The 57671-nt window shown below is 60.9% G+C and carries 42 protein-coding genes, 2 rRNA genes and 2 pseudogenes (2 of these 46 running past the window's edge); 25 read left to right on the top strand and 21 right to left on the bottom strand.

Annotated elements, in window-relative coordinates; all coding sequences use genetic code 11:
- On the bottom strand, positions 1-56 hold the 5' portion of the coding sequence (locus HUK73_RS24665; RefSeq protein ID WP_176594382.1) for a VOC family protein. Its footprint begins 388 nt before the window's first position; the window shows 56 of its 444 coding nt (coding positions 1-56); its start codon is at positions 54-56; its stop codon lies beyond the left edge, outside the window.
- 447 nt (positions 57-503) lie between these two features.
- Here HUK73_RS24665 and HUK73_RS24660 point away from each other — a divergent pair, with 447 nt between their 5' ends.
- From HUK73_RS24660 to HUK73_RS24625, 8 genes are all read left to right on the top strand, one after another.
- A complete protein-coding gene (locus tag HUK73_RS24660; protein WP_176594381.1) occupies positions 504-1154 on the top strand; it encodes a TetR/AcrR family transcriptional regulator in 651 nt (216 codons plus the stop codon).
- A gap of 387 nt (positions 1155-1541) precedes the next feature.
- A complete protein-coding gene (locus HUK73_RS24655) occupies positions 1542-2534 on the top strand; it encodes an oxidoreductase (protein WP_176594380.1) in 993 nt (330 codons plus the stop codon).
- Between the two features lie 12 nt (positions 2535-2546).
- On the top strand, positions 2547-3755 hold the full coding sequence (locus tag HUK73_RS24650; RefSeq protein WP_176594379.1) for a zinc-binding dehydrogenase: 1209 nt from the start codon (positions 2547-2549) through the stop codon (positions 3753-3755).
- 142 nt (positions 3756-3897) lie between these two features.
- Complete coding sequence (locus tag HUK73_RS24645; RefSeq protein ID WP_218036716.1) at positions 3898-4353, top strand: hypothetical protein; 456 nt, start codon at positions 3898-3900, stop codon at positions 4351-4353.
- 105 nt (positions 4354-4458) lie between these two features.
- Positions 4459-4824, top strand: coding sequence for a VOC family protein (locus HUK73_RS24640; RefSeq protein ID WP_176594377.1), 366 nt, complete (start codon positions 4459-4461; stop codon positions 4822-4824).
- A gap of 135 nt (positions 4825-4959) precedes the next feature.
- Positions 4960-5805: an enoyl-CoA hydratase gene (locus tag HUK73_RS24635; protein ID WP_176594376.1), complete on the top strand. Its 846-nt coding sequence runs from the start codon at positions 4960-4962 to the stop codon at positions 5803-5805.
- Positions 5806-5853: 48 nt separating this feature from the next.
- Positions 5854-7014: an acyl-CoA dehydrogenase family protein gene (locus tag HUK73_RS24630; protein WP_369805608.1), complete on the top strand. Its 1161-nt coding sequence runs from the start codon at positions 5854-5856 to the stop codon at positions 7012-7014.
- A gap of 29 nt (positions 7015-7043) precedes the next feature.
- Positions 7044-8930 carry an AMP-binding protein gene (locus HUK73_RS24625; protein ID WP_176594375.1) on the top strand — a complete coding sequence of 629 codons (1887 nt, stop codon included), beginning with the start codon at positions 7044-7046 and terminating at the stop codon, positions 8928-8930.
- A gap of 233 nt (positions 8931-9163) precedes the next feature.
- Here HUK73_RS24625 and HUK73_RS24620 read toward each other — a convergent pair whose 3' ends face one another.
- The 8 genes from HUK73_RS24620 to HUK73_RS24590 all read right to left on the bottom strand — a co-directional run bounded on the left by HUK73_RS24620 (position 9164) and on the right by HUK73_RS24590 (position 16930).
- Entirely contained in the window at positions 9164-9907 is a 744-nt protein-coding gene (locus tag HUK73_RS24620) for an SDR family NAD(P)-dependent oxidoreductase (protein WP_176594374.1), read from the bottom strand.
- A gap of 157 nt (positions 9908-10064) precedes the next feature.
- Complete coding sequence (locus HUK73_RS24615) at positions 10065-10586, bottom strand: hypothetical protein (protein ID WP_176594373.1); 522 nt, start codon at positions 10584-10586, stop codon at positions 10065-10067.
- Positions 10583-11566 (bottom strand): alpha/beta hydrolase, encoded by a 984-nt coding sequence (locus tag HUK73_RS24610; protein ID WP_176594372.1) that lies wholly within the window; start codon positions 11564-11566, stop codon positions 10583-10585. The genes HUK73_RS24615 and HUK73_RS24610 overlap by 4 nt, the downstream gene beginning before the upstream one ends.
- A 129-nt stretch (positions 11567-11695) precedes the next feature.
- Entirely contained in the window at positions 11696-14257 is a 2562-nt protein-coding gene (locus HUK73_RS24605; protein ID WP_176594371.1) for a TonB-dependent receptor, read from the bottom strand.
- An 855-nt stretch (positions 14258-15112) separates the two neighbouring features.
- On the bottom strand, positions 15113-15271 hold the full coding sequence (locus HUK73_RS27030; RefSeq protein WP_255326535.1) for a plasmid pRiA4b ORF-3 family protein: 159 nt from the start codon (positions 15269-15271) through the stop codon (positions 15113-15115).
- Positions 15268-15477, bottom strand: coding sequence for a plasmid pRiA4b ORF-3 family protein (locus tag HUK73_RS27025; protein ID WP_255326534.1), 210 nt, complete (start codon positions 15475-15477; stop codon positions 15268-15270). The genes HUK73_RS27030 and HUK73_RS27025 overlap by 4 nt, the downstream gene beginning before the upstream one ends.
- A 229-nt stretch (positions 15478-15706) precedes the next feature.
- The gene (locus HUK73_RS24595) at positions 15707-16480 is read right to left on the bottom strand and encodes an enoyl-CoA hydratase-related protein (protein ID WP_369805606.1); all 774 of its coding nucleotides are present in this window, start codon (positions 16478-16480) and stop codon (positions 15707-15709) included.
- Between the two features lie 147 nt (positions 16481-16627).
- Positions 16628-16930, bottom strand: a complete 303-nt coding sequence (locus HUK73_RS24590; protein ID WP_176594369.1) for a hypothetical protein — start codon at positions 16928-16930, stop codon at positions 16628-16630.
- Between the two features lie 201 nt (positions 16931-17131).
- On the opposite strand from HUK73_RS24590, the gene HUK73_RS24585 reads away from it, so the two are divergent.
- The 5 genes from HUK73_RS24585 to HUK73_RS24565 all read left to right on the top strand — a co-directional run bounded on the left by HUK73_RS24585 (position 17132) and on the right by HUK73_RS24565 (position 24027).
- Entirely contained in the window at positions 17132-18820 is a 1689-nt protein-coding gene (locus HUK73_RS24585) for a thiamine pyrophosphate-requiring protein (protein WP_176594368.1), read from the top strand.
- A gap of 17 nt (positions 18821-18837) precedes the next feature.
- Positions 18838-20490, top strand: a complete 1653-nt coding sequence (locus tag HUK73_RS24580; protein ID WP_176594367.1) for an acyl-CoA synthetase — start codon at positions 18838-18840, stop codon at positions 20488-20490.
- Between the two features lie 14 nt (positions 20491-20504).
- Entirely contained in the window at positions 20505-21989 is a 1485-nt protein-coding gene (locus tag HUK73_RS24575; protein ID WP_218036714.1) for an aldehyde dehydrogenase family protein, read from the top strand.
- Positions 21990-22014: 25 nt separating this feature from the next.
- Entirely contained in the window at positions 22015-23196 is a 1182-nt protein-coding gene (locus HUK73_RS24570) for a trans-acting enoyl reductase family protein (RefSeq protein ID WP_176594365.1), read from the top strand.
- 66 nt (positions 23197-23262) lie between these two features.
- Positions 23263-24027, top strand: a complete 765-nt coding sequence (locus HUK73_RS24565) for an SDR family NAD(P)-dependent oxidoreductase (protein ID WP_218036713.1) — start codon at positions 23263-23265, stop codon at positions 24025-24027.
- A gap of 190 nt (positions 24028-24217) precedes the next feature.
- On the opposite strand, the pseudogene HUK73_RS27345 reads toward HUK73_RS24565, so the two are convergent.
- Positions 24218-24370 (bottom strand): annotated as a pseudogene (locus HUK73_RS27345) (transposase); the annotation flags it as partial.
- Positions 24371-24645: 275 nt separating this feature from the next.
- Between HUK73_RS27345 and HUK73_RS24555 the strand changes: the two are divergent.
- Both HUK73_RS24555 and HUK73_RS24550 read left to right on the top strand, forming a co-directional pair.
- Entirely contained in the window at positions 24646-25476 is an 831-nt protein-coding gene (locus tag HUK73_RS24555; RefSeq protein WP_176594364.1) for a transporter, read from the top strand.
- Between the two features lie 54 nt (positions 25477-25530).
- Positions 25531-26187 carry a hypothetical protein gene (locus tag HUK73_RS24550; RefSeq protein WP_176594363.1) on the top strand — a complete coding sequence of 219 codons (657 nt, stop codon included), beginning with the start codon at positions 25531-25533 and terminating at the stop codon, positions 26185-26187.
- 463 nt (positions 26188-26650) lie between these two features.
- Here the strand turns inward: HUK73_RS24550 and HUK73_RS24545 are convergent, their stop codons facing one another.
- The gene (locus tag HUK73_RS24545; RefSeq protein WP_176594362.1) at positions 26651-30535 is read right to left on the bottom strand and encodes a cadherin domain-containing protein; all 3885 of its coding nucleotides are present in this window, start codon (positions 30533-30535) and stop codon (positions 26651-26653) included.
- Positions 30536-31104: 569 nt separating this feature from the next.
- Between HUK73_RS24545 and HUK73_RS27340 the strand changes: the two genes are divergently transcribed.
- Entirely contained in the window at positions 31105-31857 is a 753-nt protein-coding gene (locus tag HUK73_RS27340; protein ID WP_369805629.1) for a DUF4143 domain-containing protein, read from the top strand.
- A gap of 21 nt (positions 31858-31878) precedes the next feature.
- On the opposite strand, the pseudogene HUK73_RS27020 reads toward HUK73_RS27340, so the two are convergent.
- Together HUK73_RS27020 and HUK73_RS24535 are read right to left on the bottom strand one after the other, a co-directional pair.
- A pseudogene (locus tag HUK73_RS27020) lies at positions 31879-32106 on the bottom strand (hypothetical protein); the annotation flags it as partial.
- A gap of 96 nt (positions 32107-32202) precedes the next feature.
- Positions 32203-32790 carry a TetR/AcrR family transcriptional regulator gene (locus HUK73_RS24535; protein ID WP_176594361.1) on the bottom strand — a complete coding sequence of 196 codons (588 nt, stop codon included), beginning with the start codon at positions 32788-32790 and terminating at the stop codon, positions 32203-32205.
- Between the two features lie 82 nt (positions 32791-32872).
- On the opposite strand from HUK73_RS24535, the gene HUK73_RS24530 reads away from it, so the two are divergent.
- Positions 32873-33367: a monooxygenase family protein gene (locus tag HUK73_RS24530; protein WP_176594360.1), complete on the top strand. Its 495-nt coding sequence runs from the start codon at positions 32873-32875 to the stop codon at positions 33365-33367.
- 3 nt (positions 33368-33370) lie between these two features.
- Here HUK73_RS24530 and HUK73_RS24525 read toward each other — a convergent pair whose 3' ends face one another.
- Positions 33371-34282, bottom strand: a complete 912-nt coding sequence (locus HUK73_RS24525; RefSeq protein ID WP_176594359.1) for a LysR family transcriptional regulator — start codon at positions 34280-34282, stop codon at positions 33371-33373.
- A gap of 257 nt (positions 34283-34539) precedes the next feature.
- Between HUK73_RS24525 and HUK73_RS24520 the strand changes: the two genes are divergently transcribed.
- The 5 genes from HUK73_RS24520 to HUK73_RS24500 all read left to right on the top strand — a co-directional run bounded on the left by HUK73_RS24520 (position 34540) and on the right by HUK73_RS24500 (position 46627).
- On the top strand, positions 34540-40707 hold the full coding sequence (locus tag HUK73_RS24520; protein ID WP_176594358.1) for a type I polyketide synthase: 6168 nt from the start codon (positions 34540-34542) through the stop codon (positions 40705-40707).
- A gap of 83 nt (positions 40708-40790) precedes the next feature.
- Positions 40791-42113 (top strand): aminotransferase class I/II-fold pyridoxal phosphate-dependent enzyme, encoded by a 1323-nt coding sequence (locus HUK73_RS24515; protein ID WP_176594357.1) that lies wholly within the window; start codon positions 40791-40793, stop codon positions 42111-42113.
- Positions 42114-42145: 32 nt separating this feature from the next.
- The gene (locus HUK73_RS24510) at positions 42146-42952 is read left to right on the top strand and encodes an outer membrane lipoprotein-sorting protein (protein ID WP_176594356.1); all 807 of its coding nucleotides are present in this window, start codon (positions 42146-42148) and stop codon (positions 42950-42952) included.
- Positions 42940-44145, top strand: a complete 1206-nt coding sequence (locus HUK73_RS24505; RefSeq protein WP_176594355.1) for a hypothetical protein — start codon at positions 42940-42942, stop codon at positions 44143-44145. The genes HUK73_RS24510 and HUK73_RS24505 overlap by 13 nt, the downstream gene beginning before the upstream one ends.
- A 37-nt stretch (positions 44146-44182) precedes the next feature.
- The gene (locus tag HUK73_RS24500; protein WP_176594354.1) at positions 44183-46627 is read left to right on the top strand and encodes an RND family transporter; all 2445 of its coding nucleotides are present in this window, start codon (positions 44183-44185) and stop codon (positions 46625-46627) included.
- A gap of 107 nt (positions 46628-46734) precedes the next feature.
- On the opposite strand, the gene HUK73_RS24495 is transcribed toward HUK73_RS24500, so the two are convergent.
- The 5 genes from HUK73_RS24495 to HUK73_RS24475 form a co-directional block, all read right to left on the bottom strand.
- Positions 46735-48984 carry an acyl-CoA dehydrogenase family protein gene (locus HUK73_RS24495; protein ID WP_176594353.1) on the bottom strand — a complete coding sequence of 750 codons (2250 nt, stop codon included), beginning with the start codon at positions 48982-48984 and terminating at the stop codon, positions 46735-46737.
- A gap of 69 nt (positions 48985-49053) precedes the next feature.
- On the bottom strand, positions 49054-49581 hold the full coding sequence (locus tag HUK73_RS24490) for a hypothetical protein (RefSeq protein WP_176594352.1): 528 nt from the start codon (positions 49579-49581) through the stop codon (positions 49054-49056).
- Positions 49582-49689: 108 nt separating this feature from the next.
- Positions 49690-50163, bottom strand: coding sequence for a hypothetical protein (locus HUK73_RS24485; protein ID WP_176594351.1), 474 nt, complete (start codon positions 50161-50163; stop codon positions 49690-49692).
- Between the two features lie 36 nt (positions 50164-50199).
- Positions 50200-51075, bottom strand: a complete 876-nt coding sequence (locus HUK73_RS24480) for an SDR family oxidoreductase (protein ID WP_176594350.1) — start codon at positions 51073-51075, stop codon at positions 50200-50202.
- A gap of 512 nt (positions 51076-51587) precedes the next feature.
- Entirely contained in the window at positions 51588-52466 is an 879-nt protein-coding gene (locus HUK73_RS24475) for a GntR family transcriptional regulator (protein ID WP_176594349.1), read from the bottom strand.
- Here HUK73_RS24475 and HUK73_RS24470 point away from each other — a divergent pair.
- The 3 genes from HUK73_RS24470 (at position 52451) to HUK73_RS24460 (ending at position 56591) form a co-directional block, all read left to right on the top strand.
- On the top strand, positions 52451-52756 hold the full coding sequence (locus HUK73_RS24470; RefSeq protein WP_176594348.1) for a hypothetical protein: 306 nt from the start codon (positions 52451-52453) through the stop codon (positions 52754-52756). The two genes, HUK73_RS24475 and HUK73_RS24470, sit on opposite strands and share 16 nt — an antisense overlap.
- A gap of 91 nt (positions 52757-52847) precedes the next feature.
- Positions 52848-54074: an amidohydrolase family protein gene (locus tag HUK73_RS24465; RefSeq protein WP_176594347.1), complete on the top strand. Its 1227-nt coding sequence runs from the start codon at positions 52848-52850 to the stop codon at positions 54072-54074.
- A 102-nt stretch (positions 54075-54176) separates the two neighbouring features.
- On the top strand, positions 54177-56591 hold the full coding sequence (locus HUK73_RS24460; protein ID WP_176594346.1) for a TonB-dependent receptor: 2415 nt from the start codon (positions 54177-54179) through the stop codon (positions 56589-56591).
- Between the two features lie 99 nt (positions 56592-56690).
- Here HUK73_RS24460 and rrf read toward each other — a convergent pair.
- A 5S ribosomal RNA gene (rrf, locus tag HUK73_RS24455) occupies positions 56691-56805 on the bottom strand.
- A 118-nt stretch (positions 56806-56923) separates the two neighbouring features.
- Positions 56924-57671, bottom strand: a 23S ribosomal RNA gene (locus HUK73_RS24450); it runs 2043 nt beyond the window's last position.

The raw sequence follows: 57671 nt of genomic DNA, 5'->3' as shown, positions 1-57671 counted from the left end.
GACACTTCCATGTCGCGCACCTTCAGGACGGCGTGCCCTACGCGCTGAATACCCATCACTCACCTCCACCTGCCTTCGCTCCGCTGACCGATGCCGATCGCGAAAGCTCCGCTAAAACTATTTCTTAGGCACACCGGTCAAAGCCGCCTGCGATATCGGGCTGATCCGCCGGTCGGCCCGCATCTTGGCCGACGACCCGAACTGACAACCTCTCGTTCAAGGCAGGTCGCGGGCGACTCTCCCGTTTTTCTGTCCTGTGCTGAAGCCTAGGCTCAAATTAAATAGATCGCAATATTTAATTTGAGCCGCCCGCACTTTCACCAAAACAGGTTTTCGCGCTTCGCAACGCACATATTGGGACTATCAGGTCGCAGACCGCTTCCTGCTGAACGCACGATCCTTTACGGAAGCAAAAGCTGATTGATTGCGGGATCGCGAGATTCACGACGGTTCCGACGCAATTCATTCTGGCCTAGAGCGATCTATTATGTTAGCAGCACGACATGTCTGAGACCCAAGCCACCGTCGAAAAGCAATCGGCCACCCGCACTCGTCTGGTTGAATCCGCTTTGGCTCTTTTCAGCCGCAATGGTTATGCGGCGACCGGCGTGAAAGCCATATTGGCCGATGCGAAGACGCCTTATGGATCGCTTTATCACTGGTTTCCCGGCGGCAAGCGCGAGCTTGGCGTGGCGGCAGTGCAGCATGGCGGAGCCGTTTATCGGGGTCTGTTCGAATCGCGCTACCCTGCCGATCTCGATGTGGTGGAGGCGACCGAGGTGGCTTTTATCGAGGCCGCTGACGTACTCGAGCGGACCGATTTTGCCGACTCCTGTCCACTCGCGACGATCGCTCTCGAGGTCGCAAACACCGATGAGGCGATGCGGCTCGCGGCAGCAGCGGCTTTCGAGTCCTGGCTGGTCGTGTTCGAACAGCGCTTTCTTGCCGCCGGCATGTCTCCCGAACGCGCTCGCGAGGTCGCGATCAATGTCTTCTGCCTGATCGAGGGCGCCGCACTGCTATCGAGAACAACGAAATCGCGGGACCCGATGCATATCGCCGGACGGACGGCCGCAAACGCCGTTGCCGCCGGCCTCGCCGCCGAGGGCATTGAGGTCAAGCGAAAGGGCCAGGCTCGGGGCCGAGGCCGCTAAAAGGACTATCGCCAGCAACGCGAGCCGCTCCTCTGAGACAGGGCTCGCACCATGGGTCTAGCTGATTGAGCAGCGCGACCGCTCGCTATCGATCACCGCTCCCTATCGGAAGGCAAGCCGCATTTGCAGAAAAGCATTTGCGAGCGCGTTCTGCCGCGTCTTCATTCCGCCCCTTGCGTCCCCTCATTTCGATAATTTCGGAGCTTTTCGCTCGCCGTCTTCAGGAATCGGTTGACGGCGCGAGCAACATGCGCGTACATCGTCGCTAGATCGTTCTGTCTAATTCCAGAAGACCACCCGGAACCTGGAAAACCGACGGACCCGGCGGTCAATCCCGGCTTGTCCCGGACGAGACTCGACCAGCGGGCGCAAAAATAGGAGAGGAAATTGACCCAGTCATTCAATGCATTTGTCGTCAACAAGGACGACAGCGGGTTTAGCGCAGGCATACGGCAGATGGAGCTGGACGACCTTCCCGCAGGCGACGTGACGGTGCGCGTCCACTATTCGAGCGTCAATTATAAGGACGGCCTCGCCAGCGTGCCAGGCAGCCCGGTGGTGACAGCCTATCCCATGGTGCCTGGCATCGATCTCGCTGGTATCGTTTCCGAATCGAGCGATCCGCGCTTCAAGGTCGGCCAGGAAGTGGTCGCGATCGGCCGGGGCCTGGGAACCGGTCATTTCGGCGGCTATGCTGAATATGCCCGGCTGCCCGCCGATTGGCTCGAGCCGCTGCCACAGGGCCTGACCATGAAAGAAGCGATGGCGCTGGGAACAGCTGGGTTTACAGCGGGGCTCGCGATCCAGCGGCTGGAAGAAAATGGGCTGAAGCCCGGCGATGGCCGCGTTCTGGTCACCGGCGCTACCGGCGGCGTGGGCAGCACTGCGGTCAACATGCTCGCCGGCCTCGGCTACGAAGTCTCGGCAAGCACGGGCAAGGTCGAAGAGCATGATTTCCTTCGCGAACTCGGAGCGACCGAAATTCTGGGCCGAGACGAGGTGTCGGCAAAGCCGGACGCCTATATGAACGAAGAGCGCTGGGCTGGTGGCGTGGATCCGGTGGGAGGCGACACCCTTGCCTACATGCTGCGCTCGACGCGCTATGGCGGTTCGGTATCCAATTGTGGCATGACCGGCGGCATGGTTGTGAATACGACCGTCGCGCCCTTCATCCTGCGCGGTGTCAACCTGCTGGGGATCGACTCGGTGAATTGTCCGGCCGACGTCCGGGCCAATCTTTGGCGGCGACTTGGGACCGACCTCAAACCCAAATATCTGACCGAAAGCATATCGCACGAAATCGGCCTTGATGGGGTTCAGGCAGCGACGGGCACTATCCTCACCGGCACCGTGCGGGGTCGCACAATCGTAAAGATATAGGATCTTCAGATCATGAAGGCAGTCCTTTGTTGCGGTGGCGACTTCGATATCGCCGATGTTCCCGACCTTCGACCGGGCACCGGACAGGTGTTGCTGAATGTATCGCGCGCCGGAATCTGCGGCTCGGACGTTCATCTACGGACGAATCTCGACCATTTCGCCCATGCAGCGGCCGCCGTCGGTGGCGATGCATTTGCAGAAGGCAAAAACGGGGTCATTTTCGGTCACGAGTTCAGTGGCGAAGTCACGGACTATGGCCCAGACACCCATCGCCGCTGGAAGCCCGGCACGTTGATGGTCGCAATGCCCATGTGCCGGCATGGCCGCCATCCACACATTATTGGATCGTCGCCGGAAGCGCCGGGCGCATTTGCAGAACAGATGGTCGTCCAGGAATCCATGGCTTTTGCAGTGCCGAACGGTTTGTCCGCCGAACATGCCGCGCTGACCGAGCCAATGTCGGTCGCCTGGCACGCGGTACGGCGCAGCCAGATCGAGAAACGGCAAACAGCCTATGTCATTGGCTGCGGCCCCATCGGTCTGGCTGTGATTGCGCTGTTGAAGGCAACCGGCATCCATTGCGTTGTCGCATCCGACCTGTCGCCGCGCCGCCGCGAGCTCGCGGCCCGCTGCGGCGCCGACGTGGTGGTCGATCCCACGATGGTGGACCCGTTTACCGCCGATCCCAAGCCCAGCCGCAGCACCAAGGTTGCCGGCGTCATCTCGCTTCCCAATACGCCTTGGTCGGTTCCCGGCCATCCCGACGATATCAATCTGGGCTTCGACGCGATGGAGAAGCTCCGGCGGTTCGCGCTTGTGCCCTGGTGGCAGTTGTTCCGGGCCATGCACGCGTTCGACAAGGGACCGTCGGGTCCTGTCGTGTTCGAATGCGTCGGCGTTCCCGGAATTCTCGACCGACTGATCACGGGTGCACCGGCCATGAGCCGGATCGTCGTGGTCGGCGGATGTCTGGAACCCGACACATTTCATCCGATCACAGCGTTGATCAAGGAAGTCGACCTGCGCTTTTCGGTCGGTTACAACCCCGGCGAATTTCGCGATACGCTACACATGCTGGCTGAGGGCAAGATCGACCCGACCCCCTTCCTGACCGGAACCGTGGGATTCGCCGGAGTGGAAGCGGCCTTTGATGCGCTCGGGCAGCCCGAGCGGCACGCTAAGGTTTTGATCGATCCGCGCAGCTCGATTGCAGCCCTCTGAGACGACTGCGCGGCCAATAATCACAAAGACGGAATGTCTAACTGGGAGCCTGGATAGCATGACAAATCTTACAAGGCAGGAAATGGAGGAGCTTCTCCTCGCACATGAAATTGCGGAACTGGAGTATGACATCGACGCCACCATGGCGACGCTGGTGCCAAATCCGCATTTTGAACTTTGCTTCATGGGCCTTGCCGTGGACGGATGGGATGCGGTTCGCGAAATGTATTCGCGTATGCTTTTCCGTGGCGGCGAGGAACGAAATCTGCAGGCCGACGCGCGCATCGTGATGGTGGACAACAATCATATCGTTCGCGAAGCGCTCATTTCCTTCGACAATGACGAGGGCCAGCGGGCTACCGGCCTGTACAATGTGGTGGTGGAGTTCGACCCGGAACTGAAAAAGATCAAGGGCGAGCGGATGTACGGCGATCTTACCTATGGGCAATTCATGACGAAAATCATCGGCGAGGATCTTGCACAGATGCCTGGCGTCACGGAAATTTCCGCGTCCCTGTCCGTCGTCAACGTTCACGACGCTTTTGCCGCAGCAGCGGCGCGTGGGCTCACCATCAACAACCCGCGCGTCAAGATGTGATTGGGCCGGCGGGCATGAAACGACCCGGCCATATGGTCGGGACGCCTGCCGGACGATCCATTTGACGCAGCTTTTATGCATTTTCAGACTTGAAGGAGAAGTCGCATGTTCAGTCACATCATGATCGGTGCGAATGACATTGAGGCGTCCAAGAAATTCTACGACGCAGCTCTCGGCGCGCTCGGCCACGGCCCCGCCGTTCAGGACCCCAAGGGGCGCTATTTCTATGTGACCGAGGCGGGCATCCTTGCGCTCACGAAGCCGATCGACGGGCAGCCCGCGACGCATGCCAATGGTGGCACGATCGGTTTTGCAGCGACCAGCCCCGAAGCGGTAGACGCATGGCACGCAGCGGGTGTCGCCAATGGCGGAACCGCGTGTGAGGATCCGCCGGGCCTGCGCCAGAACGGTATGTATGTGGCTTATCTGCGCGACCCGTCCGGCAACAAGATCTGCGCGCTGAAACGGTAAATCCGGCAATTACGGTTGGTCGGCTCACGCGTCTGGAATCCTTGCGCCAGAACGAGCGGCCACCCGTCGGCAGGCGGTGTCCGAGATCACTTTCCTTCGCGCCGCCCGCCGTCCCGATGTCAAAGGATGACTCCAATGCCCATGTTCGACACGCTCATCTACGAGAAACCCGAAGCCAATATCGCCCGTATCTGGCTGAACCGGCCCGAGATGCGCAATGCGCAGGACACGCACCTTCTCTACGAGTTGAACGACGCTTTTGACGCGGCGATGATCGATGACGAGGTGAAGGTGGTCGTGCTGGCCGGCAAAGGAAGCCACTTTTCTGCTGGGCACGATCTCAGGGAAGCCAATCCCAAGGACGCGAGCCACAAGCGGGTCGGCAGTTGGAGCGCCGACAATTGGGACGGCGCCGAGGCCTATTATTGCCGCGAGAAGGAAATCTACGAGGGCTTTTGCCGTCGCTGGCGCGATCTGGCGAAACCGACGATCGCCTCGGTCCAGGGCAAGGCGATTGCGGGCGGCCTGATGCTGATATGGCCGTGCGACTTTGTCATCGCCAGCGACGATGCGACTTTCCAGGACAATACGATGTTCATGGGCATTCCCGGCGTCGAATATTTCGCCCACACATGGGAACTCGGCATCCGCAAGGCCAAGGAGTTTCTGATGACGGGCCAACCGATCACCGCCGCTGAAGCGCAGGCGGCGGGCATGGTGAACCGGGTCGTGGCGCGCGATGCGTTGGAAGCCGAAACGCTCGCCTTTGCGCGCAGCATCGCCGACAAGCCGTCCTTCGCACTCAAGCTCGCGAAAGACGCCATCAACGCAGCGTTCCACGCGCAAGGCTTCGAGAATGTCCAGCGCGCGGCGTTCAACGCACATCACCTGGCACACACACATTACCGATTGCACCAGAAGGGAGCGTATATGGACACCGCCTTCATGGAGCGCTTCGCGTCGAAATCCGCGCAGAAATAGCCGCAATTATTGCTTACCAGAGCCAAATTCATCGACAAGGGCTAAGACGTGACCTCCGCAGACCAAGACCATATCGAGATGCTCCGCGAGACGATCCGTCGCTTCGTCGAGAAGCGTATGCCGCGCGAGGATGCCGCACGGTGGGACAAGGACAATCACTTCCCCCGCGAGGTCTTCAACGAACTGGGCGAGCTGGGGATGATGGGCCTGACCGTGCCCGAGGAATATGGCGGCGCGGGCCGGGATATTGCCGCAACGATGATGGTGATCGAGGAATTGTCGAAGCGCAGTCTGGCCGTCGCCATCCCCTATATCATGTCCGCCTGCTATGCTGGCATGAACCTCGTCGAGTGCGGGTCCGAGACGCAGAAACAGACGCTTCTGCCGCTTGTGGCAGCAGGAAAGCTGATCTTCGCCTATGGCTGGACCGAACCCGATGTCGGCGCCGATCTCGCCAGCGTGCAGACGACCATCTCCCGGGACGGTGACGAACTGGTCATCAATGGCGAAAAACGCTTCTGTTCGGGCGCAAATATCTGCGACTATATCTATGTTCTTGGCCGCAGCGGCCCAAAAGAAGACCGCTACCGAAACCTTTCGATGGTCATGGTCCCGGCAAACGCGCCCGGCGTGGACATCACGCCGATCGAAGGATTGGGACTGAAGGGCGCCCCGACCACCGACGTTCGCCTCATCGACGTGCGCGTGCCCCTTGGCAATCTGATGGGTGAGGAAGCAGGCTGGAACAATGGCTGGAACATGGTTTCCGGCGCTGGTCTCGACGTCGAAAAGCTGGAGGTCGCCGCGATGGCGGTCGGAATCGCGACCGCCGCAACCGACGATGCCTGGACTTATGTTCAGGAGCGCAGGCAGTTCGGCAAACCGGTCGCAAGCTATCAGTCGATCCGGCACAAGCTTGCCGACATGCGTACCCAGTGCCACGCCGCACGCCTGATGCTCGACCATGCCGCCGGCATGGCGAACAACCATGTGCGCTGTGGCACCGAAACCTCCATGACCAAGCTCTTCGCCACGGAAGCAGCGAAGGCGGTCGTGCTGTCGGCGCAGGATATTTTCGGCGCTTATGGCTATGTGAAGGGCTTCGACGTCGAACGCTATGTTCGCGACGTGCTGGCATTGCCGATCATCGGCGGATCATCGGCCGTCCAGCGCAACAACATCGTGAACTGGCTGGGACTGCCGCGTTGAACCCGCCGACGGAATCGGGGAAATCTCCCGTGGCCGACAAATATGCCGATCTGTATCGCCAGAGTGTCGAGGATCGGGATGGCTTCTGGCGCGAAGCCGCGAAGCTGATCGCGTGGGAAAGACCGCCTGGCGCCATATTTGATGGCAAGGCCTGGTTCGGCGACGGACGCCTCAATATTTGCCATAATGCGCTCGACCGCCATGTTCACGATGGCCGGGGCGATCAGACGGCGCTGATCTACGACAGCCCCGTCACCGGCACAAAACGCACCTACAGCTATTCCGAGCTTCTGAGTGAGGTTGAGCGCGCTGCCGGCATGATCAGCGCCATCGGCGTGCGAACCGGCGACCGGGTCGTCATCTACATGCCGATGATCCCCGAAGCTATGTTCGCGATGCTCGCCTGTGCGCGCATTGGCGCCATCCATTCGGTCGTGTTCGGAGGCTTCGCGGCCAAGGAACTTGCCAAACGCATCGATGACGCAGAGCCAGTTCTCGTGCTGGCGGCATCCTGCGGGATCGAGCCGGGCCGGATCGTCGAATATAAGCCGCTGCTCGATGACGCCCTGGAACAGAGCAGGCACAAGGTTCCGCGCTGCATCATTCTGCAGCGCCCCGAATATCATGCGACCTTGATCGCCGGGCGCGATCAGGATTGGGCTGAAGCGCTGGCGCAAGCCAAAGCCGTCGAATGCGTTGCCGTAAGCGCTGACCACCCCCTCTACATCCTCTACACCTCGGGCACTACCGGAGCGCCCAAGGGTGTCGTCCGCGACACCGGCGGCTATGCAACCGCCCTCGCCTGGTCGATCAGGAACATCTTCGGGGTCAAGGCCGGCGACACGATGTGGACCGCGTCCGACGTCGGCTGGGTCGTTGGACACAGCTATATCGTCTATGCTCCCCTCCTCGCAGGCGCCACGACCATCCTCTATGAAGGCAAGCCCGTCGGCACGCCCGATGCCGGCGCCTTCTGGCGTGTCCTGCGCGAACATGATGTAGACATCTTCTTCACCGCCCCGACCGCCGTTCGCGCGATCCGGAAGGAAGATCCCGACCTTACGCTCCTGGGCGAGAAGCCCGAATATCTGAAGGCGATATTCCTTGCAGGAGAGCGCGCCGATCCGGCGACCCTGGAATGGCTGAGCGACAGGCTGGCGCTGCCGGTCATCGACCATTGGTGGCAAACCGAAACAGGCTGGCCCGCGATCGCGACCTGCTTCGGCCTCGGCCGCACCGAAACCCTGTTCGGAAGCGCGGGCCATCCGGTTCCCGGATATGCATTCGAAATACTCGATGCAGACGGCCGCAAGCTACCCGCCGGCGAGATCGGCGAACTCGCGATCCGCCTACCCCTGCCTCCCGGATGCCTTCCGACATTGTGGCAAAATCAGGCGGGATTTGTTCAGTCCTATCTGTCCCGGCATCCCGGCTATTATGCAGTCGGCGATGCGGGCCTCATTGACGAGGACGGGCGCCTCCACATCATGAGCCGTATCGACGACATCATCAATGTCGCCGGTCACCGCCTGTCCACCGCCGGCATCGAACAGATCATCGGCGCGCATCCCGCCGTCGCCGAATGTGCGGTCGTCGGGGCGGCAGACAGTCTGAAGGGTATGCTCCCTGTCGCGCTCGTCGTCCGGAAAGCGAACGCCGTCACGGACGATGCGACCCTCACCGTCGAACTGGTCGCGCGCGTGCGGCAAGAACTGGGCCCGGTTGCAGCCTTTCGCACTGTCGCTGTGGTCGAACAACTCCCCAAGACACGATCGGGAAAGATATTGCGCTCGGTCATTCGCGATCTTGCCGATGGCCACGAACCGAAAATACCTGCCACCATTGAAGCGCCGGTCGCCGTCACCATGACGAAGGCGGCGCTGGCATCGGTCGGCTATCCGGCGTCACCGCGCTGATCGCCGCCGCAGCAACGAACCTTAGGGCCGATCGACATTCAGACGATGAAGAGCCGAGCCGAAGGCCAGCGCAGCTAAAATGATGATTTTTCGCGACCCTTGAAGCGAGTCACGCGCCTCGCTTCAACGCAACGTACAAAAAGTAGGTGAGCACCGGAAGCGCGGATTGGAATGAGACAGGCGGCTCATTCCAACGCCATTTGCAGACCTTCAGGGCTGAATGTCCATCGGCCCTAGGGCGTGAGTCCGCCGGTCGCCATCAATGTCTGTCCGGTAATCCATCGCGCGTCAGAGGACGCCAGGAACGCCACGACATCCGCAATGTCAAACGGGGTTCCGACCCGGCGCAATGGCGTGCGACCAATCAGGAAGGCCTTTCCTTCATCGTTCAGGCTGGCCTTGACCGCGTCGGTTTCGGTCAGCCCAGGCCTGACCACATTGGCGGTGATCCCCCGCGCGCCCAATTCAACGGCAGCCACCTGCGTCATCGCCTCAAGCGCGGACTTTGATGCATTATAGGTCATATGGCCCGCGATCGGATTGGCCACCGCGAGCGAACTGATGTTAATGATCCGTCCGCCCTCTTCCGGAAAAAACGCCAGCGCCGCCTGCATGGTCGCAACCGCCGCCTCGAAGTTGACGGCAAACTGCGTGCGCATCTCCTCGACGCCGATCGTCGCCAATGGCTCAAACCGTATATCGGCCGCGTTGTTGACAAGAATATCCAGCCGCCCGAAGGCCCGTCCCGCCTTTTCTACCAGCGCCTGCGCCTGAGACCAGTCACCCACGTCAGCCTGAACGACGATCGCCTTTCCCCCCGCGTCGCGGATGCGCTTGGCTACGCTTTCCGCCGCATTTGCAGAACGCGCATAGTTGATCGCGACCGCCGCGCCGTCGGCCGCAAGTCGCTCGGCGATCGCAGCGCCGATGCCACGCGCAGCGCCCGTGACGAGCGCCACCTTCTCCTTTAGTTTCATTGCCCTTAGCTCCGTTATCTATCCGTGATATCTGCGATCGCCCAAGGGCGTCCGAACCTGAATCGAGGAGACAGAATCCCGGCGCAATTAAAGTGGCTGCATGTAATCGACGAACGAATCCGCCGCCCAGCAGAGGCTGGACGGCAATATCATGCGTTCACCCTTGCCGGATGTTGGCAGTCTCTTCGATCTCGGCGAGCATGTCCTCGCGGGAAATGGGCTTCGCATTCTCGTTGAGCCGGGTGACGCCGGGACATTCACCATAGTCATCGCCCAGATGCGGATCCAGGAACCGATCAAAGGACCGATCGCTATACTGTCGCTCGCTCTTGATCTTGCGGGTCACGGGATCGAATTCGAGTACGGCCATATATTGGCCGGTCAGCCGCGTGCCATCCTTTGCATCCCACGAAATCCACGCCTCGCGAAACAATGTATTAGGTCCGACGCCATGCACCCGCTTCTTCGAAGCGATATTTGCAGTACCGCCATGCGGGAGGGAACGCCGATAATGTTCGCGAACACCTTCTTCGCCATCGACCCGCCAGCCGGCGGACGGAAATTCATAATAGGGATTGGGCGCGACCGTATCCATTGTCGCTTCGATATCCTGCGCCAGCTCGCGAATTTCATGTTCGTGGAGGATGGCCTCCATCTCTTCCAACGTCAGTTCCTTCATTTGCAGTCTCCCAGGAGTGAATGGAAGTGGCGCGCGACCCAGCTATCGCGCGCGGCGATTGCGGCCGCCCCGATCGCCGAGGTCGGCGCCATCATGTCGAAGCCATGGAATCCGCCCGGCCAGACGTGCAATTCGGCCTGAACGCCCGCCGCCCACAGCGCGGTCGCATAGGCGACGTCCTCATCGCGAAACACTTCCGCCGATCCGCAGTCGATGAAGGCCGGTGGCAGATCCGACAGATCGGTAGCGCGCGCCGGCGCGGCATAGATCGACACGCACTCTCCCCCCCGGCGATCCCCCAGAAGCGCCGTCCAGCCCATGACATTGCTCGCCCGGTCCCACAGGCCGACGCCATCGAACTGTTTCGAGGACATTGTCTGATCCCGATCGTCCAGCATCGGGCAGATCAGCATTTGCCCCGTCAGCAAGGGACCGCCACGGTCGCGCGCCAGCAGGGCAGTTCCGGCAGCGAGTCCACCGCCAGCGCTGATGCCGGCGATGATCAACCTGGCGACGTCGATCCCGATTTCAGCGGCATTCTCTGCCATCCAGACAAGTGCCGCATAACAGTCCTCCACCGGATAGGGATCGGGGAACTCCGGCGCCAACCGATATTCCACCGTGACGACCACCGCATCATGAGCGACAATCCACGGCAACAGCACCTGCACGCCCGCCAGGCGATCACCGGCGACCATGCCGCCCCCATGTGTGTAAAAGATCCCGGGGCCTGGGTCCGCATGATCCGTTCGGGACAGAACAGAGACGCCGATTTCGGCATTCTCAAAGCCTCTGACAGTGATATCCCGGCGCGTGACGCCCGCGGCCGCCAATGTTTCATCATCAATGTCGATCGGCGTTCCCTGGCGCATCATCGGGATCATCTCGGCCGTCATCGACAAGGGCATCTGCTCGCCCACCGCGACGAGGATGGGATCAAGCTGCGGATCGAACGGTGGACGAAGGATGGTGCCAGACATGGATGCCTCTCCCCTTTCCTGATGCTTTATGTCGGCAGTTGGTCGTCAATGTGCGACGGGATGTGAAGGCGCCTTGGGCGCACCCAGAATGGCTGGCGCCTTCATATCTCTGCCCGTGCGCAATCCGCCTTAATAGGCCGGTCCGAGTTTCGCCCTGAACCTGACGCCGTAGGTGCGTGGGGAACCCAACAACCCACCCACGTTGATCATGGTGGGCGGCAGGTTCACGAGCTGCCGGTCGACCGCATAGAGTTTGTTGGTGAGGTTATCGCCATATACCTCTAACCCAAAACGCTTGTCGGGCGAGGTCCAGGCCACCAAAGCTCTCAGGTTCCAGTAGCTATGCTGCACCGTATCCGCATAACCCACAGCTTTGTCCATGAAGATCGTATTGTAGAATTTATCCGTCCAGGCGGCATCGAAACGTGCCATCACATTGCCGAAGTCGTTGACGTCCCTGGAATATTGCAGGCCGGCATTGAACTTCCAGCGGGGCGCACGGATCATATCGTTGCCCTTGATATTGGCGGAAGCGCCGATCGGCACCATCTGTCCCGTATTGGGGTTGAGCACCGTCGCCGGGCAGGCCTGCTTGGGCGTAGACAGGAAACCTGCATTGTTGGTGTTCGCGGGATCGCCGAAGCAACCCTGGCCATATTTCGATTCCTGGAACGAAGCTGCACCGTCCAGTTGCCAGCCCGGCGCGAATTTCGGACGGAATGCATATTCAAGCTCGACGCCGAAGGTCTTGGCCGAACCGGCATTTTTGATCAGCGTGCTCACATTCGAAAAGGTGAGGAACTGGATGTTCTTGTAATCATAATAATAGAAGGAAAGGTTCGTCAGCACCTGACCATCGGCCAGCACCGCCTTCACCCCACCCTCGTAATCGGTCAGGGTTTCCGGGTCGTAGATGTTGTTGCATTCCGAATTGTTCATGCCGCCCGCCTTGTAACCCCGGGCCACCTTGGCGTAGGTGAGCACGCGCGGCGCAAGATCATAGTCGATACCGATCGTGCCGGTAGGCTTCTTCCAGGTTCTTTTGCTCCTCGTATCGCACAGGCCGGCCGCCGTCGCGATGGAATCATCACTGGCATCCGGCATCCGGGCAGCAGCCAAGGCCCACAGGAAGTTGCTGTGAATGATGCGGTGCGTTTCCTTCTTATCGATCGTGTAGCGGAAACCACCGGTCAGGCGCAGCTTGTCGGTCAGATGATAGGTAAGCTGGGCGAATGCGGCGTATGACTGGCTCCGCTGGGTCTGCCGAAAGCTCTGATACGGCGTTTGGGGGATTGTCACGCCCGCGGTCACATTGCCAGCCGGGTCGCCCGGATAGGCGGGGCCATCCGAGAGCGCCGTCTGCCATATGCTGGTGCGGCCGCCGGCAAGGCTGTTAATTGACGGCAGAGGCCCTTGGGGGAAATTCAGAGCCAATTGATAGGGCGACCCCGACATATTGGCGGTAAAAGCGCCCGCCTGTATCAGCTGACCCAAGCCGTCCAGATAATATTGGCCCCGATAGTCGCCATCGTCGCGATAATAAAAGGCTCCCACAAGCCAGTCGAGCCTATTATCGAAGGACTTGCCCGAAAAGTTGAATTCCTGGGTATATTGCTTTTCCGTAATCGCAAGCGGCCTGGGCGTCGGCGTAAGCGGAACAGGTTGCCCGGTAATGTCGCTTTCCGCATAAAGGTCGCCATAGCGATAAGCGGAGATCGATTTCACGTTCACATCACCGAGATCCCAATCGACGGTGATGCTCGCCCCGGACGCCTTGGTCTTGTATAGATTAGGCAGACGGTTCGCAGTCTTCCCGGTCTTCAGCGGATCCGGCGCCGGCTCGCCGGGTTGCATCAGATTATAATAGCTCGCAATGCTGCCGCCGTTCAGCTTGGCGATGTCTGCGGGCGACAATATTCCCGGATTCGCTTCAAAAAAGGCCGCAGGCTGCGAGAAGATGCCCAGAGGATGGGCAAGATCGGTCAGGCCATCCAGCGATGTCGTGCCGAGCGAGACATAGGAATTGGTCGACCTGTTCTTGGTCGCATCGCCCCGGACCGTGATCGACAGGTTTTCGGTCGGCCGCAGGAGCACCGCCAGCCTGCCGCCGATCTGACGTTCCGCATAATCCCGTCCCCCGATCACGACATTCGGATAATAACCGTCATGCTTGCTGTAGTTGAACGAGGCCTTGGCAGCAATCTTGTCTTCAACGAGCGGACCGGTCAGACCGACATTGGTCTCGATGGCGTCAAAATTGCCGTAGGAGACGTCCCCCACCGCGCCAAATTCGAAGCTCGGAGTCTTGGTAATGTAATTGACCACGCCGCCAGTCGTATTCCGACCATAGAGCGTGCCCTGAGGCCCGCGCAAAATCTCGACGCGTTCCAGATCGAAGGTGGGCACCCTCTGCGTGATCTGCATCCCGGTATAGACGCCGTCCTGATAGGTCGCCACCGTCGCCTCTGACAGACCCGCCGTGCTGTTGCCCACGCCGCGCAGGGTGAGAAAAGAGAAGCCTGAACTTTCGGCGTTGGTCATCGACGGCACCGAGAAGCCGAGCTTGTCTGGCCTGTCGAGATTGGCTTGAGCAATTCGGTCCGCTGAAATCGCCGTTATTGCGATCGGCGTCTTCTGGACATTCTCTGCGCGCTTCTGCGCAGTCACGATAATGTCGCCGAGACTGGGCATTGACGCTTGCGCATCTGCCGTGTCCACCGCGGAGGCGGCCTCCTGCGCATGCGCTGCGCCCTGTACCATAGCAGCAAGAGCAACACCTGCAACCAAGCTACGGACTACTTCCGTCCTGCCAAATTGGATCATCTTCCCTCTCCGATAATTTCACCATCGTCGCCGGCTCCCGGTCGCGTGGCTTATTCATACTTCCCCGCAAGCGGCGGCCTTATTTTTCGCCCGCACACTGCACATTCAGAGACACCTCAATGCTGTGAAGCGATGCGCCCTTGCATTGGACAGAACGATCTAAACACATAACGATCGCGCGTCAATATATTTATAGATCGAACGTCTACTAGCATCGGGCGCAGGCCATTCAGGTGCCTTCTTCGAGAGCGATGTGGGCAACCAGAGCCTTTGCAGCTTCCGATACAGGCTCACATAGCCCTGTCCCGCCCCTCCACAAATCCCTGAAAACAAAGAGTGCCTGTCTTGCCAGGCAACTCGCAATCCCGTCCCTCCATGGTTGCCCAAGTTGAATGTTTAATCGCGTACCGAACAATGACACCGATCCAAGCACATCATCGGAAAGCCTCGTCAAGATTACCGATCCGGGCAAGGAAATGGCAGCATCAGACGGTTCGCCCACCATCCCGGCGCTGTGCAAAAGCTGCATCAATCGAATTCCGGCATCATCCTCTCTCCGATGGTGACGACCCGTTGATCGGGATCGTCAATGCGAATGACCGACAAGCATTTTTATCATTTCGTAAGCACCGACGGAAGGTGGCGTTGACGTGGCCTTTCAGGCTTACCGGTTTGTCCGCGGCGCCCATTTTTTGCGAGCGCTTCCAGCTTTTCGGCATAGCCTCATGGGCCGCCACAGTCTTCTGGCGGCCCCATGCCTACTGCATCGAGGATGAGCGGATATGTCAGGTGCAGGCTGGTTGGGCTGACGCGCTCGATCTTGACGCTATATTCCCAGGCGTCGCCAAAGTCATAGAGATATTGGAAGGTCTTGCGCCTCAATCCGCCAGGACGTGAGCGAGGGTGGCCTTACGGGCGTCGAGCGGCCCATCGAAGCCATATTCGGGATCGGGGATGCCAAAGCCGGTCTGGAAGACGGTGTGCAAACGGTCGAGCCGGATATTGAGCGGGACCTCCAGCGTCCGACTGACGGCCGGCGTGACATCGTCCAGCATACTCTTCATCCGCACGACAGTGCCGTTGCTCACGCAGCCTTCTCCAGATCGTTGGTCAGCCTTGATGCCTGCCATCTCCAGGGTAAAAGTTATCGATCCGATTGATCGGGTGGTTGCCGATGCGTTCGATGACGTCGGTGAACCACGCCACTGCACTCGGCCATAAGTCCCATGCGCGCGACCCGCATGTTCTGGCGATCGAATGTGGCCTTGCCGACGGTCCGGATGAAGGTTTCGGGCAAGACCATATCGATTTTTACTTTCAGACCTCAATAGTCCATTGTGGATTGCGCGGCGCGTAATTCGCCGCCCGCTTTTCGGCGAAGGCGCGCAGCGCCTCCTTGGAATCCGGATGACCGCTCATCTTAACGGTATAGCCCTGTTCGAACGCATAGGCAGGCTGCAAATCCATCGTTTCGATGCGGCCGAGAATTTGCTTGGCGAGCCGCACCGCGGTCGGACTGAAGGATGCCGCACGGCGGGCTAGCCGTTGCGCCTCCTCGATAAGTCCCTCACCCTCGTGTAGGAAGATTGCGGCACCCCATGCCACAAGCTGCCGCGCCTCGATCGCTTCGCCGGTGAAATACATGCGCCGGACCACCGGCTGCGCGGCGAGCCGCGCGAGATGCGCCGCACCGCCCATCACACCCACGGTCAATTCGGGGAGCCCGAATTTCGCATCGGGGCTAGCGAGCACAAAATCGCACGACGCTGCGATTGCGAGCCCGGATCCGAGCGCTGCACCGTGCACCGCGCCGATCACCGGCACGGTACAGTTCTGGATTGCGAAAAAGGCCTCGCGCACGCGCCACATCCGCTCAGTGCCATTGTCCGGCGTCATCGTCGCAAATTCATCAAGATCATTGCCGGCGCAGAAGAAGCGGCCTTCCGCGCCAAGCACGATCGACTTCACGTCACCTATCCGGTCGGGTTCGGCGAACAGCCCAGCAATCTCAATGTACATATCGCGGTCGATGGCATTTGCCGGTGGCCGATTGAGCAGCACCGTCGCAACGCCATCGGCATCAAGTGACACGGTCAGATGTTTCAGCGCAAGGTCAGAGGTCATCGGGTCAACTTTTCGATAGAGTCGGCAATCACGAATCCCGCTCCGGAAGACGCACAGATTCGATCGTATGGAAAGTCAGGCCGCCAAATGGGCTCCAGCGGCCTGTTCAGAGCATCAATTCTGACGGGTGCCGCTCAGCGCCATTTCGCCAAAGGCTCCAGCATTGACCTTGCCGGACAAGTTGTCGCCATCGATCGTCGCTTCGCAATCGAAATCGAGTGGCATAGGAACCTTGGTACTCATCTTCCAGGTCAACATATTGCCATCGACCCGTCCATCGACCACCTCCATCGTGCCCATCCCATCAACGACTGTTCCGTTGAACGCTCCGCCCTCGGCCGGAACGACGGTAAAAACACCCTTCTGGTCGCCCATCGGGCTCTTCACCGTCGTATCATATTTGCCAGCAACAGACATAATTTCATCTCCCAAGATTGAACAACCTTTGCACCAGCCTCTTGTTAACCCACTGATTTCAAGTTGATCCTTCCGGTCAGAGGAAGGGATAAAACTCGACTGGCGGGCTCTCTTCGAAACCGATGCCGTTTTCTGTACTAGCATTATTAGATCGTTCCATCTATAGGCTTGGCAAGAAAATTCCGCTGGAGAGAGGATCACATGTCCCATACCGCCGCCACCCGCTATTTGACCGCACTCGCCGAGCACGGGGTCGATTCGATCTTTGCCAATGCGGGGACCGATTTCGCGCCGATCGTCGAGGCTTATGCCGCCAACACCAAAGAAGGGGGACCGGAACTGCCCAAGCCGGTGCTCTGCGCGCACGAGAACCTTGCCGGAGGCATGGCGCATGGTGCGGCGCTTGTATCAGGCAAGCCTCAGGCGGTGATGCTGCACGTCAATGTCGGCACTGCAAACGTTGCCTGTGCTGTCGCCAACGCAGCACGCGACCGGATACCGTTGCTCATCACCGCAGGACGCTCACCCATTCTTGAGAGCGGCGTCACCGGCGCCCGCGACCTGCCAATCCACTGGTCGCAGGAGATGTTCGATCAAGCGAGCTTAGTCCGCGAGTTTGTGAAATGGGACTATGAGCTGCGCGATTCGCGGCAGGTCGACGCTGTCGTCGATCGTGCACTGAGCCTTGCCACCGCCCATCCCCGCGGTCCTGTATATCTCGCATTGCCGCGCGAAGTGCTGGCCGAAGCAGACGAAAGCCCGGCTGGCGAGCGCCTCCGTACGCCAGTCCCTTCAGCCGTCTACCCCGACCCCGATGCCATCGATCAGCTCGCCGACCGGATCGTTGCGGCCGATTTCCCGGTCATCGTCGCCACCGCTTCGGGCATCGAGCCCGAATCGGTCGCCCTACTGACCTCCTGCGCCGAACAGTTTGCGGTCGGCGTCGCCGACCCATGGCACCGCTACCTGAACATCGCGGCCAACCATCCGAATCGCCTCGGCCCCGACACCCTTGGCGTGCTCAAGAAAGCCGATCTTATCGTTTTCCTGGAATCGGATGTTCCATGGATGGACGCGCACGGATCACCGCGGCCCGACTGCTTCATCGCGCAAGTCGGCGTCGATCCCCTTTATTCGGACTATCCGATCCGTTCACATCGTGCGGACCTGAACATCGCAGCGACCCCGACCGCCTTCCTGAAGCAGTTGACGATCGCACTAGGCAAGCGCGCCGGTAGCATCAACCCGGCCAGGGCGGAGAAAATCCGCACCGCCGCTTCGGTGCATCACGACTCGATCGCCGCGCTGCGGAAGCAGGAGGCCGCGTCTGATTCCGACGCGCCAATCACCAAGAACACCATTTCCGCGATGCTCGGCGAATTGCTCGGCGAGGACGATATCGTCTTCAACGAATATGTCGCGACGCCGTGCCTGCTGAACCGGACCAAAGCCGGCACCTATTATTTCCTGCCTGCATCGGGCGGCCTCGGCTGGGGCCTCCCCGCCGCGCTCGGCGCCAAATACGCTGCGCCGGATCGCACCGTGATCGCGACGCTCGGCGACGGCGCCTATATGTTCGCCAACCCGGCGGCGTGCCACCATGCAGCGGCCAAGCACGACCTGCCGATACTCACGATCCTCGCCAACAATTGCAACTGGTGGGCGGTCGATATGGCGACGCAACTCGTCTACCCGGACGGTCGCGCCAACACCGAAGATCGCTTCTCGAACCTTTCGCCTTCGCCTGAATTCGCGGCCTATTGCACAGCATCGGGGGGCCATGGCGTCACCGTTCACAAGCGCAGCGAACTCAGGGCCGCGCTGGCGGAAGCGCTTCGCGTCGTACGCGAAGAACGCCGTCAGGCGCTCGTCGACGTCCGCTGCGTCTGACCCGCGGGAGAGGCCTGATGCGCTACAATTTCGCTGAATTATTTGCCGCCATCGCCGCAGAAATACCCGAACGCGATTGCGTCATCTTCCGCGACCGGCGGCTCAGCTACGCGGACATCGCGGACCGAAGCAACCGCCTCGCAAACCTGTTGCTGGCGCACGGTGTCACGATCCACCGCCCCCGCGCCGACCTCCAGCCTTGGGAGTCGGGGCAGGACCATGTTGCGCTCTATCTCCACAACGGCAATGAATATCTGGAGGGTATGATCGGCGCAGCGACAGCACGCGCTGCATCGTTCAACGTCAACTACCGCTATGTCGAGGCCGAACTCTCCTATCTGCTCGACGATGCTTCGGCGCGCGCGATCATCTATCACGCGCGTTTTGCGCCTGTTCTGGGTGCGATCCTTGGCGAGCTTCGTCAAACTCCGGCCCTGCTCCTTCAGGTCGCGGATGAATCCGGCAACGCTCTGCTATCCGGTGCACTCGACTATGAAGAGGCTCTTGCAGCCTCCAGCGCAGACGCGCCCGGCCTGCCGCTCGACGCCAACGACCTCTACATCGTTTATACCGGCGGTACGACGGGAATGCCCAAAGGCACCTTATGGCCACAGGCGAACATCATCGAAAGCGCGCTGGCCAGCTTCCTTCCGCCAGGCATGCTTGATGCCCCCTCGCTGGTCGAAGGGGTCGCCACAGTCGTCGCCGCTGAGCGGCGTGTCCTTATGCCCCTGCCCCCGCTCATGCACGCCGCCGCCCAATGGATGGCAATGTCGGCCTTCCTGACCGGAGGCACCACCGTCTTTCCTGACGTCGTTGAACGGCTTGATCCAGCAGCGGTGTGGGAGATCGTCGACCGCGAGGCTGTCCAGTTCACGAACCTCGTCGGCAACGCCTTCGCGACCCCGATGTGCGATGCATTCGAACGCGGCGGCTATAGCGGTAGTTCGCTGCAATTCGTCGGTGTTGGCGGCGCGGTGACCAGCGCCTCGGTCAAGGAGCGCATATTGAAGCTCCTGCCGCACGTCGTCGTCGGCGACGTGGCGGGATCGTCAGAAACCGGATCGCAGCTGTCGAACCTCAGCACCAGCCAGGCGCCGGCGACCTCCGGCGTGTTCACACCCGCATCGGGGACGTGCATCGTCGACGAGGACCAAGGCCGAATTCTTGCGCCGGGCGATCCGAGCACGGGCTGGCTGGCCCGGCACAGCCTGATCCCGCTCGGCTATCTCGGCGATCGCGACAAGACCGAGCGCTCCTTCCCGATGATCGACGGGCATCGCGTGGTGCTGCCGGGAGACCGCGCCCGCTACCTTGCCGACGGCACGATCGAACTGCTCGGCCGGGACTCGGTGACGATCAACTCCGGCGGTGAGAAAATCTTCGCCGAAGAGGTCGAGGCGGCGTTGGCGGACCATCCGGCCGTCAAGGACGTCAATGTCGCCGGGCGACCGAGCGACCGCTGGGGTCAGGAAGTCGTCGCAATCATCGAACTGCGTCCCGGCCATGCGCCGACCGACGAGGACCTGCTCGCACACGCCGGGAAACGGCTCGCCCGATACAAGCTACCCAAGGCGATCGTCCGGGTCGACGCAGTGATCCGCAGCCCGAGCGGCAAGGCCGATTATGGCTGGGCACGCAAGATTGCAGCCGAAGGGCTGCACGCATGACGGAGACAAACAGCATGACAATCGACACGGCCGCCGAGGTCGCACCCGATGAACTGCAACGCCTGCTCGATGCGCAGCGCGCCGCGCAAGCGGCCGATCCGATCCCCGATGCCGCAACCCGGCACAATCGCATCGATCGCTTCGTCGCCGCGGTGCTGGAACATGCCACCGAACTTGCCGAAGCACTGGAGGCCGATTTCGGCAGCCGGCCGACGACCACCTCGCTCGAACTCGACATATTGGGCGCGATGGAGACGATAAACTTCGCGCGCGAGAATCTCGAGGCGTGGATGGCGCCGACCGAAGCGCCCGCGGCAATGGGCGGAGCCATTCCGACCGTCATCCAGAATCGTCCCAAAGGTGTCGTCGGCGTCATCGGGCCATGGAATTTCCCGGTCGTGCTGGTGTTCGTGCCGACGGTCGAGGCGCTCGCGGCAGGCAATCGGGTCATGATCAAATTCTCCGACATGGCGCCGCACACCGGCGCAGTGTTTGCCCGCGCCGTCGCTTCACGGATGCGCCCCGATGAAGTTGTCGTCGTCAACGGTGGCCTCGCGACCGCCACGGCATTTTCTGATCTACGGTTCGACCATCTCTTCTTCACCGGTTCGCCAAAGGTCGGGCGCATGATCGCCGTAGCGGCTGGACGGAATCTGGTCCCGGTTACGCTCGAACTCGGTGGCAAGAACCCCGCGATCGTTGCGCCCGATGCCGACGTCGCCGATGCCGCGACGCGGATTGCAGCCGCGCGGCTCGTCAACAATGGCCAGGTATGCCTGTGCCTGGACTATGTCTTTGTGCCGGAAGCAGGCAAAACAGCCTTCATCGAGGCGTATCGGGCAGCGGTGTTATCGCATTTCCCGACCTTCATCGACAATCCTGACGTCGTCTCGATAATCAACGACGCGAATTATACACGCGTGACCGGATTGATCGACGATGCCAAGGCGAAGGGCGCAACGGAAATCCTGATCGTGCCCGAAGTAGAAAAGCAGCGGTTGCCCGATGCGAAAGGCCGTCGCATACCCCCGACGCTCCTTGTCGACACGCCGATGGATGCACAGATCCACGCCGAGGAAATTTTCGGCCCGGTGCTGGTGGTGCACAGCTACGCCGATATCGATGAAGCAATCGCCTATGCCAGCGCAGGCGAGCATCCGCTCTCATCCTACTGGTATGGCGGGGATACTGACGATTTCCGGAAGTTCGTCCTGAACACTACATCGGGCGCGGTTTCGCGCAACGACTTCGCCCTCGCCTACATCAATCATGCCGCGCCGTTCGGCGGGGTCGGGATGAGCGGTTCGGGCGCCTATCATGGCAAGGCCGGGTTTGACACCTTCTCCCACCAGCGACCGATCGCGCAGAGCAATCTGCCCGTCGCCCTCGCCCCGGCCTTTGTGCCGCCGCTGACGCCCGAACGCATCGCAGGTGTCGCAGCAGCCGCGGCGGCTGCAGCGGAGCAGGCCGTCGCCCGGCTTGCGAGCCCAGCCAACTGACGTCGCGAAAGTTGGAAGCAAGCCGATGACCGCACCTCACACACGCGAGTTCGACATCGTCGTCTACGGCGCGACCGGCTATACTGGCCGGCTCGTCGCCGAATATCTCGTCCAGGAATATGGCGGACGTCCAGGTGCGCCCAAATGGGCGATGGCCGGACGAAACGCCGGCAAGCTGGCCGAAGTTCGCGATGCCATTGGCGCGCCGGCCGATACGCCACTCATCGTTGCTGCCTCGGACGACACCGAAGCGCTCGCACGTATGTCGGATAGGACTCGTGTGGTGCTGACCACGGTCGGACCTTATCAATATTATGGGGAACCCTTGGTGAGCACCTGTGCCGAACACGGCACCGATTATGTCGATTTGTGCGGTGAGCCTTTATGGATGCGCGACATGATCGACCGTCACGACGCAGCAGCGCGGCGATCGGGCGCACGCATCATCTTTTCGGGCGGCTTCGATTCAGTGCCGTTCGATCTAGGCGTATTAATGCTCCAGAACGAGGCGATGAAGCGGTTCGGAATCCCCGCGCCGCGCGTCAAGGGTCGCGTTCGCGTACTCAAGGGCCGCTTTTCGGGCGGGACGGCGGCAAGCCTTGAAGGAACTTATAAGGTCATGACGTCGTCCCCATCGCTGGCGGGGCGGATGCGGAGCCCATTCGCGCTCACACCGGGATTTGAAGGGCCAGCGCAGCCTGCCGCCGACGCGCCAGCGTTCGATCAAGCCACCGGAAGCTGGGCAGCGCCCTTCGTGATGGCAGAAATCAACGTCAAGAACGTCCATCGCACCAATTTCCTGCTCGGCCATCCGTGGGGCAGGGATTTTGTCTATGACGAGATGATCCTGACCGGACCCGGCGAACAGGGCGAAGCCATCGCCAGGCATATCGCGGCAACGCCGATGATCGGCCACCAGAATGATCCGAAGCCCGGGGAAGGACCGAGTGCCGAGGAGCGACGGAACGGCCGATATGATGTGCTGTTCGTCGGCGAATGGCCAGATGGACGAACGCTTCGCTACGCAGTCAAGGGCCGCTACGATCCCGGCTACGGTTCGACCAGTCGAATGATCGCCGAAGCAGGCATCGATCTTCTCTCAAGCGCCACACCGGGCGGCATCGGCACGCCTGGCGCGATTCTTGGCTCTACCCTGGTCGAGCGCCTTCGCGACCATGCGGAGATGCAATTCGCGCCCGAGGACTGACGAGTGCGCGGCTGCGGCGCTAGGTTTCCAAAGAGATTTCCGAACGAGAAACTGAAAAGGAGAGCAATGATGACGAGGCTGAAGGGCAAGGTTGCGGTCGTGACCGGATCGTCGCGGGGTATCGGCGCGGCCACGGCGGAACGGCTGGCAGCGGACGGCGCTGCGGTCGCTATCAATTACGCAAGCTCAGCAACCAAAGCCGAGGAGGTCGCTGAGCGCATTCACCGGGCCGGCGGTAAGGCAATTGTGATCAAGGCCGACATCGGCGACTGGTCGCAGGCCCAGATGCTGGTTCAGAAGACGGCAAAAGAGCTGGGGCGCCTCGACATCCTTGTCAACAACGCCGTGAAAGATGTCGGGCGAGAACCCATCAATGAGATCAACGAGGCTTTCACAAACCAGCAATTCGCGGTCAACGTCATCGGGCCAATCGCAACCATCCAAGCGGCCACGCCGCTCCTGCCGAAAGAAGGCGGCCGCATCATCAATATGAGCTCGGTCGTCGCAACCTATCCGGTCGCCCAAAGCGGCGTCTACTCCGCGACGAAAGCGGGCCTTGAGGGTCTGACCCGCGCATTTTCCGTCGAGCTCGGCCCCCGCAACATCACGGTCAACACGATCAGCGTCGGCTTTACCGATACCGACTTGATCAGGACAAATACGGATGAAATGAACAGGGTTCTGATAGGTATGACGCCGCTGCGCCGCATCGGCAAGCCAGCCGACCTCGCTGACGCGGTATCGCTTCTGGCATCCGACGACGCGCGGTGGATCACGGGCCAGTTGATTCACGTCACCGGCGGGATCATTCCATCGGGATATATGGGATAAATATGGAGCCAAGGAGCGCCAGGGTCATCTGTGGGCGCTCCTTGGATAGCTGAGCGCCGCCTCTTTTCGTGCCTGTCTTGATCCATTTCTCGACTGAGGCGTCGGCTGCCGTTGGTTCTAGTTTCAATATCGTCGGCAAGAATATCAGAAGCGATATCAGCGGCATTTATCCAAGCCGGTGTATGATCGATAAACGCCTAACCTGGCTTTTCGAGATCCCGTCCATACCCAGCGCTTTGACCAGATCATCGACTGAACGGGTCGAGATGCCATGAACATACGCTTCCTGGATCACCGCCGTCGGCGCACGCTCGGCCATCCGGCGCGGTTCGAGAAAGCCCGGAAGTTGAGTAGGCACACAGTGCTCCGCACTGTGTAGCCCTGTCCGGGGGACAGGGCGACCTACTCAACTACCCTTGCGCAACTTGGGGATGCGCAGCTCGACCGTGCCAGCGCGATATGGAAAGCGCGCGTCCGTCCAGCAGCGCTACCGTCGGAACCTACATCATGCGTTGGGACACGATCCTGATAAAAATTCACATAGGGGATGGAAACATCGCGCCCAGACGTTTGCAATAGCGGGAGGAACTCCCGCAGCAAAATGACAAGGGTACTCATATGCGGAATTTAATATGGCTGGGTCTGGTGCTGGGTTGCATTGCCAGCGGCGCGGCCGCAGCCCCCGGGGACGAGCAAAATTCGGTGCAGGCGCCCTCGACGGATACCGGTCATACAGGTGGCCTGTTCGCCGACAGCAGTTTCGAGGCTGCTTCCGGAGTGGATTATTCCTCCGGCCATTATGGTGCTCCGATCGACACCACTGTCTGGAGCATTCCTCTGGACCTGAAGGCGCAGATCGGACGATTGCGCTTGCAGGCAACACTGCCCTATGAATTCATCAAGGGCCCCGGCCAGTTGGTCGGCGGCGTTGTGGTCCTGACGCCCGGCACCACCACCACCGCTACCAGCCGTTCAGGCTTTGGCGACCTCAATCTGTCCGCCACCTATCTGCTGACCCGCGAAAACGGCATTTTGCCAGCGATCGAAGTGGGCGGCGGCATCAAGACGCCAACGGCCAAGACCGGCATCGGCACAGGCGAAGCCGATTATGCCGCCACCGCCAGCCTGTACAAGACGCTCGCGCCGCGAGTCATATTGTTCGGCTCCGTCGGCTATTCATGGCTTGGGAGTCCGTCTGCCTATCGGCTCAAAAATGGCGTGGTCGCGTCTGGCGGCCTCAACTATCGCCCTGCGTCCAATCAGAATTACGGCGTCAGCCTGTCCTATCGTGAACCAGTGGCCGACGGCTTGAAAGGGCAGACGATCGTTTCGCCCTATATGACCTATCGGGTCAGCAAACTCTGGGGCGTTACGCTCTACGGAATGGGCGGGCTCAATGATGCCAGCCCCCGCATAGGCGGAGGGCTTCGCCTGAGCATTTTCGGCTGATTCGAGACCCATCAGTCCTTTTAACATGTGCAACCTGTCATAGGAGGGATTATCATGGCACATCCGACCAAATATATCGCCGCTACCGGCATTGCAGCGCTGGCCGCCGGAATGGCCCTTGCCGGTCCGCCCGTAGGCGTTCCCCATGGACCGCCCGCCGGTATCACCGCCGGACCGCCGCCGGTCGCCACCAGCCATATCCCACAAGGCGTGGCAGCCGGTCGACTTGGCAATTTGCCGGCCAACGCCAATCTAGGTGCTTCGGCCTCGGCCCATATCAATGATGCGGGCATGGACAAGGCAGCGTCGCTGCTGGGCAAGCTCAACGCAGCGCACGCCTCGGATTCGGCTTTGGAACATGCATCGTCCAAGTCGGTTGTGGGTGCTCTCGCCACCTACAAATCCTCGACCTTGAAGGCAGAGGCTGACGTCAAAACCTTCACGGCCGCCGTCGCCAGTGACCAGACCGCCGTCACCAAGGCTCAGGCAGACCTGACCGCGGCGCAGAACGCTTCCCCGGCCAACCCGTCCGCCGTGACCACCGCTCAGGCGAACCTCACGACGGCGCAGAATCAGCTCGCAGCGGATCAAAGCAAGCTCGCAGCGGCTCAGCAGGCTATCGTGAATGCCCGGACATCCTTGGCATCATCCACCAGGACCAATTTGACGCCTGCTGTTGTAACACGACTGAATACACTGCTGGGTATCTGAAGAAAGCAGACGGATGGCGGATCGCGTTACGCCTGATCTGGTGTAGCGCGATCCATCTCCTTCGGCGCGCCTCGCCGACCTGAGCGGGGGTCAGCGGAGAGCCGATGATCCTGCATGACCGCTGGCGGGAAATCACCGCCAGCCAGCTCAAACTCCGGGGAAGAAGGCGAAGAGGCTGAAGACCGGACCAGCACGGGAACCTGCCGGCGATCGTCGGACCTACCATCTCATCGACGGAAAGCGCTCGAACAAGCCGTCCTCGATCAGGCCTGGCCGCCGCGAGCGGCAGATGGCCCTTGAAGTCAATGCGATGCGGCGGATCTGCCCTCGGGGACGGAAATGACTTCCAGCGCCTGCCGTTATACCATCGTGCCCGGTCTTCGACCGATCACAAGTGGGTTTCGCTCAGGCACCGCGCGGGCTTGACCGAGGTTCGACGAGTCAGGCTCATCGAACCTCGGTATTAGAGCACAAAATCATTGGCGCTCAGCGTGTGGATGCCCAATAGCTCGATGCGAAATTCCACTGTCAGCGGGTTGTTGTCCGTATTGCCCTCAATGAAGGTGTTGATGCCGTCACTATGGACATGCAACTGCCCGGCGGCGGAGAAATTCGTGTCTCCGATGAAGGTAAAATGCTGCTGGCCGCGCAGCAGGGAATTGGCGTCAACGGCCGGCAGGTTGATCTTGTCGATGCCCTGCTGGAAATCGGTGATTACATCCATCGCTTTCGGCGTGCTGTCGCTGATGGCATTATAGATGAAGCTGTCCGCGCCAGCCCCGCCGGTGAGGATATCGCCGGAACCGCCGCCGGTGATCAGGTCATTGCCCCCCATGCCGTTGATCGTGTCGATGCCTGCGCCACCCTTCAATATATCCTCCTCCCCCGTCCCGATCAGGATGGAGCCATATTTGCTGGCGGTGAGGGTAATGCCCTTCACGTTCAGGATCGTGACCGAAATGTCCTGGAAATCCTGCAAACCTGCCGCATCGGTGGCATAGACTCGCACCTGGTAGATATTATCGTGATTGGAGTCCGTCGGATTCTCATAATCCGGCGGCGTGATGAAGGCGAGCGCGCCGCTGGTGGCATTGATCGTGAAAAGGGCTCCGTCGAGCGAAGCACCAATGGAATAGGCGACATGATCCCCCGCATCGGGGTCCGTGGCCTTGACGGTGGTAACGCTGCTCAGATTCTCGTTCATCTGAATCTGGGCCGTCGCACCGCCGCCGTTGGACGTGATGACTGGCGCTTCATTGACGTTGGTGACGCTGACTGCAATCGCCTGGCTGGCGGTCAAGGTGCCGTCCGATGCCCGCACGATCACATCATAAACATTGTTCGCGCCGCTATCGGTCGGTGCTTCGAAATTGGGTGCCGAAAGGAAAGACAGCGCGCCCGTCTGGCTGTTAATGGTGAACTTGGCGGCATCCACGCCGCCCGCGATGGAATAGGTAAGTACCGTCCCCGCATCGGGATCGGCTGCCGTCACGGTCGTCACGGCCGTACTGTTCTCCGGGATGGAGATCGCCGCTGTGACGCCGCCGCCATTGGATGTGATTGACGGCGGCTCGTTCACATTGGTCACCGTGACGGCGATGGCCTGCTGATCGGACAGCGTTCCATCCGATGCCTTCACAATCACGTCATAGATGTTGTTCATACCCACATCGGTGGGCGCTTCATAATTGGGCGCCGACAGGAAAGTCAGCACGCCGCTATGGCTATCGATGGCGAATTTGGCGGCATCCGCCCCGCCCGCGATGGAATAGGTGAGCACCGTGTTGGGGAAGGTATCGATCGCCGTGACCGTCGTGACAGCGGTGCCGTTTTCCGGCACCGAAATCGCCGCGCTGTCCCCGCCGCCATTCGACGTGATGGCCAGACCCTGCGAATAGGTGAGCGTCACATTGTGCAGCCCGTTGGTGCCAATGTCGAGGGTCATGATGTCGCCCACCTGGCTGACGACACTGGCGCCGCTGACGATGACGCCGGACGCTCCGGTCGAAGCGAGATCGACCACTACATCCCCTTCGCCCTGGACCGAGAAGCTGAGATTATGGCCGTCTCCGGTCAGGTTCATCAGCACGGCCCGCATCGGCAATTGGGTGATATGGGTCACATCGTCCGCTGCCGCGCCCATGGTGATCGTGAAGGTGCCGCCGCTTTGCGGCATGAACACCTTGCTGCTGTCATAGGCATACCAGCCGCTCACATTCTGGATCACCAGCGATCCCTGCCGGTCGACATCGAGCGAAAGATTGCCCAGATTGCTGCCGGTGACAGTGGCGGTGATGATGTTGCCGTTGACCGTTTGCGTCACATTCGCCGCATTCATCGCCTTCATGCGCATGGCAAGGTCGTCCATCGTGACGAATTCCATGCCGTCATTGGCCGCCCGCGCGATCCATTGGGTGTACATGTCCGTCGTATAGGGGCTGGGCGCGCCCGTGCCGCTCGTGTCCCACGCCGCCGCGCCATAGTCATGCCATGGCCACACGATGATTGGCGTGTCCGCATTGGCGATGATCTTGTTATATTCCGCCGCCCATTCGGCCTCCGCCTGGGCGACGGTCAGTTTCTGGAACTCGATCAGCGTGAAATCGAAGACGGTATTGGGGGCAAAGTAGATTTTGCTCTGGTCGCTCGGCGTCAGATAGCCGAACGCATTGGGATAGCCCGCCCCCTGCCCTGCATAGCCGCCCGTCAGATAGGTGGCGGCATATTGCATGATGGCTTCGGACGTGGCCAATGTTTCCGGCATACCCGGAACCGCAATGCCCTGAATCGGAGGAACGCCGACGGTCGCGAGTTCCTGATTCAGCAATGTCGTGCTTTGACCGAACTCGAACTGGAGCTGGGCCGCCGTCAGCTTATTCGTATCTTCCGGATGGGTATAGCTATGGTTGCCGATTTCGCTGCCGAGCGCCGCGATCGCCTTATAATAGGGCAAGGAGACACTCCAGTTCGTCGTCTGGTCGGGCGGGTTATTGCCGATATTGACGAAGAAGCTGCCGACGAAATCATATTGGTTCTTCCACTGGGTCAGGATCGGCAGCAGCTTATCGTAAATGCCGGGCTGGCCATTGCCTGGGCTGACGTCGGCGGTTTCCTGGCTCTGGTCCATGTCGACGCGGGCGGCGACGATACCCGTATCGCGCGACAGGTGCAGGCCGACAGACATGCTGGTGCCGTTGACGGCATAATCGATCGCCTTTTGCAGCATATTGGCGTCCGCCATGACGCCATCGCTGGAAAAGAGGACGTTGCGCGCGCCTGTCTGTGTCGCCAGCGCGGCGGCATAGGAAGTGCCATTGATGGTTTCGGTGGCGATCTGCTGTCCGGTGCCGCTGACGCTGGCAAAGGCATTCCAGCCGACATTGGTGTAATTGTTGACCACCTGCCCGTTGGTATAACCTGTAAGGACAGTCTGAGTGGGGTCCGTCGCCGTGATCGTCACATTGCCGGTGCCGCCAGTTACACGCGTGGCATCGAACAATGTTTTCATCTGGGCATAGGGATCGCCGGTCAGCGGATTATTGCTAGCGTCGTCCGTCATGAACTCGCCCGACGCGATCAGGCTGACGCCATACAGCTTGCTCGCCGCTTCCAGCGTGTGAGAGATCGACTCCACCTGGGACGCCTGCACATTGCGGAAATCCGGAAAGACGAGCGCCTTGTACTGAGACAGCTTGCTGAGGTTGGTGAGGTCGGCTTCCGTCAATATGTCATAAGCGACCCCCGCCTGTTGCGCCTGCTCCTGCGCCGACATGAAGAGCTGGGAATAGGCGGTCGTGCTGAAATAATTGGCAGCGGTCGTCGCCGAATAGACGATACCGATACGCTCGTTCGGGGTGGATGGAGCCGTGCTCTGGTTGAAAACGGCGAATTCCTGCCCGGAAAAATAATTGGTCGGCAGGTAGGTCTGATTGTTGAAGTCGTAGGCAGTATACATGACCTGCGGATTGCCCACCAGGGACGCGGGTAAGCGAAATTCCACCACCTTCCTATCCGCCGACCATGCCTCCTGCAGATTGGCCTGAACAAGGGTCTGTGCCTGTCCGCCCGTATAGAGGCTGAGTTGGCCGTTCGCGTCGACGCTGATATTATATTCCGCGCCAATCGTGGATCCGAAGACCTGATAGCCGGTTGCCGCCTTTCCGTCGGTGTTCAGCCAGATGGTCGTTCCCGCGCCCATCGCCACTGCGGAACTCAAGGCAAAAACGAAATCGCCATTATTGACTGTCGAATAAACCTGATAGCCAGAAACACTATTGTTATCGACTCTATCAGTGCTGAGCCAGTCGTTGAGAGAACCGTCCAGTGTAACATTGTGTCCAAGATACATGACACTTCCCCAAACTTATTGACATGAAAATGCACATCATAAGCTTGCGACCGGCCTGCCATCAGAACGACAGATATAATTTTTTTAATTACATATAGAAAATCTGGATCTTTTTTATATTATATGAACCATATTTTCACTAAGGCTACAACGTAACGTCCATGCTGAGCGATACGGTAAAAACCTATGCTTTTCTGACGTACGCCACGGCTGGCTCAAAAGGGCGCGGCGTGCGTCCACAGCGATGCCGCCCCAACTCTCTGTAGAGCGACTCCGATTCTTCGAGGCTATCCGTATTCAATCTGATATTGATCACATGAATTTGCCAAAATTGGTAGATTTTAATCAACGGTAAGCATTAAAAATATTTAACATTTCACAATGAATATTAGATCAAACGATATATATCATTATGCATGCGGCGTCTGCGATATTAAAATTTATAATTTATCGTCATTATTTAAATGATCAGGCAACGGTACATAGGAGAGGATAGCCAAAGGCAACTATAGCCAAGCGCCTTCCCCGAAGCCAACAGTCGCAAAGGTCCCAAACCTGGTCTTTTGAAGATGACTGCCCCGAGCTTTACGAACGGCAGGTCCCCGGGAATAGCGTTTGAGCAAAAGAATGGCCTGGATGGGGCGCATGCAGCCCGGCCGCTGATTCGTACAATCTTGCTGCTCGTTGCAGACTGTCTAGAGCGCGCTGCGTTAAATCGTACGCAGGAAGCGCGCTCTAAGTTTTTGTTATCGCATCGTTTTAAGCGGAAACGCAGTTCAGCGAAGCTAAAACCGGTTCCCACTTTTCCGCACGATGCTCTAGCATTGGGGTCTCATCGACCAGGGGCGCCGCAAAGGCTTAAGGACCGGCAGGTTCCTGCTGCTAGGCTCAACGTCGATCGATCTGCTGGCCCAATCCGGGGAGAGTCTTGCCGGCAGGATCAGCTATCTCGAGATGGGGCCGCATATCCCCCCGAGACGCTCCGGCGCTTCTGGACGATGTTGGCCCATCATCAATCCGGTCTTCTGAATGCTTCAGAGTTCAGCCGGAGTCTCGGCGTCACATCACAGACAGTTGCGAACTATCTAGACCTGCTCGTCGACCTCCTTCTCGTGCGACGCCTTGCCCCATGGCATAGCAATGGCAGCAAACGCCTCGTCAAATCGCCACGGATTTATGTCCGGGATAGCGGACTCGTCCACACCTTCCTTGGTCTCGCCGACCGAGAGGCCGTTCTAGGACATCCTGTCGCGGGCGCCAGTTGGGAAGGCTTTGTAATCGAAAACCTCCTAGCCGCAGCGCCAGAAGGCACGGAAGCATGATCCAGACGACGAGATAATCATTCAGAGAGACTTAACGAATGAAGGTGCATTACAGAATCTGTCTGGTTGCGACACATCATTGACGTAATAAAGCACGTCGTCGACTTTCGCCATGAGATCGTCCGGAGCCATGGGTTTGTAAAGAGGATTGGCGAGTGAGGGTGTCAGTTGGATCTGTTCCTCTACCTTCTGGCATGGTGAACAACCGTGGAGCACGCGCTGTCGCCATCGATTGTAAGCGCGGTTGAAGCCAGTCGGCATGAACACGGGCGGCCTGCCCTTCGCGGAGGTGCCTTGAGGGGCATGACATGCGACCGGTCTGGCGGCCGATGCGGCCGCCATCACCTACGCTGGATGGGCTTCATGCGCCACTGAACTGGCGGACTGGCCCAAGGAAAGGGCGAACAGCTGCAACACATTCGCCATATTAGACTCCGCAGCCTCATCCAATCGCCCATCCAGCGCCAGCATCGCCAGCCCATGCACGATCGCCCAACTGGCCAGCGTCGCCTGCTCTACGCCCGTATCGACAATGGCCTCGACCGATTCGATCAGCACGCGATAGGCCTGCGCTTCACATTCTTCGCCCAGTTCCACCGTGCGGCGGTCAGCAAACATCAATCGGAACAAGGCCGGGCGCGTTTGCGCGAAACGGATATAGGCAAGCCCCTGAAACACCAGGTGATCGCGAGGCCCCGCCCCCGCCCCCGCCGCCAACAGGTCAGCAGTCAGGATCGCGAACCCTTCGCTCGCCACCGCGCCCTGCAACCCGGCCTTGTTCGGGAAATGCCGATAGGGCGCCATCGCGGAAACCCCCGCCGCCCGCGCCACGGCGCGCAGGCTGAGGTCAGGCATATTCGCCTCCAGCATCGCCATGGCGGTGCGCACCAGCGTGCGGCGCAGGGCGCCCTGTCCTTCTTCCGACTGCTCCATAGCCGCTCGCTATCATGGCCCTGTTTACACTGCAAACAAGAGTTGCTATGTATGCAGTGTAAACAAGCAAGGAGTGTCGCACATGCAACAGGCCCCGCTGCGTGAAACCGTCAATCTGTCCGGCTATCCCGACCTGGTGGTGATCGACCTTGGCTTTCAGGTGCGCAAGCTGAGCGGAATCCCGGCCCTGTTGCGGATCGGCAAGGGCCTTGGAGAAATCGCCCGCAACCGTCCACCGGGCCTGCTCGCCAGCCGCCGGATGTTGATTGCGTGGAACCATGTCGGCATCCGGCAATATTGGTCGGATCAAGACAGCCTGCTCGCCTTCACCCGGCAACAGCCGCATGCAGGCTGGTGGCGCAATTTCCTGTCGGACACGCAAGGCTCCGGCTTCTGGCATGAGGCCTGTTTCGCGGCGGGAGGCATGGAGTCAGTCTATATCAACATGCCTGAACGCGCCGGCTTCGCTGCCTTTGCTCCAGTCGTCGCGCCTGTCGGTCCATTGATGACAGCCCGTGATCGCCTTGCCGCTGATCGTGACGCCCGCGCCATTCCGAAAGCGCATGCCGCAGAGTGAGGATCATGCGGCTTCGGCGATGCGGACATCCTGCGCCAGATAGGCCGATATCTGCGCGGCGAGATGCTCGAATACGGCGACCATGCCCGGTGTGCTGCGCAACTTGTCATGCATGACGATCCAATAGTCCAACTGAGGCAGGCCTATATCGGACAGGATCTGGTGCAGCGTCGGCACGCGCCGGGCCGCCGAGCGTTGCAACATACCGATGCCCAATCCTGCGCGGACCGCCGTGAAATGGACGGCGATATTATCGGACCGGATGGCAAAGGCGCTGGGGGTCAACCCTTCGTCCACGCTGCGCGCCAGCCGCAACGCCGCCTCCGCCCGGTCCGGCCCGATCAGCCTATGGTGATAGAGATCGGCCATGGTCTTTGGCGGCGGATGACGTTGCAGATAGTCGGTGGAAGCATAAAAGCCGAACGGATCATGGCCCAGATGGCGCGCGGCGAGCATTCCCACGGTCGGCTGGAAATGGCGGATCGCGATGTCCGCCTCGCCGCCGAACAGGTCAGCGCTGCCGTTGCTCAGCTGGATTTCGACCGACAGCGAGGGATAACGGTCACGCAGCGGCGACAACAGGTCCGGCAATATCTCCAGCCCGAACAGTTCCGACACATTGATCCGCACCAGACCCGTCACTTCGCCCGGAGTGGTGGCGGCCGCGCGGACGAAGGCGCTTGAAGCCTTGTTCATCGTCCGAACATGCTCGCCCAGCTCGCGAGCGGCGGCAGTAGGGATCAGCCCAGCCGGCGCGCGCAGGAACAAAGTGGTCTTCAGCGCCTGCTCCAGCGCCTGTATCCGGTTGCGGATCGTTGCCTGCGCCACGCCCAGGGTACGCGCTGCCGCCGAGAGGCTACCCGTTTCCAGCACCTCCCAAAAAGCCTGCTGATCGTCCCACGATATCCTGCCCATAGATTTCCTTCCATCGGATGGAAAGATTTTGCCAATTCCCATGGCCGCCCAAGCCGATGAATAGACAAATATAACTGCTCTGGGGCGAATCAAACCAAATTATAAAATAGACCAACATTCGTTCAGTTGAGCCAATAAACCGACAAGATGAGGGTCGTTGCATATATTCGCAACAAACCGGCGAAATCTTCGCCGGTATCTGCGTCCATATTTTATGAATTTCTTGTTAATCATAACGAATAACAGGGGCCTTTTCCATGGATCAGTCAGCACGCTCTCAATCATCGCGCATATCCAGGGTTGCCGTCATCGGCAGGGCGTGCCGCCTGCCCGGCGGCGCGAACACGCCGGACCAGTTCTTCGGCAATCTGCTCGAAGGCGGCATGTATGTCGGTGACGTTCCGGAGGATCGCTGGTCGGTGGAACGCTTCACCAACGCCCGCGACACGCCGGGCAAGGCCTATGTCGGGCGCGGACACTTCCTCCACGACTATGACTTCAAGACTTTCGATCCTGAATTCTTCGGTTTCTCGCCGCGTGAGGTCGAGTTCATCGATCCCCAGCAGCGGTTGTTGCTGGAACTGGCATGGGAAGCGCTGGAAGATGCCGGCGTCGATGTCGAGGCGATGTCCGGTTCCGCGACCGGCGTGTTCGTCGGCGGCTTCACGCTCGACCATCTGCTGAACCAGTTCGGCAGCACGGCGCGCGACGCCATCGGATCGCACAGCGCAGCGGGCGCGACGCTGACCATGTTGTCGAACCGCATTTCCTATGCCTTCGACTTTTGCGGACCCAGCCTGTCAATCGACACCGCCTGTTCCTCCTCGCTGGTGGCGCTGTCGCAGGCGACCGGCGCGATCCTGGCGGGCCAGTGCGAGACGGCGCTGGTCGGCGGCGTCAACTTCATCCTGCGTCCCGAATATATGATCGCCATGGCCAAGGGACGCTTTCTGGCGAAGGATGGCCGGTCGAAGAGCTTCGATGCGCGCGCAGATGGCTATGGCCGGGGCGAAGGCGGCGCGATGGTGGTGCTGAAATCGCATGAGGCGGCGCTGCGCGACGGCGACCGCATCCTGGCGGTGATCGACGGCGCGGGCGTCAATCAGGACGGCCGCACCAGCGGCATCACCGTCCCCAATCCCGAAGCGCAGCGCGCGCTCATGCTTCAGGTGCTGCAAGCGAGCGGGCTACGGCCGATCGATATCGGCTATGTCGAGGCACACGGCACTGGCACGCAGGTCGGCGACGGCCGCGAAAGCAGCGCCATCGCCCAGGTCTATGCAGATACCGCGCCCTGCCTGGTCGGATCGGTCAAAGCCAATGTCGGCCATCTGGAGGCCGGCGCTGGCGTCACCAGCGTAGTCAAGGCTGTCGAAATGCTGCGGTCGGGGCTGGTCCCGCCGATCGCCGGGCTGGAGACGGTCAATCCCGAAATCCCCTCGAACATCCAACTGCCGCGCTCACCTGTGCCGCTGGCCCGCCGCTCGGACGAGGCCGACGCGCCGCTCCGCGTGGCGATCAACAGCTTCGGCTATGGCGGCACCAATGCGCATGTCATTCTGGCCGCCCCGGCCAATGAGGTCGCCGCCCCGGACGATATCGACTTTGCCGCCAACAGCGTCGCGCCGTCCGTGCCCACGCTCCCGCTTTCGGCGCGCAGCCGCGAGGCGCTGATGGCCCGCGCCAGCCAGATCGCCACCCGGCTCGAATCGGCCGAGGATAGTGACCTGAGCGACCTGCTCTACACCGCTGGCGCGCGGCGCACCCATTTGTCGCACCGCCTTGCCGTCTGGGGCGAAGATCGCGCCGCTCTCGCCCAGCAGCTCCGCGCCTTTGTCGCGGGCGAAGCCTTCGCCGGTGCCGATGGCGAGCGCCCGCTGGGCGGCAGCCCGCGTGTCGCCTTCGTCTATACTGGCATGGGTCCGCAATGGTGGGGCATGGGACGCCAGCTGTTCCACGAAAACGCGGCCTTCCGCGCCGCCGTCGAGGAAGCCGATGCCCTGTTTCAGCGCATCGGCGGCTTCTCCATCCTCGAGGAAATGCTGAAGGATGAGGATCAGTCGCAGATCAAACGCACCGAGTTCGCGCAACCCGGCAATCTCATGGTCCAGATCGGCCTCACCGCCGCGTTGAAGGCCGAAGGCATCGTGCCCGACGCCGTCGTTGGCCATTCGGTCGGGGAGGTCGCGTCCGGCTGGGCTTCGGGCATGTTGTCGCTGGAGGATGCGCTGCTCGTCAGCCGTCACCGCAGCCGCATCCAGGCGACCACGGCCGGAACCGGCGCGATGCTGGCGCTGGGCATGTCCCGCGACGAAGCTGAAAAGGCGATTGCGCCCCATGGCGGGCTGGTGTCGCTCGCCGCGCTGAACTCGCCCGTAGGCGTGACGGTGGCGGGCGACCGCGCCGCGCTGGAGGCGATCCGCGTCAAGGCGCTGGAGCAAGGCACCTTCACCCGGATGCTGGACGTCGAAGTCCCCTATCACAGCCCGCTGATGGAGCCGCTGAAGCCTGACCTGCGCACGTCGCTCGCCTCGCTGGCGCCGCAGTCCACCCACCTTCCGCTCTATTCCACCGTCACCGGCGACCTGATCGACCGCAGCAGTCGCGGATTTGACGCGGAATATTGGTGCGACAATGTGCGCGAGCCGGTGTTCTTCGCCGACGCCATCATCGCGATGATCGACGATGGCTACACCCTCTTCGTCGAGGTCGGCCCGCATCCGGTGCTGCGCCGCTCGATCACCGAAACCGCTTCGGTTGCCGGACGTGACATCCGCGCCGTCTCGACATTGTGGATGGAACAGCCGGAAACCCCCGCGCTGCGCCGCGCTGTGTGCGACATCTACACCGCAGGCGGCAAGGTCGATTGGGCCGCACGCGCGCCGCAAGGCCGTCAGGTCGCCCTCCCCGCCTATCCGTGGCAGCGCCAGCATCTCTGGCGCGAGATGAGCGTCCAGTCGAGCGACCGCTGCATGGATCAGGAAGCGCCACTCAGCGCCGATGGCCATCCGATCGACCTGACAGGCCGCCGCCTCAATTATTTCGCGGACCATATGGTCGACGGCGCGCCGATCATGCCCGCCGCCGGCTATCTGGAAACGCTGTGCGAGGAGGCCCGCCGCCGCTGGCCCGATGCGCGGGGCTATTGCCTGCACGACGTCCAGATCCGAACCGCGCTGGTACTCGACGCCAGCCGCGCGCTGCGGCTTGACATCAGGGTCGACCCACTGACCGGCCGCGCGCAGCTCCATTCCTTCGACACCGCCGAACCGGAAAAGACCGTGTTCCACGCCGAAGCGATGCTGCACCCCTATCGCGCCGTCCCGCCACAGCCCGCCATCGCCACCCTTGCCGGGCAGGATGGCACGCAGACACTGACGCCTGAGGAACTGTATCAAGGCTTTGCCGAACGCGCGCTCGGCTATGGTCCGGCGTTCCAGCCGATTGTCGACCTGCGCCGCAACCGGGCCGAAAGGCTGGTCGAAGCGAGGCTGACGCGCCCCGAACAAGCGGGTGAACCGGCCGCAGCCTATATCCTCCATCCGGCCTTGCTCGACGGCTGCTTCCAGGCGGCTCTGGCGCTGCTCGATGTTGCAGAGGGCGCCTATCTCCCCGTCTCCATCGCGACCCTGGAAGTCTATGGCTCGCTGCCCGAAGAACTGCTCTGCCGCGCCCATCTGACCAGCCTGACGGCGGCGGCGATCATCTGTGACTTTGAACTGTTCGACCGAGAAACCGGCCATATGCTGGCACGGATCGAGGGGCTGACCTGCCGTTCGCTGCGGGGCAAGGCGGTGGCCGACCGGCTGCCGGCGGGCGACTATCAGCGTCAATGGCGCCTCCTGCCTGCCATTGCGCCCAAGGCGGCGTCCGAACATGACGGCGCGCTGCTGATCGTGACCGATCATGGTGATCCGCTGGCCGAGGCGTTGGCCGCCGCGGCGAGCAAACACGGCCTGACGGTGCACCATCGCAATTGGGGAGAGGTCGAGAATGGCTGCCTTCCCGCAAAGGTGGGTCGCGTGGTCGGTCTGTCCAATGCGGGCATGGACGAGGCAAGCGATATCACCGGCGAAACCACGCTGGTTGCGATGCTGGAGGGCGTGAAGCTGCTGGCCGCGCAGGAACGGAGCCTGCCGGTGCGGGTCGTCACCTGCCGCGCCCATGCCGTATTGACCGGTGACGAGGTGATCCCCGCGCAGACCGCCATCGCCAGCTTCATGCGGGTGATCCGCAACGAACAGCCGCTGCTGAACGCCGCCACGATCGACACGGACGGGATCGAGAACACCGCAACCATCGCCGCGATCCTGGCCGAAATACTGGCGGACGATATCGATGAAATCGCCCTCCGTGGCGGTGACCGCTATGGCGCGCAGATGGTGCGCAGCGAATTGCTGCGCACCCCCGACCAGTTCACCGCCTGCGCCGCCGATGAGGAAGCGATGGCGCTCGACCATAGCCACCCGACCCCCGCTATGGTCGCCATCCCCGCGCTAGTCGCTGGCCCCGGCGAATATGTCCTGCGCGTCGAGCGGCTCTCGCTGCGCGCCGGTCATGGCGAGGCGATGATGGGCGTGGTTGGCACGGTGAGCGCGGCGGGTGGCGGCGCGACGCGCTTCACCGTTGGCGACCGCGTGGCCGGTCTGGTGCCACAACTGGTCGCCGGGCGGATCGTGGTCCGCGAGAATGAAGCCGTCCTCGAACGGGTGCTGCATGATGGCCCGATGCTGGCGTCGGCCGCCACCGTGCTGGCGCGGTGCCATGCTCTGGCGGCGGCGACCGGCCTTGGTCACGACGCCCGCGCCCTCGTCACGCTGGGTGCCTTCGGCGACAGCTTTGCCCAAGCACTGGCCGCTCGCGGCGTCGAAGTGACGCGCATGGCCGCAGACCGTTCAGGCGACATGCCGGTGGTGCGCGGCCGTCCGTCCGACGCCCTGGCGATGCCGCTCGCCACCTGGAGCCGGGAGGCGGGCTTCTCCCATCTCGCGCCGGGCGGTCAGTTGATCGACCTGGCCGACACCCCCGCCGCCTTCATCCTGCCCGAACATTGCAGCCGCCTCTTGCGCCTGCCGACCGACCTGCATGCGCTGGTGCTGGATGACGCCTATCATGCCGCGCTGGCGGCCGTGGTGGCGGCGCCCTTAAGCAAAATTCCCGGTCTGGCGCAGGTCGGCTGGGCCGACCTGCTCGAAGCCGAGACGCTCAACGATGAGGATAATGGCTGGGTCGAGGTCGATGTGGCGGACGATGAACGCCCCGTCGCCGTCGACAGGGCCGACATCCCCGAACTGCATCGCGCGGGCACTTATCTGATCACCGGCGGTCTGGGCGGATTGGGCCAGGAACTCGCCCTGTGGCTGGCCGAGCATGGCGCGGGCCATATCGCGCTGGTCGGGCGGCGGGGCATGGCGACGCCGGGAGCGAAGAAACTCGTCCAGCGCCTGACGCAGCTAGGCGCGGCTGCCAGCGTCCATGCTGTCGACATGATCGACGGCGACGCCGTGCAGGCCCTGATGAGCAAGCTCAACACCACCGAACAGCCATTGCGCGGCATCTATCATGCGGCGGGCGTGCTGGAGGATCGGCTGGTCACGGACATGACCGCCGACGATCTGGTCCGGGTGCTGCGGCCCAAGGCGCTCGGCGCCTGGACGCTGCACGCGGCGAGTGTCACGGCCAATCTGCGGCTCGATCATTTCCTGCTCTTCTCCTCGATCGCGAACCTCGTCGGCAACAGCCGTCAGGCCAATTATTGCGCGGCCAACGGCTTTCTGGACGGGCTGGCGGCGCTGCGGCGGCGACAGGGATTGCCCGCGATCAGCATCCATTTCGGTGCGATCGCCGGGACCGGGATGCTAGCCGAGGATGAACGCGTCGGCCAGCACCTCACCCAAATCGGCCTTGCCCCGCTGGACGTCGATGTCGCACTGCGCGGCGTCGGCCGGGCGCTGGCCAAGGATCTGACGGCCATCGCGGTCGCGGAGGAAATCGCCTGGGACCGCTGGGCAGGCTATGAACAGGTCGGCGGACGTTCGCCCTGTTTCGTCGAACTGGTTGAGGCCAGCCGCGCCTCACGCGGCGGCGACGCCAGCCTGGTCGAGGAATTGCAAGCTGCCGTCGCCCAGATGGACGACGCCAGCGCCCATGACTTGCTCAAGGGCCTGATCGCGGAGATCGTGGCACGCGGCCTCAAATCCAGCGTCGAGCGGCTGAACGTCAACCAGAGCTTCGATGCGCTGGGGGTCGACTCGCTGATGTCCATCGAAATCCAGCTACTGCTCGAAGAGACATTGGGCGTCGGCTATTCGGTGGTCGAGCTGCTGGGGCCGGTCACGGTCACGGCGCTGACGGACAAGGCGCTCACCGCCATCCGCGAAACTGTCGCCGCCAACGAAGCCTCGCCCGCCGAACTCGTCGCCTGAACCACGGAGCGATTTCAAATCAGATGGAACATCTGATGACTCGGAAATTGCGGATAACAAAGACTATCCTGAAAGGATTTGCCATGACCGGAACTCCTCCGGCCACGCTCGACGCGCTTGTCGCACGGGTAAAGGCCAATATCGGCAACACGGCGCCCGCCGCCGAGCGCCCCACTCCGCGCTCGTTCAGCCCGGCCGCCAAGCCGTCGCTCAGCGACTATCCCGAACATGCCCTGCTGGGCCAATTGCACGATCTCTATGGATCGGGCGAGACGAGGAACCCCTATTTCCTCGCCCGCAACGGCCATGCGTCGGGCACGCTGACCATCGGGGAGGCTGAATATGTCACCTTCTCCAATTACAACTATCTCGACCTCGCCACCGATCCGCGCGTGATCGACGCCGCCTGCACCGCGACCGAGCAATATGGCACCCATGCCGGCGCGGCGCGGATGGTCGGCGGCGAAATCGAACTCCATGCCGAACTGGAGCAGGCGCTCTGCGACTATAGCGGGTTTGAAGCGGCGACGGTCGGCGTCAGCGGCTACGGCACCAATGTCTCGGTGATCGGCTATCTGCTCGACAGCCGTGACCTCATCATCCACGACGCCTATATGCACAACAGCGCCGTGATGGGCGCGGTATTGTCCGGCGCGCGGCGGATCGCCTTTCCACATAATGACATGGATGCGCTGGAGCGCCTGCTGACCGAGCATCGCGCCCATCACCGGCGGGCGATGATCCTGGTCGAAGGCGCCTACAGTATGGACGGCGATCTGGTGGACCTGCCGCGCGTGGTGGAGTTGCGCAATCGCTTCGGTGCATGGCTCGTCATCGACGAGGCGCATAGCTGCGGCACGGTCGGCGCGACCGGGCGCGGCGTGTGCGAGCATTTCGGCGTGCCGACAAGCTCGGTCGACCTGATGATCGGCACCCTGTCGAAGAGCTTCGCCAGCTGCGGCGGCTTTGTCGCCGGGCGGAAGGGCATGATGGAGCTGATCCACCATTTCTGCCCCGGCCTGCTGCTCTACAGCACCGGCATCACGCCGGCATCGACGGCTTCAGCCCTCGCCGCCGTGCGGGTCGCCATGGACGAGCCGGAGCGGGTGGCGCGCTTGCAGGACAATGCCCGCACGCTGCGGACGTTGGTGCAGGAAGCGGGCCTCGACAGCTGCACCGCCGAACCGGGCGTGCCCATCGTGCCGATCATGCTCCGCGACGAACAGGCATCGCCGCTGATGTCCGCGCTGCTCGACCAGGGAGTGATCGCGCATGCGGTAATGCACCCGGTCGTGCCGCGCGGCGCGGCGCGGCTGCGCTGCTTCGTCACCGCCGGGCATGACGAGGCGATGATGCGCCGCGCGGTCGACGGCATCGCCACACGCCTTTCAGCCATGCAGTTCTGAACAACCCCACTCCACAGCAAAGGGATATCGACATGCGCATTGCCGTCTGTGCGGCGCTGAGCCTCAGCGCCCTCATCTTCGCCAGTTCGGCCATGGCCGACGGCACGCCCGAAAATATCAAGCGCGGCCGAGAGATCGCCGCCACCGTCGACCGCAATGACGCGGGTTTCGCTGACTATGTTGTTAACGGCCGCATGACCGTCAAACGCGCGGGCGGCGCCCCCGCCCGCCGCGATTTCCAGATGAACACGCTGGAAGTGCGGGTCGGCGGCGACAAGCGGCTGGTCTCCTTTTCACAGCCGCGCGATCTGGCGGGTTTCGTCTCGCTCACCTTCACCAATCCCGGCCAGCCCGACGACCAGTGGATCTACATGCCCGCGGTCAAGCGCGTGAAGCGGCTGGCCGCGCGCGACAAGACCGGCTCCTTTGCAGGATCGGAATTCTCCTATGAGGATATCGCGACCTGGGAATTGTCGAACTACGACTATGAATTCATCCGAGAGGAACAGTGCGGAACCCCGGCAACCAAATGCTATACCATCGCCAATATCCCTAAATATCAATATTCGGGCTATGCGCGTCTGGTTGAAACCATCGACCCGCGCATGTGGCAGCCGGTGCGCATTGTCTATTTCGACAAGACGAACCGCCCCTTGAAACAACTGGAATTCCGCAACTACCAGAAGTTCGAGGGCAAGTTCTGGCGTCCGATGCAGATCAGCATGACCAATTTGCGCGACAATTCGGTGTCGGACATTGCCTGGAGCGACTATAAGTTCGGCACGGGCCTGAACGCGGCCCAGATGGCGGCGAACCGTTTGCCCTCATGGTCGCGCTGATCCGTTCCCTTGTACGGGCCTTCACGGCGCTGACGATCGCCCCTGCGCTGGCCATGCCTGCACAGGGGCAGACGGTGCGCGGCGCCGTGGGGGTCGAGCTGCGCGCCTATCCCGACGCGCCCCTGCAATCCGGGCAGGATGACGACCGGGTGCAGCCGTCGGCCACCCTGTCGGTCAATGGGTCGGGCGATATCGGATCGCTGCGCTATGATGTCGAGCTGTTCGGCCGCGCCTCTGCGGATCGCTCACGGTCGTTCGTCGGGGATGTGCGTGAGGCAACGATCGGCGCCAGCGGCGGAAAGCTGGAATGGAAGGTCGGGATGCTGGCCGAAACATGGGGCGTGCTGGAGGCCTGGAATCCGGTCGACATCATCAACCAGCGTGACCTTTCAGAGGATTTTCAGGGCAAGGTGAAATTCGGCCAGCTCGGCGCGCTGGCGACGACGCAGGCCGGTCCCTTGTCGGTCACTGGCTATGTCACCACCATGGCCCGGACCCGGCGTTTCGCCCAAAATGAGGACCGGCTACAAGTCCTGCCAGCCCCGGTTCTGCATTCCGAGTTCGAAGATGGCCGCTGGACGCCCGGCGGCGGTGTGCGCGTGACCGGATCGGTCGCAGGCATCGATCTGGGCGTCGGCCACTATATCGGGCCGGATCGCGAACCGGAATTGTCGCCGGTGATCGACGCCGAGCGCTTCGTGGGTCTCGCCGCCAAATATAACCGCATCGGCCAGACCAGCCTCGACGCCCAATATGTCACGGGCGACGCCGTCCTCAAACTGGAGGTCATCCACCGCAGCGGCGACAGCGGCGGCAGGTTCTGGGGCGACGGCGGGGGACTTGAGAACAGCTTCGGCCATCCTTTCGGCCTTGGCGGCGAATTGACGCTCTATGCCGAATATTATGCGGATGGCCGAAGCGACAACGCACCGGTCACGCCCTTCGAGCACGATATCTTCGTCGGCGCCCGCTACGACTTCAAGAATATCTCCGACACCGTGGTCGAACTGCGGGCGACCCGCGATCTGCGTTGGGAATCGACGCTGCTGGAATTGCGCGGCACGCGGCGCATCGCCCATAATCTGCTGTTGCAGGTGAACCTGCTGGCCCCCCTGAACGCCGAACGCGACCCCGCGCTCACCACTCTTCGCCGCGACAGCTATTTGCGTGTCGGGCTGAGCCGATATTTCTGACCCCTTCCACCCCACGAATTGCGTGAGGCCTTCCATCATGTCCGATCCCGCTTCCAAAACACCGCTGCTCCGTTGGGCAGACAGCATGACGCATAGCTGCGCCGCCGTCATCACGCAGCGGCCATGGCTGACCATGGCGCTCTCTCTGGTGGTCGCGCTCCTCCTGTGCGTGGGCCTTGGCCAATTGACCTTCCGCAGCGACAGTCGCGTGTTCTTCTCGCCCGGCGATCCCGAACTCCAGGCGCTGGACAAGTTCGAGGAAGTCTATGGCCGCGACGACACGCTGCTGTTCGTGGTCGACGCCAAACAGGGCGACCTGTTCACGCCGCAGCGGATCGGCGCCATCAACACGCTGACCGACCGGGCATGGCAATTGCCCGATGTGAAGCGGGTCGACAGCTTCACCAATTTCCAGCGCGCGCTTGCCAATGGCGATGATGTGGTGATCGACCAATTCTCCCGCTCAGGCGATCATGTTACCGCCGCCGACGCCGCGAGGTTGCGGCGCGAGGCGGTGCGCGAACCGCTGATGATCGACCGGTTGCTGTCGCGCGACGGCAAGCTGGCGATCGTGGCCGTGAACTTCCGCTTCGACGCAAAGACTGCTTCGACCCAGGGCAGCCATGTCATGCAGCAGGCTCTTCCGGTCGTCGAAGCGTTCAACCGGGCGCACCCGGACCTGCGCGCAGGCCTCTCCGGCTCGATTGCGCTGGATGATGCCTTTGTCGAGGCCAGCACCTTCGACAGCTCGGTGCTGCTGCCGATGATGGTGACGGTGCTGGCGACGATCATGGTCCTGGTGCTGGGTTCGCCGACCGCGGCGCTGGCGACGCTCGGCATGATCGCGCTCGGCACGGCCAGTGCGCTCGGGCTGGTCGGGTTCTTCGGCATTCCGCTGTCCTCGCCCAGCGTGGTCGCGCCCAACATCATCCTGACCATCGCCTGCTGTGACTCGATCCACCTCTGCGCGGGGATGCTGCGCCTGCGCCGCGAAGGCCTGTCGAAGATCGAGGCGGTGAAAGAGGTCATGATCGAATGCTGGTGGCCGGTGACCCTGACCACCATCACGACATCGACCGGCTTCATGTCGCTGGCGTTCAGCCCGGTGCCGCCCTTCGCGCATCTGGGCATGATCGTCACGCTGGGATCGGTGGTGACATGGCTGCTGACCTTCACCTTCCTGCCCGCTTTGCTGGTGCTGCTGCCGTGGAAGGCCAAGATGAAGCCGCTGCCCGCCGAAAATCTGGCGGTACGTGCGTCTGCCTTCGTCATCAGGCGGCCATGGGCGGTGCTGCTGACCGTGACGATCCTGTCGGTCGGCCTGTCGATGCTGGCCTTCACCAACCGGCTCGATGATCGCTATGTCCATTATTTCGATCAGGGCTATGCCTTCCGCCAGGCGACCGACCGGATGAACGAGAAACTGGGCGGCTTCTATTCGATCGAATTTTCGCTCGACTCCCGCGCGCTGGATGGTGTCGGCAACCCCGCCTATCTGGCCGAAGTCGATCGCCTCGCCGAATGGCTGCGCGCCCAGCCGGGCGTCACCCATGTCCATGGCGTAACCGACATTCTGAAGACCGTGAACCGCGCGATGAACGGCGGACAGCAAAGCGCCTACCGCCTGCCCACCGACCAACAGACGGGCGCGCAATATCTGGCCCTCTATGAAATGTCGCTGCCCTTCGGCATGGACCTCAAGAACGAGATCACCGCCGACAAGCGATCGAGCCGACTGGTCGTGGCGCTGGGCGACACATCGACCGCGAACATGGCGGCGCTGGCCGAACGCACCAAAATATGGACTTCCCATAACACCCCGCTCATTGCGCCATCGGTGAAGCCAACCGGCACCTCCCTGCTGTTCGCGCATATCGGCAACCGCAACATCCGCGAGATGCTGACCGGCATCTTTACCGGCATCGGGGTGGTCGTGCTGATCTTCCTGCTGGCCTTCCGATCGCTGACGCTCAGCCTGATCGGGACTATCGCCAATTTCGTGCCTTCGCTGGTCACGCTGGGCCTGTGGGCGATCTTCAACGGGCAGGTCGGCATGGCCGTGGCGGCGGTGGCCTCTGTGACCTTCGGCGTGGTGGTCGACGACACCATCCACATGCTCACCACCTATCGCCATCTGCGCAAGGACAAGGGGCTGGACGCTGTCGAGGCCGTGCGCGGCGCCTTCGCCATCGCCGGCCCCGGCATGGTCACGATGACCATGGCACTGGCTTCCGGCTTCGGCTGCCTCGCCTTTTCGGGGTTCCAGATCAATAGCTGGATGGGCGCGATGGCTGCCTTCACGATCGTCACCGCCATGTTCTTCGATCTGCTGTTCCTGCCTGCGGCGCTGCTCTGTATCGCCCAGCTCAGCAATCGCGGGCGCAAAGCAGCCTCCACGGACGCTACGCCATTCATGCGGAAATCATCCGCTCCCCGACCGCATTTTGCCCCCCCACTGCATAGCGAAAACGCAGCGACATAGCGACGCATTGGCTTCATGCGGCGGGGTTTCCAGGCGATCGACGAGATGATCAAGCATGGGAAGAGTTCAAGCAGGAGGCGGTGCCTATTGCGCTTGATGACATCGCCCTATTCCGCTCTCATACGCTTCAAATGCCATTCGGCGTCCCCCCAGGCGCTTTCGATAACCAATGCCCGTCGAGCATAATGGCTGACGGGAAGTTCGTCAGTCATCCCCATCCCGCCATGCAGTTGGATCGCTTTCTGTCCGGCCAGGCGACAGGCGCTGGACACCGTCACCTGCGCCGCAGAGCAGGTGCGCGCACGCTCGATGGGGCTCTCGTTCAGGCTCCCCAAAGCCAGCCACATCGCTGCCTTGACCATCTCGCATTCGAGATACATATCGACCATCATGTGCTGCAACGCCTGGAACTCGGCGATGGGCTGGCCAAATTGCCGACGTTGAACGGTGTAGGCGATGGTTTGGTGCAGCAACGCTTCAAGCAGTCCCGCTGCTTCAGCGGTCTGCAGGGCGATGGCGTGATCCCGTGCCGCTTCCAGAAGCGGAAGCGCTCGCCCCTCCTCATCGAGCAGAACCGAAGACGGGAGTCGAACGGCGTCGAACAGGAGATCGGTGGCGCCCCGGCCATCAATGGTCGGGTAAGAATGGACCGCGACGCCCGGCGCCTCCTTCGGCACCGCGAACAGCGACAGTCCGATCCCAGTCCGTGCGGCTACGATGAAGGTCTGGCACGCTTCACCGCCCGTCACCAGGGCCTTGGCGCCCCGAAGAACCCAGCCGTCGCTATCCCGCTCTGCCGCCGTGGCGATGTCCATGAAGTCATCGCGCATCCCGGATTCGCTCCAGGCGAGTACCGTGCAATCACCCTGCCGCAGCCGTTCGAGTAGCGCCTGCGCCTGCTTACCTCCAACAGCGCGTAACAATCCTGCGGCGATCAGCGCCTCGCCCAGCGGCTCACGCAACAGCGCGCGTCCGGCGGCCTGCATCGCTACCGCTTCCGCCACCGTGCCGATCCCCGCCGGATCGAATAGGCCCATTTCGCGCGACAGGAAGGTCCATGCGTCTTTTCCGGCCTCAGAGCGGCCATGGAAAGGATAGCGCTCCGCAAACCACGCGCCCAGCGTCCGGGCGAGGATCGCCTGCTGCTCGTCCAGCCCTTCGGGGTCGGGCCGCATTTCCGGCAGCGCGCGCCAAATGATATTCTTCTGAATCTCGGTCGAGCCGCCGTAGATCGTCTGTGCCCGTTCGAGTAAATAGGATTGGACATGCTGCGGGCCGAACGAAGGGACTTGCGGTGCCGCATTGGCCCATCCTCCATAGGTGCGATCGAGCATCGGCGCGCCCCAGCGACCGGCAAGCCGGACGAACAGCTCGGTCACCGTCTGCGCGCATTCCGTGCAGGCAATCTTGAGCGCGGCCGCGGTCGCCATGGAGATGTCACTGCGCAACGCCCGCAGCACCGCCGTCTCGATCACCGCGAGCCGCGCCTCGACTGCCGCGACCGCATGGACGAATGACGGTTCCTCTGCCATTGTCCGCCCGCCACCAGCCGGCACTGTCTTCGCCAGTTCTCTAACCTTGGCGATATCCCGCTTTTTGGCGCCGATATGGGCATAGGATAGCCGCTCATTCTTGAGGAGTATGTTCGCATAGTGCCACGCCTGCCCCTCTTCGCCGATGCGGTTGGCGACCGGCACCCGGACATCATCGAACTCGATCCGGTTCAGTTCATGCGAGCCGTCGATCAGCCGGATCGGGTGGATGGTAATGCCCGGACTGTCGAGCGGTGCGCAGATAAGGGTAATGCCCTGCTGCTTTTTTGCCTCCTTGCTGGTCCGGGCGAGACAGAAAATCCAGTCCGCCCATTGCGCGCCGGAGGTCCAGATCTTGGTGCCGTTGAGGACATAGTCATCGCCCTCGCGCACTGCGGAAAAGTGCAGCGAAGCCAGGTCTGAACCTGCTTCCGGCTCCGAATAGCCCTGCGCCCAGAATGTCCGGCTTTCGAGGATGTCCGGCAGCCAAGTGCGCTTCTGCTCTTCGCTGCCGAAGGCGCAGATGATCGGGCCGATATAGATCACCGCCATGGGGATGATCGGCGCGGCCCCCGCCAGGTCAAGCTCCTGGTCGAAGATGTAGCGCTCAACCGGGGTCCATCCCGTCCCTCCATAATTTGTGGGCCAGCCCAGACCGAGCCAGCCCCTGGAATTCAGCGCCTGCTGCGAGGCTATATGGTCCTCCTTGCTCAGCCGGACACCGGCGGCCAGCTTTGCTATGACCTCTTGCGGATATTCCTCGGCAAAAAAGCGCCGCACATCGTCGCGGAAGCGCAATTCGGAAGAACTCAGAGACAATGCCAAATGGGCTTCTCCTTGTGTGATCCAAAACTCTATGCCGCGATCTTGCCGGAAAGAAGGTCTTGCCAGGACTCAGACGGGGGGCGTGATGGTGACGCCGCGGGCAGCTGCCGCTGCATATGCGTCATGTTCTTCAATAACGGGTGCGGAATCGCGAATCCTCGAAACACCCGGTATCTTTGCGAAGTCCTCCCCAAGTTGCTCGGTCATCATCTTCCCGAAGAGAGGGTCTGCATACATGCGTTCACCGGCAATCTTCTTCAGTTCGGGGTCGAACTCCATGACGACCATGTACAAGCCTGTCACCCGTTCGCCCTCGGAAGTATTAAACGTGACGTGGGCCTCGCGGATAAGCGTGTTCCGGGCGACCGCGTGGACGCGGCGTTTGGCAGCGACAGGACGAATCTGGGCTGGCCTGAGGATGCGCTGATAGGCTTGATGAACCCCTTCCCATCCGTCAATCGCCAGGCCGAGGAAAGCAATCTCATAATGCGGATTCGGGACCAGCGTCGCCATGGTAGCGTCAATATCGACCTCCAGTTCGGCCTTCTCATGCTCGAGCAGGATCGCTTCCATTTCCTGTTTCGTCAGTTCTTTCATACCCTATCTCCTACTGATCCTTAATATTCGCAGTTGATCGGATTTATTATGTGACAATCATTCATCCCGATCATCTGCGAATGTCGTTCAATCGGATTTTCATAACGATTATCCAGCTTTTACCACAGCAGTCTCGGTAATCTTGGAAACACCCGGTAAATCGATAAAGTCATCTCCGAGATTTTCGATCCACATTCGCCCGAAGACGGGGTCCGTGTATATACGTTCGCCGACGACTTTCTTCAGATGGGGATCGAACTCAACAAGCACCATGTACAGGCCGGTGACCCGCTCACCTTCGGGCGTGTCAAAGGTGACATAGGCCTCATTCAAAAGTATATTGTCGCCTATTGCATCGACGCGTTGCCGATATTCGATATTTCGATTTTTGTTGCCGGGAATAAGACGGCGATACATTTCATGAACCGCATCCCATCCGTCAATGGCCATACCGAGAAAGGGAATCTCATAATGCGGTTCGGGGACTACAGTCGCCATCGTCGCATCGACGTCAAATTCCAGTTCTGCTTTTCCGTGAGCAAATAGAATCTCTTCCATTTCGGCTCTGGTAAGTTTGGTCATATCATCCCGATCCCACTAAATTCATCTATTCCGGCGTCATGTCGCGACTGGACTACTGCCCTGCGCGAGGATCAAAGCGCTCACATCCGGGCCATGTCGGCCGTCGCATTCGTTGAACGCCTGCTGAATTTCCGTGTGCACCGCCGTCACGAGCGACTCCCATTCGCGATGGGTGATGATCAGGAACTGCTCCTGCTGCATGGCTTGGACCACCTGTTCCCCGACGCGATCGGGATTGGCTCCCTGAACCGTCATGGCCAGATTACCCTCGACCGCAGCCGCGTTCACTTCCCGACCGAGCAACGCCGCTTCGCCCTTCCCGGAATTTTCAGAGATCCGGGTCGCCACAGTGCCGGGGCACAGGAGCGAGACGCCAATGTCGGTGCCCTGAAGCTCGTTCCGCAAGACCATCGTGAAACCGACGCTGGCGAACTTTGCTGAGGAATAGGCGCCGACGCGCGCCATCGGCACAAGACCTGCCATCGAGGCCGTGTTGAGGATATGGGCACGGCCGCCGCGCTCCTTGAAACGCGGAAGGAAGGTCGAAACGCCGATAAACTGTCCTTCGACGTTGATCCTGTAGACCCAGCGCCAGACGTCCAGCGGCGTCCGGTCGATCTCCGCGCCACCATTAATGCCCGCATTGTTGCACAGGATGGAGATCGGACCCAGGGCTTGCTCAGCGCGGTCCGCCGCGGCCGACCACTGGTCCGGATCGCTGACGTCAAGCGGCACGCCGATCACGGTGCCCCCGGCATTGGTCAGTTCCTCTGCAACATCGGCGACACGCGCGGCATCGATATCGGCGAGTGCCACCTTCGCGCCTGCCGCAACGAGTGCCCGGGCAATTCCAAGCCCAATCCCCGACGCTGCCCCGGTAATGAACGCTGCTTGCCCGGCTGGCCAACCCATAGTCATCTCTCCTCACTGGTAACGGTTCGATCTTTCTGGTTTTCAATCGGGAACGCTGTTCGATGCAGTCGTCCCGCTGCGCCTGGAAGCATAGCCGACTCGCTTTAGATGATACGATCTATTTAATTTCTGTCCACATTGTTTCAAACTTGATGAAGAAAAGGGTCCGCGGTACCAAATTGCTTAATGCTGCCCCTCTGGCGCGCGCAGGCGCGAATTGGACTCAACGTCCTTGGTCAGATCGAGAATGGCTTCTTCCATGACGGACCTCTCGCCGGTTCTGATCAGCCAGGCGTCATCCACATAGATATGCAGGTGGCACAGGTGCAGGCCCCGCCGCAATCGGCGTCAATGCCTGGCACATCGCGCCTCACTGCCCCTTCCATGACCGAAAGGCCCGCCTTTACATCGATCACATGTTCGATACCGCCATGTTCGAGTAGGTAAGCTTGGCCATATGCTCCCTCTCATCGCCCTTCAGGCGGAAGATGGCGGATTTGCCGCTCGCTTGCTTAGGCGGTTTCCTGTCGAAGTCCGCCGAGCCATGCCACTGAAACCTGCGCAGCCAGCTTGGCCACAGTGTCAACATCCCTGGCCAATATATTCTTATGAATTTCGGTGTAAGTCGTGCAGGTATCCAGCATAATCTCTATGTCGGTCTGCAACCCCTCCTGTTTGACATAATGCCGGTAATGCATTTTCTTCAGCAATGTCGGTAGATACTCATTGCCGGAGTAACGCACCACTATTTCATGATAATCGGCCAGACCCTCGATAATCAGCGCTTTATTTCTTACCTTGGCCGCAGCCAGTGTCGCGTCAAGAGAGGTCTTCAAGGCAGCGATGGCTTCTTCCGGGAGCGGCCGCGAAACCAGCAATTCTATGGCGGTACGGAACAGCCCCCAATAGACCTGCACCATATCGACGATCCGCTCGCGGTCGAATTTGGTGATGCGCACGCCCTTGTTCGGAAGGATTTCGACCACGCCATCTCCCGCCAGAAAGCGGAGTGCTTCCCGGACGATCCCACGCGAAGCGCTGAACTCGGCCATAAGATCGCTCTCGATCAGGCGCTGGCCGGGGATCAGCGATCCGGATTCGATCAGCCCGTCGATCTTCTGAACCAGCTCCATGGGTGTAATCGATTGCCGCGAATCCTCCTTGTTCGGACGGCCTTTCGTCGGCTCTCTCCGGACCGGCTTCGTCATGTCCACTCCCTGTTCGATCAACCCGCTCTCCTTTAGCGGTCCTGTCGCATAAATACATGCTTGATTCATATTGTCGATAATATTATCGATGATTCTGCCAGACGACGTTGCTGCACCTGCAAAATCAGAAAAATACGATCGGGAGGAGCCGAATGGGACGCGGTCGAGTGGGAGAGGATGCAAGCAAATCTCTTTGCCTGTCGCCGGCTGAGCGACTTGCGATCGGTCCCACGACCGAGGCACTCGACACGTCCCCCTGGCCGATGAAGCTTGATGCCGAACGCTGTTGGTCGGAAGATTTCGCCCGACTTGAGCGCGACGGGCTATGGCCGCGCAGGTGGCAGATCGCCTGTCGCGAGTCCGAGGTCCCTTCGCTCGACGACTGCCTTGGTGATGCCTGGGAGTTGCTGGCGCCGTATCGGATGGAGGAGTTGATTCCGCTGGGCTTCAATCTCAGCCAGTGGAGCGCGTGAGCAGGATTGGACGACGACCTGGTCGACGGAAAAGATCGGCTCCAGCTTCGGTTAACAATGGGGCACGGCAGCTATAAAAAGGATAGGTAATATGAGTACCGTAAGCACCATGGAGGGAATGGAGGAAAAGTTCGCATTCCTCGACAGGGCCATTGATGTCGACACACATGAGATGATCCCATTCCATTTATGGGGCGAATATTTCGGCGAGGATATCGCCGCCAAATTGTCGGCCTGCGGCGACAGTCCTTTCCTCAGCGGCCTTGGTGAAAATTCCAATGTCCGACCTGATGTCGTCGGCGACGTCGAGGAAATCACCTATGATACAACCCAGATATTGAAGGGTTGCGGTGCGCCCGGCGCGATCGACCTGCGTCGCCGGAACGAAGTCATGGACATGCAGGGCATCGAGAAGGCGCTCGTTTTCCCTGGCCTCGGACTCGTCGGCTATGTGCTGGCCAGTTCGCCGGAATTTGCCCGTGCGGTGATGGCCCTCCCCTATTCCACCGAGGAGTGCCGCGATCTCGGCCGTTCCGTCGTCACTGCGTCCAACGAGTGGGCGCTCCGCTCCGCCGAAGGGGATGAAGGGCGTCGGCTGCACACCGTCGGACTGGTCACGACCGAAACGGTCGAAGGGATGATCGAGCAGGCCCGGTCGCTGATCGAGCGCGGTATCAAGGCCTTGTGGATTCCGTCCGGCACACCGCCCGCCGGCACATCCCCCGCTGACCCGGCGTTCGATCCGTTCTGGAAGTTGCTCGCCGACGCCAATGTCCCCGCGCTCCTGCACATCGGAACGGACAGTGACTTTTCCAACCCGCTCTGGTCGAACAATGTCGAAGCCTTCATTCCCTTCGGCAGTTCGGCGGAGTTCATCCTCAGCCCCTATGCGGGTGCCACCATGCATACCGCCGCTGAATATTTCATCACGACGATGGTGCTTGGTGGTGTGTTCGAGCGTTTTCCTCACCTACGCTTTGGCGCGATCGAGCTAGGAGCGCAATGGCTGGGACCGCTTGCCAGGCGCTTGAACATTTGGGCCAATGTCTTCCCCAAGGCGCTGCAAAATGTACTGACGATGAAACCGTCCGAATATGTTGCCCGCAATGTACGCGTCGCGCCCTTCTACTTCGAACCGATCGATGAATTTTTCGAGCAATTTCCGGAAATAGAAAGCAGTTACTGCTTTTCGACCGACTATCCGCATGTAGAGGGTGGAAAGGAAGCCAAGCGCTTATTCGCCGAAAAGCTCGACCACCTTGGCAAGGACGTCATGGAGAAGTTCTTCGTCTCCAACGGAGAGTGGCTGCTACCCTGATTGTCACCGCGGAACAGCAGCGAAAAGTGAATGTCGGCCTGCAAGCTTTCAATAACAACAATATAAAAAGGCAAATAATAACAAATCCAAGGGAGAGACGTTATGACAAATCGATTGATTGGCATCGGCGCATTGACAATAAGTGCATCCTTCATTGCACTGAGCACTGCTGCACAGGCACAGCAGGCTACGAGAAACGCGGCGCCAATCGAGGAAATCATAGTCACCGCACAGAAACGGGAGAGCGCGCTACAGGACACACCGATCGCGATCAGCGCGTTCAGTGAAAAAACGATCGAGCAAAACCAGATTCAGGGCATCAGCGACGTCGCGGTAAGCACACCAGGACTCGTATTCGCCCAGTTGGAGGCGGATACCACAATCTCCCTGCGCGGGGTGGGGCTGAACATCACAGGCCTGGGCGGCGAACCCGCCGTCGCCACCTATCAGGACGGCGTGTATATGGGCCAGTCGTTCACCATGTCACTGCCAGCGTTCGACCTGGAGCGGATCGAAGTGCTGCGCGGTCCGCAAGGCACGCTGTACGGCCGAAACGCCACCGGGGGGGCCATCAACCTGATCACCCGCGCCCCGCAGTTCGAGCCGGAAGCCGACATGGCGCTCACCATTGCGAACTATGATCATGTGAAGGCAGAGGCGGGCGCCACCGGCGGGTTGACCGACAAGATCGCCGTGCGCGGTAGCATCGTGTACGACTATCGCGGCGATGGCTACCGCCGCAACATCGCGATCGGGGGCAGGACGCTGGGCGACAGGACCACGAACGCCAATGTCTCCGCACTGCTGACGCCCACTGAAAATCTGAAGATCACGCTGCGCGGTAACCTCCAGAAGCGTAAGAGCGGCGATGGCGTGTGGGAACTGCTCCAATTGGCGCCATCGTCCGGCACGGGCGTTACCCCGGCCAATGTCGGCGGCTTTTTCACATTTCCCGATCCTTCGCTGGGTGGGGCGAGCCTGGCCGACATTTTCGGGCTGCACTTCCCCGTCGCCACGGCCGGTGGCGTACCCCGCAATCCGGACGATCTGGAAGTGACCACCGGTTTCCAGAACCGGAACAAGTTCGACGTGAAGGGAGCAAGCGCCACGTTCGACTGGGACATAGGCGATGTGAAGCTCAAATCCATCACCGCCTATCGCGACGCCAAATGGCACGGCCTGACGGACGAGGACGGTACCAACCTGCACCTGTTCCACCTGGATCGCGTCCAGGGTGCGAAGACCTGGTCACAGGAGATCAACCTCTCCGGCCGCAGCTTCAACGACCGCCTCGACTGGTTGCTGGGCGCCTATTATTTCAACGAGGATGCCAGCTCCGACATGCTGGTCAGCATGGATGACACCCAGCTATTCTACGAAGCCCTGGTCGGTGTGTTCAGCGCGGGCGCGCCGCTGCCACCCGGAAGCCTTAAGACCCTCACGGCAGGCAATCCGCTAGGCCAGGGCATCGGCCGCTATCAGGGGCTGAATAGCGCCGCACCGTTCCTGGACTTCAGCATGAAGCAGAAGTCCAAATCCTACGCCCTGTTCGGCGAAGGCAAATACCATCTGGCCGACAACTTCGCCGTGACCGTCGGCGGGCGCTGGACCGAGGACAAGAAGGATGTCAGCCGCAGCTTCACCTCCAATTTCGTCTCGCTGCTGGACCCCTCCAGCCTGTGCATCGACAAGCCTGACTCCGCCAGATGGCGGGAAGTGACCGGCAATGTCGTGGCCGAGTATAATGTGAACAATGACTCGATGCTCTACGGCAAGGCTTCGCGCGGTTACAAAGCCGGAGGCTATAATGTGGGCGAGTGCGGCGGCAAATTCGATCCTGAGAAAATCTGGGCTTATGAGGCCGGTCTGAAGAGTACCTTCCTCAACGGTCAGGTGCGCGCCAACAGCGCCATCTTCTACTATGATTATAAGGGCCTCCAGATCCTCCGCTATCTTGGCAACACCGCCTCGGTGCAGAATGCGGCAGCGGCCAAGATTTTTGGGATCGAGACCGAGTTCACCATCGCACCGCGCGCCCTGTACGGCTTCCAATTGTCGGGCAGTGTCGGCTATCTCGACACCAAATATGAAGACGCCTCGTTCGGGAACCCATTTGCGAGCGGTCCCGCCATCGACGTTTCCGGGAACAGACTGATGCGCGCGCCGAAATGGAAGGCTTCGCTCGCGGCCCAATATGGCTTTGACACCGCCATCGGCAAGTTCCTGCTGATGGGGGACGCGAATTACACGAGCAAATATTATTTCGACACATTCGAAGCCAAGCTACCCAACCAGTCGGAGATGGTGCAACCCTCATACACCATTGCCAATATCCGAGCATCGTGGACGCCGAACGAAGGCGATTATCGGGTCATGCTGTTCGTGGAGAACGTCACTAACAAATTATATTCCGAAGCCCGCATAGCCCTGCCTACCCAGGGCGCGGTCTTCGGACAATTCTCCGCGCCGCGGACCTGGGGCGTGCGCCTCTCCGCAAAGTTCGGTGCGGGCCACTGATTGATACGCGCTGCTTGTGATACAAAAAAGGGCGGCCTTTGGGGCCGCCCTGTGTTTTTCTATTGTGATGGGTATTTGTATCAAAGCGCGAGCTGCAATGCCTGGCGACGCCCTACTCTTCCGGGGCTTGAGCCACAGTACCATCGGCGCAGACTGGTTTCACGGCCGAGTTCGGGATGGGATCGGGTGGGTCACAGACGCTATGGTCACCAAGCAATGAAGCTTGCGCTTTGGGTTTCAATCGATGTTTCCGTGCAAATTCGTATCTGGTCTGGGTTATCACCACATCGTCTGACGCTGGGGTATCCAGTGTTGTCATTGATGGTGGGACTCTCAGGCGCGATCAGAGCAATTAGGACCGGTTAGCTCCATATGTTACCACACTTCTACATCCGGCCTATCAAGGTCGTGGTCTACGACCGCTCGAAGAAATCTTATCTTGAGGGAGGCTTCCCGCTTAGATGCTTTCAGCGGTTATCCCGTCCATGCATAGCTACCCTGCTGCGCCCTTGGCAGGACGACAGGTACACCAGAGGCATGTTCAACCCGGTCCTCTCGTACTAGGGTCAACTCCTCTCAAATTTCGACGCCCACGGCAGATAGGGACCAAACTGTCTCGCGACGTTCTGAACCCAGCTCACGTACCACTTTAATTGGCGAACAGCCAAACCCTTGGGACCTGCTCCAGCCCCAGGATGTGATGAGCCGACATCGAGGTGCCAAACGATTCCGTCGATATGAGCTCTTGGGAATCATCAGCCTGTTATCCCCGGCGTACCTTTTATCCGTTGAGCGATGGCCCTTCCACGAGGGACCACCGGATCACTATGACCGACTTTCGTCTCTGCTCGACTTGTCAGTCTCGCAGTCAGGCGGGCTTATGCCATTGCACTCTAACAGACGGTTTCCAACCGTCCTGAGCCCACCATCGCGCGCCTCCGTTACTCTTTAGGAGGCGACCGCCCCAGTCAAACTACCCGCCACAGAGGGTCCCTGCACCGGATAACGGTGCGAGGTTAGACATCAGAAAACAACAGGGTGGTATTTCACCTATGGCTCCACTTGGGCTGGCGCCCAAGC

It is taken from the genome of Sphingobium sp. EM0848, assembly GCF_013375555.1.
In the GTDB taxonomy this organism is placed as follows: domain Bacteria; phylum Pseudomonadota; class Alphaproteobacteria; order Sphingomonadales; family Sphingomonadaceae; genus Sphingobium.
Note: the sequence above shows the minus strand (reverse complement) of the source record. Positions and strands in the feature narration are given on the sequence as shown.

What these genes read in the sequence shown, in the direction of transcription:
- HUK73_RS24465 (WP_176594347.1), top strand. Translation starts at nt 52,848, where the DNA reads ATGAGTACCGTAAGCACCATGGAGGGAATGGAGGAAAAGTTCGCATTC.
- HUK73_RS24550 (WP_176594363.1), top strand. Translation starts at nt 25,531, where the DNA reads ATGGCACATCCGACCAAATATATCGCCGCTACCGGCATTGCAGCGCTG.
- HUK73_RS24580 (WP_176594367.1), top strand. Translation starts at nt 18,838, where the DNA reads ATGCGCTACAATTTCGCTGAATTATTTGCCGCCATCGCCGCAGAAATA.
- HUK73_RS24510 (WP_176594356.1), top strand. Translation starts at nt 42,146, where the DNA reads ATGCGCATTGCCGTCTGTGCGGCGCTGAGCCTCAGCGCCCTCATCTTC.
- HUK73_RS24575 (WP_218036714.1), top strand. Translation starts at nt 20,505, where the DNA reads ATGACAATCGACACGGCCGCCGAGGTCGCACCCGATGAACTGCAACGC.
- HUK73_RS24525 (WP_176594359.1), bottom strand. Translation starts at nt 34,282, where the DNA reads ATGGGCAGGATATCGTGGGACGATCAGCAGGCTTTTTGGGAGGTGCTG.
- HUK73_RS24545 (WP_176594362.1), bottom strand. Translation starts at nt 30,535, where the DNA reads ATGTATCTTGGACACAATGTTACACTGGACGGTTCTCTCAACGACTGG.
- HUK73_RS24485 (WP_176594351.1), bottom strand. Translation starts at nt 50,163, where the DNA reads ATGACCAAACTTACCAGAGCCGAAATGGAAGAGATTCTATTTGCTCAC.
- HUK73_RS24615 (WP_176594373.1), bottom strand. Translation starts at nt 10,586, where the DNA reads ATGAAGGAACTGACGTTGGAAGAGATGGAGGCCATCCTCCACGAACAT.
- HUK73_RS24490 (WP_176594352.1), bottom strand. Translation starts at nt 49,581, where the DNA reads ATGAAAGAACTGACGAAACAGGAAATGGAAGCGATCCTGCTCGAGCAT.
- HUK73_RS27340 (WP_369805629.1), top strand. Translation starts at nt 31,105, where the DNA reads ATGACTGCCCCGAGCTTTACGAACGGCAGGTCCCCGGGAATAGCGTTT.
- HUK73_RS24555 (WP_176594364.1), top strand. Translation starts at nt 24,646, where the DNA reads ATGCGGAATTTAATATGGCTGGGTCTGGTGCTGGGTTGCATTGCCAGC.
- HUK73_RS24565 (WP_218036713.1), top strand. Translation starts at nt 23,263, where the DNA reads ATGATGACGAGGCTGAAGGGCAAGGTTGCGGTCGTGACCGGATCGTCG.
- HUK73_RS24505 (WP_176594355.1), top strand. Translation starts at nt 42,940, where the DNA reads ATGGTCGCGCTGATCCGTTCCCTTGTACGGGCCTTCACGGCGCTGACG.
- HUK73_RS24585 (WP_176594368.1), top strand. Translation starts at nt 17,132, where the DNA reads ATGTCCCATACCGCCGCCACCCGCTATTTGACCGCACTCGCCGAGCAC.
- HUK73_RS24570 (WP_176594365.1), top strand. Translation starts at nt 22,015, where the DNA reads ATGACCGCACCTCACACACGCGAGTTCGACATCGTCGTCTACGGCGCG.
- HUK73_RS24480 (WP_176594350.1), bottom strand. Translation starts at nt 51,075, where the DNA reads ATGGGTTGGCCAGCCGGGCAAGCAGCGTTCATTACCGGGGCAGCGTCG.
- HUK73_RS24650 (WP_176594379.1), top strand. Translation starts at nt 2,547, where the DNA reads ATGAAGGCAGTCCTTTGTTGCGGTGGCGACTTCGATATCGCCGATGTT.
- HUK73_RS24460 (WP_176594346.1), top strand. Translation starts at nt 54,177, where the DNA reads ATGACAAATCGATTGATTGGCATCGGCGCATTGACAATAAGTGCATCC.
- HUK73_RS24500 (WP_176594354.1), top strand. Translation starts at nt 44,183, where the DNA reads ATGTCCGATCCCGCTTCCAAAACACCGCTGCTCCGTTGGGCAGACAGC.
- HUK73_RS24635 (WP_176594376.1), top strand. Translation starts at nt 4,960, where the DNA reads ATGCCCATGTTCGACACGCTCATCTACGAGAAACCCGAAGCCAATATC.
- HUK73_RS24605 (WP_176594371.1), bottom strand. Translation starts at nt 14,257, where the DNA reads ATGCCCAGTCTCGGCGACATTATCGTGACTGCGCAGAAGCGCGCAGAG.
- HUK73_RS24620 (WP_176594374.1), bottom strand. Translation starts at nt 9,907, where the DNA reads ATGAAACTAAAGGAGAAGGTGGCGCTCGTCACGGGCGCTGCGCGTGGC.
- HUK73_RS24530 (WP_176594360.1), top strand. Translation starts at nt 32,873, where the DNA reads ATGCAACAGGCCCCGCTGCGTGAAACCGTCAATCTGTCCGGCTATCCC.
- HUK73_RS24640 (WP_176594377.1), top strand. Translation starts at nt 4,459, where the DNA reads ATGTTCAGTCACATCATGATCGGTGCGAATGACATTGAGGCGTCCAAG.
- HUK73_RS24610 (WP_176594372.1), bottom strand. Translation starts at nt 11,566, where the DNA reads ATGTCTGGCACCATCCTTCGTCCACCGTTCGATCCGCAGCTTGATCCC.
- HUK73_RS24535 (WP_176594361.1), bottom strand. Translation starts at nt 32,790, where the DNA reads ATGGAGCAGTCGGAAGAAGGACAGGGCGCCCTGCGCCGCACGCTGGTG.
- HUK73_RS24645 (WP_218036716.1), top strand. Translation starts at nt 3,898, where the DNA reads ATGGCGACGCTGGTGCCAAATCCGCATTTTGAACTTTGCTTCATGGGC.
- HUK73_RS24590 (WP_176594369.1), bottom strand. Translation starts at nt 16,930, where the DNA reads ATGTCTGTTGCTGGCAAATATGATACGACGGTGAAGAGCCCGATGGGC.
- HUK73_RS24660 (WP_176594381.1), top strand. Translation starts at nt 504, where the DNA reads ATGTCTGAGACCCAAGCCACCGTCGAAAAGCAATCGGCCACCCGCACT.
- HUK73_RS24515 (WP_176594357.1), top strand. Translation starts at nt 40,791, where the DNA reads ATGACCGGAACTCCTCCGGCCACGCTCGACGCGCTTGTCGCACGGGTA.
- HUK73_RS24520 (WP_176594358.1), top strand. Translation starts at nt 34,540, where the DNA reads ATGGATCAGTCAGCACGCTCTCAATCATCGCGCATATCCAGGGTTGCC.